The sequence below is a fragment of the Mesorhizobium sp. B2-3-4 genome, from assembly GCF_006442315.1.
Lineage (GTDB): Bacteria > Pseudomonadota > Alphaproteobacteria > Rhizobiales > Rhizobiaceae > Mesorhizobium.
On the sequence record NZ_VFVY01000002.1, the window covers coordinates 115,343 to 171,180 of the forward strand.

Annotated in this window: 57 protein-coding genes (2 of these 57 running past the window's edge); 38 read left to right on the forward strand and 19 right to left on the reverse strand. The window is 64.1% G+C overall.

What is annotated here, in order from left to right; genetic code table 11:
• The 4 genes in view from FJ967_RS04220 to FJ967_RS04235 are tightly spaced (at most 48 nt apart) and all read left to right on the forward strand, a layout consistent with a single transcriptional unit that may run on beyond the window.
• On the forward strand, window positions 1–339 hold the 3' portion of the coding sequence (locus tag FJ967_RS04220) for a RidA family protein (RefSeq protein WP_140730445.1). The gene continues 102 nt to the left of window position 1, outside the view; 339 of the gene's 441 nt are visible here — the last part of the coding sequence; its start codon lies beyond the left edge, outside the window; its stop codon occupies window positions 337–339.
• Window positions 340–345: 6 nt separating this feature from the next.
• Entirely contained in the window at window positions 346–1,020 is a 675-nt protein-coding gene (locus FJ967_RS04225; RefSeq protein WP_140730446.1) for a DUF1028 domain-containing protein, read from the forward strand.
• A 20-nt stretch (window positions 1,021–1,040) separates the two neighbouring features.
• Entirely contained in the window at window positions 1,041–2,531 is a 1,491-nt protein-coding gene (locus tag FJ967_RS04230) for an aldehyde dehydrogenase (RefSeq protein ID WP_140730447.1), read from the forward strand.
• A gap of 48 nt (window positions 2,532–2,579) precedes the next feature.
• Window positions 2,580–3,515, forward strand: coding sequence for a LysR family transcriptional regulator (locus FJ967_RS04235; RefSeq protein ID WP_140730448.1), 936 nt, complete (start codon window positions 2,580–2,582; stop codon window positions 3,513–3,515).
• A gap of 15 nt (window positions 3,516–3,530) precedes the next feature.
• Here the strand turns inward: FJ967_RS04235 and argE are convergent, their stop codons facing one another.
• A complete protein-coding gene (argE, locus tag FJ967_RS04240; RefSeq protein ID WP_140730449.1) occupies window positions 3,531–4,688 on the reverse strand; it encodes an acetylornithine deacetylase in 1,158 nt (385 codons plus the stop codon).
• 234 nt (window positions 4,689–4,922) lie between these two features.
• On the opposite strand from argE, the gene FJ967_RS04245 reads away from it, so the two are divergent.
• Complete coding sequence (locus FJ967_RS04245; RefSeq protein WP_140730450.1) at window positions 4,923–6,992, forward strand: FAD-dependent oxidoreductase; 2,070 nt, start codon at window positions 4,923–4,925, stop codon at window positions 6,990–6,992.
• Between the two features lie 6 nt (window positions 6,993–6,998).
• On the opposite strand, the gene FJ967_RS33280 is transcribed toward FJ967_RS04245, so the two are convergent.
• On the reverse strand, window positions 6,999–7,148 hold the full coding sequence (locus FJ967_RS33280; RefSeq protein ID WP_181175686.1) for a hypothetical protein: 150 nt from the start codon (window positions 7,146–7,148) through the stop codon (window positions 6,999–7,001).
• Window positions 7,149–7,223: 75 nt separating this feature from the next.
• Between FJ967_RS33280 and FJ967_RS04250 the strand changes: the two genes are divergently transcribed.
• Window positions 7,224–7,871, forward strand: a complete 648-nt coding sequence (locus FJ967_RS04250; RefSeq protein ID WP_246675164.1) for a fibronectin type III-like domain-contianing protein — start codon at window positions 7,224–7,226, stop codon at window positions 7,869–7,871.
• A gap of 15 nt (window positions 7,872–7,886) precedes the next feature.
• Here FJ967_RS04250 and FJ967_RS04255 read toward each other — a convergent pair whose 3' ends face one another.
• The 6 genes from FJ967_RS04255 to FJ967_RS04280 all read right to left on the reverse strand — a co-directional run bounded on the left by FJ967_RS04255 (window position 7,887) and on the right by FJ967_RS04280 (window position 13,561).
• Window positions 7,887–8,912 (reverse strand): ABC transporter ATP-binding protein, encoded by a 1,026-nt coding sequence (locus FJ967_RS04255; protein ID WP_140730452.1) that lies wholly within the window; start codon window positions 8,910–8,912, stop codon window positions 7,887–7,889.
• Window positions 8,913–8,920: 8 nt separating this feature from the next.
• Window positions 8,921–9,763 (reverse strand): carbohydrate ABC transporter permease, encoded by an 843-nt coding sequence (locus tag FJ967_RS04260; protein ID WP_140730453.1) that lies wholly within the window; start codon window positions 9,761–9,763, stop codon window positions 8,921–8,923.
• Complete coding sequence (locus FJ967_RS04265; protein WP_140730814.1) at window positions 9,760–10,614, reverse strand: sugar ABC transporter permease; 855 nt, start codon at window positions 10,612–10,614, stop codon at window positions 9,760–9,762. The genes FJ967_RS04260 and FJ967_RS04265 overlap by 4 nt, the downstream gene beginning before the upstream one ends.
• An 89-nt stretch (window positions 10,615–10,703) precedes the next feature.
• Complete coding sequence (locus FJ967_RS04270; protein WP_140730454.1) at window positions 10,704–11,948, reverse strand: sugar ABC transporter substrate-binding protein; 1,245 nt, start codon at window positions 11,946–11,948, stop codon at window positions 10,704–10,706.
• Between the two features lie 72 nt (window positions 11,949–12,020).
• On the reverse strand, window positions 12,021–12,806 hold the full coding sequence (locus FJ967_RS04275) for an SDR family oxidoreductase (RefSeq protein ID WP_140730455.1): 786 nt from the start codon (window positions 12,804–12,806) through the stop codon (window positions 12,021–12,023).
• Window positions 12,803–13,561 (reverse strand): FadR/GntR family transcriptional regulator, encoded by a 759-nt coding sequence (locus tag FJ967_RS04280; RefSeq protein WP_140730456.1) that lies wholly within the window; start codon window positions 13,559–13,561, stop codon window positions 12,803–12,805. The genes FJ967_RS04275 and FJ967_RS04280 overlap by 4 nt, the downstream gene beginning before the upstream one ends.
• Before the next feature lie 131 nt (window positions 13,562–13,692).
• On the opposite strand from FJ967_RS04280, the gene FJ967_RS04285 reads away from it, so the two are divergent.
• From FJ967_RS04285 to FJ967_RS04300, 4 genes are all read left to right on the forward strand, one after another.
• The gene (locus FJ967_RS04285; protein WP_140730457.1) at window positions 13,693–14,832 is read left to right on the forward strand and encodes a mandelate racemase/muconate lactonizing enzyme family protein; all 1,140 of its coding nucleotides are present in this window, start codon (window positions 13,693–13,695) and stop codon (window positions 14,830–14,832) included.
• A 58-nt stretch (window positions 14,833–14,890) separates the two neighbouring features.
• A complete protein-coding gene (locus FJ967_RS04290; RefSeq protein ID WP_140730815.1) occupies window positions 14,891–15,763 on the forward strand; it encodes a DUF6772 family protein in 873 nt (290 codons plus the stop codon).
• Window positions 15,763–16,098, forward strand: coding sequence for a hypothetical protein (locus FJ967_RS04295; RefSeq protein WP_140730458.1), 336 nt, complete (start codon window positions 15,763–15,765; stop codon window positions 16,096–16,098). The genes FJ967_RS04290 and FJ967_RS04295 overlap by 1 nt, the downstream gene beginning before the upstream one ends.
• A 70-nt stretch (window positions 16,099–16,168) precedes the next feature.
• Window positions 16,169–16,951: an SDR family oxidoreductase gene (locus tag FJ967_RS04300; protein ID WP_140730459.1), complete on the forward strand. Its 783-nt coding sequence runs from the start codon at window positions 16,169–16,171 to the stop codon at window positions 16,949–16,951.
• Window positions 16,952–16,998: 47 nt separating this feature from the next.
• Here FJ967_RS04300 and FJ967_RS04305 read toward each other — a convergent pair whose 3' ends face one another.
• Window positions 16,999–18,321 carry an MFS transporter gene (locus FJ967_RS04305; RefSeq protein WP_140730460.1) on the reverse strand — a complete coding sequence of 441 codons (1,323 nt, stop codon included), beginning with the start codon at window positions 18,319–18,321 and terminating at the stop codon, window positions 16,999–17,001.
• A gap of 202 nt (window positions 18,322–18,523) precedes the next feature.
• Here FJ967_RS04305 and cyoA point away from each other — a divergent pair, with 202 nt between their 5' ends.
• The 8 genes from cyoA (at window position 18,524) to FJ967_RS04345 (ending at window position 26,794) form a co-directional block, all read left to right on the forward strand.
• Window positions 18,524–19,705 (forward strand): ubiquinol oxidase subunit II, encoded by a 1,182-nt coding sequence (gene cyoA / locus FJ967_RS04310; RefSeq protein ID WP_140730461.1) that lies wholly within the window; start codon window positions 18,524–18,526, stop codon window positions 19,703–19,705.
• Window positions 19,706–19,715: 10 nt separating this feature from the next.
• Window positions 19,716–21,713 carry a cytochrome o ubiquinol oxidase subunit I gene (cyoB, locus tag FJ967_RS04315; protein WP_140730462.1) on the forward strand — a complete coding sequence of 666 codons (1,998 nt, stop codon included), beginning with the start codon at window positions 19,716–19,718 and terminating at the stop codon, window positions 21,711–21,713.
• Between the two features lie 3 nt (window positions 21,714–21,716).
• Complete coding sequence (cyoC, locus tag FJ967_RS04320; protein WP_140730463.1) at window positions 21,717–22,349, forward strand: cytochrome o ubiquinol oxidase subunit III; 633 nt, start codon at window positions 21,717–21,719, stop codon at window positions 22,347–22,349.
• A complete protein-coding gene (gene cyoD, locus FJ967_RS04325; protein ID WP_140730464.1) occupies window positions 22,346–22,723 on the forward strand; it encodes a cytochrome o ubiquinol oxidase subunit IV in 378 nt (125 codons plus the stop codon). Before cyoC ends, cyoD begins: the two co-directional genes overlap by 4 nt.
• Complete coding sequence (locus tag FJ967_RS04330; protein WP_140730465.1) at window positions 22,720–23,535, forward strand: SURF1 family protein; 816 nt, start codon at window positions 22,720–22,722, stop codon at window positions 23,533–23,535. The genes cyoD and FJ967_RS04330 overlap by 4 nt, the downstream gene beginning before the upstream one ends.
• The gene (locus tag FJ967_RS04335; RefSeq protein ID WP_140730466.1) at window positions 23,532–24,884 is read left to right on the forward strand and encodes an ATP-binding protein; all 1,353 of its coding nucleotides are present in this window, start codon (window positions 23,532–23,534) and stop codon (window positions 24,882–24,884) included. The genes FJ967_RS04330 and FJ967_RS04335 overlap by 4 nt, the downstream gene beginning before the upstream one ends.
• A complete protein-coding gene (locus FJ967_RS04340) occupies window positions 24,874–25,410 on the forward strand; it encodes a response regulator transcription factor (protein WP_210243553.1) in 537 nt (178 codons plus the stop codon). Before FJ967_RS04335 ends, FJ967_RS04340 begins: the two co-directional genes overlap by 11 nt.
• Before the next feature lie 121 nt (window positions 25,411–25,531).
• Window positions 25,532–26,794 carry a DUF763 domain-containing protein gene (locus FJ967_RS04345; RefSeq protein ID WP_140730468.1) on the forward strand — a complete coding sequence of 421 codons (1,263 nt, stop codon included), beginning with the start codon at window positions 25,532–25,534 and terminating at the stop codon, window positions 26,792–26,794.
• 21 nt (window positions 26,795–26,815) lie between these two features.
• On the opposite strand, the gene FJ967_RS04350 is transcribed toward FJ967_RS04345, so the two are convergent.
• On the reverse strand, window positions 26,816–27,016 hold the full coding sequence (locus tag FJ967_RS04350) for a KTSC domain-containing protein (RefSeq protein WP_140730469.1): 201 nt from the start codon (window positions 27,014–27,016) through the stop codon (window positions 26,816–26,818).
• Between the two features lie 70 nt (window positions 27,017–27,086).
• A complete protein-coding gene (locus FJ967_RS04355; RefSeq protein WP_140730470.1) occupies window positions 27,087–27,524 on the reverse strand; it encodes a GFA family protein in 438 nt (145 codons plus the stop codon).
• Window positions 27,525–27,676: 152 nt separating this feature from the next.
• Here FJ967_RS04355 and FJ967_RS04360 point away from each other — a divergent pair, with 152 nt between their 5' ends.
• Complete coding sequence (locus FJ967_RS04360; RefSeq protein ID WP_140730471.1) at window positions 27,677–28,291, forward strand: alpha-ketoglutarate-dependent dioxygenase AlkB; 615 nt, start codon at window positions 27,677–27,679, stop codon at window positions 28,289–28,291.
• A gap of 24 nt (window positions 28,292–28,315) precedes the next feature.
• Here FJ967_RS04360 and FJ967_RS04365 read toward each other — a convergent pair whose 3' ends face one another.
• Genes FJ967_RS04365 through FJ967_RS04380 form a run of 4 tightly spaced genes read right to left on the reverse strand, consistent with a single transcriptional unit; the run spans window position 28,316 to window position 31,703 of the window.
• Entirely contained in the window at window positions 28,316–29,017 is a 702-nt protein-coding gene (locus tag FJ967_RS04365; RefSeq protein ID WP_140730472.1) for an RraA family protein, read from the reverse strand.
• Window positions 29,017–30,132, reverse strand: a complete 1,116-nt coding sequence (locus FJ967_RS04370; RefSeq protein WP_140730473.1) for a mannonate dehydratase — start codon at window positions 30,130–30,132, stop codon at window positions 29,017–29,019. The genes FJ967_RS04365 and FJ967_RS04370 overlap by 1 nt, the downstream gene beginning before the upstream one ends.
• A 4-nt stretch (window positions 30,133–30,136) precedes the next feature.
• A complete protein-coding gene (locus FJ967_RS04375) occupies window positions 30,137–30,922 on the reverse strand; it encodes an SDR family oxidoreductase (protein WP_140730474.1) in 786 nt (261 codons plus the stop codon).
• The gene (locus FJ967_RS04380) at window positions 30,915–31,703 is read right to left on the reverse strand and encodes a FadR/GntR family transcriptional regulator (RefSeq protein ID WP_246675166.1); all 789 of its coding nucleotides are present in this window, start codon (window positions 31,701–31,703) and stop codon (window positions 30,915–30,917) included. Before FJ967_RS04380 ends, FJ967_RS04375 begins: the two co-directional genes overlap by 8 nt.
• Window positions 31,704–31,838: 135 nt before the next feature.
• Between FJ967_RS04380 and uxuA the strand changes: the two genes are divergently transcribed.
• From uxuA to FJ967_RS04445, 14 genes are all read left to right on the forward strand, one after another.
• Window positions 31,839–33,023 carry a mannonate dehydratase gene (uxuA, locus tag FJ967_RS04385; protein ID WP_140730475.1) on the forward strand — a complete coding sequence of 395 codons (1,185 nt, stop codon included), beginning with the start codon at window positions 31,839–31,841 and terminating at the stop codon, window positions 33,021–33,023.
• 119 nt (window positions 33,024–33,142) lie between these two features.
• On the forward strand, window positions 33,143–34,285 hold the full coding sequence (locus FJ967_RS04390; RefSeq protein WP_140730476.1) for an extracellular solute-binding protein: 1,143 nt from the start codon (window positions 33,143–33,145) through the stop codon (window positions 34,283–34,285).
• Window positions 34,285–35,136 carry an IclR family transcriptional regulator gene (locus FJ967_RS04395; RefSeq protein ID WP_140730477.1) on the forward strand — a complete coding sequence of 284 codons (852 nt, stop codon included), beginning with the start codon at window positions 34,285–34,287 and terminating at the stop codon, window positions 35,134–35,136. The genes FJ967_RS04390 and FJ967_RS04395 overlap by 1 nt, the downstream gene beginning before the upstream one ends.
• Before the next feature lie 27 nt (window positions 35,137–35,163).
• Entirely contained in the window at window positions 35,164–36,192 is a 1,029-nt protein-coding gene (locus FJ967_RS04400; protein ID WP_140730478.1) for a sugar ABC transporter substrate-binding protein, read from the forward strand.
• Window positions 36,193–36,258: 66 nt separating this feature from the next.
• Complete coding sequence (locus FJ967_RS04405) at window positions 36,259–37,242, forward strand: ABC transporter permease (RefSeq protein ID WP_140730479.1); 984 nt, start codon at window positions 36,259–36,261, stop codon at window positions 37,240–37,242.
• Complete coding sequence (locus tag FJ967_RS04410) at window positions 37,232–38,764, forward strand: sugar ABC transporter ATP-binding protein (protein ID WP_140730480.1); 1,533 nt, start codon at window positions 37,232–37,234, stop codon at window positions 38,762–38,764. Before FJ967_RS04405 ends, FJ967_RS04410 begins: the two co-directional genes overlap by 11 nt.
• A 4-nt stretch (window positions 38,765–38,768) precedes the next feature.
• Complete coding sequence (locus FJ967_RS04415) at window positions 38,769–39,764, forward strand: ABC transporter permease (RefSeq protein ID WP_140730481.1); 996 nt, start codon at window positions 38,769–38,771, stop codon at window positions 39,762–39,764.
• A 1-nt stretch (window position 39,765) separates the two neighbouring features.
• Window positions 39,766–40,551 (forward strand): SDR family oxidoreductase, encoded by a 786-nt coding sequence (locus tag FJ967_RS04420; protein WP_140730482.1) that lies wholly within the window; start codon window positions 39,766–39,768, stop codon window positions 40,549–40,551.
• Window positions 40,552–40,572: 21 nt separating this feature from the next.
• Window positions 40,573–41,778 carry a CaiB/BaiF CoA-transferase family protein gene (locus FJ967_RS04425; protein WP_140730483.1) on the forward strand — a complete coding sequence of 402 codons (1,206 nt, stop codon included), beginning with the start codon at window positions 40,573–40,575 and terminating at the stop codon, window positions 41,776–41,778.
• 2 nt (window positions 41,779–41,780) lie between these two features.
• A complete protein-coding gene (locus FJ967_RS04430; protein WP_140730484.1) occupies window positions 41,781–42,569 on the forward strand; it encodes an enoyl-CoA hydratase/isomerase family protein in 789 nt (262 codons plus the stop codon).
• A gap of 43 nt (window positions 42,570–42,612) precedes the next feature.
• Entirely contained in the window at window positions 42,613–43,764 is a 1,152-nt protein-coding gene (locus tag FJ967_RS04435; protein WP_246675167.1) for a CoA-transferase, read from the forward strand.
• 24 nt (window positions 43,765–43,788) lie between these two features.
• Complete coding sequence (locus tag FJ967_RS33650) at window positions 43,789–44,382, forward strand: CoA-transferase (protein WP_246675168.1); 594 nt, start codon at window positions 43,789–43,791, stop codon at window positions 44,380–44,382.
• A 9-nt stretch (window positions 44,383–44,391) separates the two neighbouring features.
• Window positions 44,392–45,237: an SMP-30/gluconolactonase/LRE family protein gene (locus tag FJ967_RS04440; protein ID WP_140730485.1), complete on the forward strand. Its 846-nt coding sequence runs from the start codon at window positions 44,392–44,394 to the stop codon at window positions 45,235–45,237.
• A 147-nt stretch (window positions 45,238–45,384) separates the two neighbouring features.
• Window positions 45,385–46,731 carry an FAD-binding oxidoreductase gene (locus tag FJ967_RS04445; protein WP_140730486.1) on the forward strand — a complete coding sequence of 449 codons (1,347 nt, stop codon included), beginning with the start codon at window positions 45,385–45,387 and terminating at the stop codon, window positions 46,729–46,731.
• Window positions 46,732–46,779: 48 nt separating this feature from the next.
• On the opposite strand, the gene FJ967_RS04450 is transcribed toward FJ967_RS04445, so the two are convergent.
• The 3 genes from FJ967_RS04450 to nanR form a co-directional block, all read right to left on the reverse strand.
• The gene (locus FJ967_RS04450; protein WP_140730487.1) at window positions 46,780–47,637 is read right to left on the reverse strand and encodes a sigma-70 family RNA polymerase sigma factor; all 858 of its coding nucleotides are present in this window, start codon (window positions 47,635–47,637) and stop codon (window positions 46,780–46,782) included.
• Window positions 47,637–48,113, reverse strand: coding sequence for a carboxymuconolactone decarboxylase family protein (locus FJ967_RS04455; RefSeq protein WP_140730488.1), 477 nt, complete (start codon window positions 48,111–48,113; stop codon window positions 47,637–47,639). Before FJ967_RS04455 ends, FJ967_RS04450 begins: the two co-directional genes overlap by 1 nt.
• A 91-nt stretch (window positions 48,114–48,204) precedes the next feature.
• Window positions 48,205–48,915 (reverse strand): transcriptional regulator NanR, encoded by a 711-nt coding sequence (gene nanR, locus FJ967_RS04460; RefSeq protein WP_140730489.1) that lies wholly within the window; start codon window positions 48,913–48,915, stop codon window positions 48,205–48,207.
• A gap of 209 nt (window positions 48,916–49,124) precedes the next feature.
• Between nanR and FJ967_RS04465 the strand changes: the two genes are divergently transcribed.
• The 5 genes from FJ967_RS04465 to FJ967_RS04485 all read left to right on the forward strand — a co-directional run bounded on the left by FJ967_RS04465 (window position 49,125) and on the right by FJ967_RS04485 (window position 55,658).
• Window positions 49,125–50,726, forward strand: coding sequence for an ABC transporter substrate-binding protein (locus tag FJ967_RS04465; RefSeq protein ID WP_181175667.1), 1,602 nt, complete (start codon window positions 49,125–49,127; stop codon window positions 50,724–50,726).
• An 86-nt stretch (window positions 50,727–50,812) separates the two neighbouring features.
• Window positions 50,813–51,769, forward strand: coding sequence for an ABC transporter permease (locus FJ967_RS04470; RefSeq protein WP_140730491.1), 957 nt, complete (start codon window positions 50,813–50,815; stop codon window positions 51,767–51,769).
• Window positions 51,762–52,664, forward strand: a complete 903-nt coding sequence (gene opp4C / locus FJ967_RS04475) for an oligopeptide ABC transporter permease (protein ID WP_246675170.1) — start codon at window positions 51,762–51,764, stop codon at window positions 52,662–52,664. The genes FJ967_RS04470 and opp4C overlap by 8 nt, the downstream gene beginning before the upstream one ends.
• Window positions 52,664–54,736, forward strand: coding sequence for a dipeptide ABC transporter ATP-binding protein (locus FJ967_RS04480; RefSeq protein WP_140730492.1), 2,073 nt, complete (start codon window positions 52,664–52,666; stop codon window positions 54,734–54,736). Before opp4C ends, FJ967_RS04480 begins: the two co-directional genes overlap by 1 nt.
• A 25-nt stretch (window positions 54,737–54,761) precedes the next feature.
• On the forward strand, window positions 54,762–55,658 hold the full coding sequence (locus tag FJ967_RS04485; protein ID WP_181175668.1) for a dihydrodipicolinate synthase family protein: 897 nt from the start codon (window positions 54,762–54,764) through the stop codon (window positions 55,656–55,658).
• Between the two features lie 12 nt (window positions 55,659–55,670).
• Here the strand turns inward: FJ967_RS04485 and FJ967_RS04490 are convergent, their stop codons facing one another.
• A protein-coding gene (locus tag FJ967_RS04490) for an aspartate aminotransferase family protein (RefSeq protein ID WP_140730493.1) crosses the window boundary here: on the reverse strand, window positions 55,671–55,838 show its 3' end. 1,149 nt of this gene lie beyond the right edge of the window; only the last 168 of its 1,317 coding nucleotides appear in the window; the start codon falls outside the window, past its right edge; it ends in the stop codon at window positions 55,671–55,673.

A 55,838-nucleotide genomic window follows, 5' to 3' on the forward strand; every position in this document is an offset into this window, starting at 1 on the left:
ACGATCTATCTGCGCGGGCAGTGTCCGCAGGACCTCGACACCGCCAAGAACATCGAAAGCCATGATCCGGTCGAGCAGACCCACAAGGTGATGCAGAACATCAGGCAACTCATCGAGGAATGCGGCGGCACCATGGAGCATCTGGTGAAGGTGGTTGTCTACATCACCGATGTCCGCCATCGCGAAGCGGTTTACCGGACGATGGGCGAATATATCAGGGGCGTTCATCCGGTTTCGACCGGCCTTGTCGTGTCGGCCCTGGCGCGGCCGGAATGGCTGGTCGAGATCGACGGCACCGCCGTCATCCCGGATGATGGCGCCGCCATCATTCAGGGCTAAAGCGTCATGACCTTCTCTATTGTCGCAAGGTGCCGGCGCACGGGCATGTTTGGAGTGGCGGTGTCCTCGTCGTCTCCGGCTGTCGCGGCGCGCTGCGCCTATGCACAGGCCGGCGTCGGCGCGGTCGCCAGCCAGAACGTCACCGACCCGACGCTCGGGACGCGGGCACTGGAGCTGATGGCGCGCGGCGCCTCCGCCGCGGAGGCCGTCGCGATCCTGAAGCGCACGGGTGCTTTTATCGAATACAGGCAGATACTGGCTGTCGACGCCCAGGGCGGCAGCGCGATCCACTCCGGGCCGAAAGCGCTCGGCATCTGGGCCGAGGCGCGCGGCGAGAATGTCGCCTGCGGCGGCAACCTGCTTGCCAATGACGGCGTCCCTTCCGCCATGGTCGATGCCTTCCTCGCCTCCGCAGGCGACCTCGGCGACCGGTTGATCGCCACCATGCGCGCCGCGCTCAAGGCCGGCGGCGAGGCAGGGCCTGTCCGCTCGGCCGGTATGAAGCTGGTGCGTGATGTCTCATGGCCCGTTGCCGATCTGCGTTGCGACTGGACCGAGGATTGTCCTGTCGAGCAACTGGCAACGGTGTGGGACATCTACAAGCCTCAGCTCGATGCCTATGTCACGCGCGCCCTCAATCCATCCGGTGCGCCGAGCTACGGCGTCCCTGGTGACGAATAGTCCGACAATCCGGAGCCGGCATGAGCGAACTCAGTCATAGGGATTGGATAGGCAAGGCGTCCGCTATCCGTTTTCGCGACCGGGCCTTCATCGACGGCAAGGCGGTGCCCGCGCGCTCCGGGCGGACCTTCGCCAGCATCAATCCGGCCACGGGAGCAACGCTCGCCGAGGTCGCTTCCTGCGGGGAAGAGGATATCGACCTTGCCGTCGCCGCGGCGCGGCGCAGTTTCGAGGCCGGCGTCTGGTCGCGAACCAGCCCCGCGCATCGCAAGGAGGTGCTTCTGCGCCTGGCGCAATTGCTGCGCGAGAACCTGCAGGAGTTCGCGCTGCTGGAATCGCTTGATATGGGCAAGTTGGTCAAGGATGCCGCCACCATCGACGTGCCGGGGTCGGCGGCGACCTTCCAGTGGTATGCCGAGGCAATCGACAAGGTCTATGACGAGGTGGCGCCGACAGGGCAGGGCGACCTCGCTCTGGTGCGGCGTGAGCCGCTTGGCGTCGTCGGAGCGGTGGTGCCATGGAATTTCCCGCTCGATATGGCGACCTGGAAATGCGCACCGGCGCTGGCCGCGGGCAATTCGGTGGTGCTGAAACCCGCCGAGCAATCGCCTTTCTCGGCACTCAGGCTGGCCGAGCTTGCCATGGAGGCGGGGCTGCCCGCCGGCGTGCTCAATGTGGTGCCCGGCCTCGGCGAGACGGCTGGCCAGGCGCTTGGCCGCCATATGGATGTGGATTGCCTGGCCTTCACGGGATCAACAGCTGTCGGCAAGATGTTCCTGCAATATTCCGGCCAGTCGAACATGAAGCAGGTCTGGCTGGAGACCGGTGGCAAGAGCCCCAATCTGGTGTTCGCCGATTGCGGCGATCTGGATGCGGCCGCCGACATGGCCGCCTTCGGCATCTTCTTCAACCAGGGACAGGTGTGCTCGGCCAATTCCCGGCTTCTGGTGGAGCGCGGCATCAAGGATGCGTTGGTCGAGAGACTGGCGGAGCGCGCGGCGGCGACACAGCCCGGCGATCCGCTCGACCCCGCGTCCAGGATGGGTGCGATGGTGGATGCGCGCCACGCCGCGACCGTCATGCGCTTCATCGATGGTGGCAGGAAGTCGGCGCGGCTGGTGACGGGCGGCGACCGCGTCGCCGTCGATGGGCGCGGCAGTTTCGTGCAACCCACGATCTTCGACGACGTCTCGCCCGACGATCCGCTTGCCCGCGACGAGATTTTCGGTCCGGTGCTGTCGGTGATCGCCTTCGACAGCGAAGAGGAGGCGCTTCGCATCGCCAATGACAGCATCTACGGCCTCGCCGCATCGCTGTGGACCGACAGCCTGTCGCGGGCGCATCGCGTCGCGGACAGATTGCGCGCGGGCACGGTTTCGGTGAACACCGTCGATGCGCTGAGCCCGATGACGCCCTTCGGCGGGTTCAAGCAGTCCGGCTTCGGGCGTGACCTGTCGCTGCACGCGCTCGACAAATACACCGCGCTGAAGACCACCTGGATCAAGTACTGAGGAGTGGCCGCGACTTGATCACCGGCTGCAAACCGGCAACATAGAACCATGCCGCTCCGCTTCACGCTCAGACAACTCGAGTACTTCGTCGCCGTTGGCGAAGCAGGTTCGATCGCCAAGGCGGCCGAGCAGGTGAATGTCTCGCCACCGTCGATCTCGGCCTCGATCGCCCAGCTCGAAGCCGAATTCGGCGTTCAGCTTTTCGTGCGCAAGCACTCGCATGCCTTGGCGCTGACCGCCGGCGGGCGCCTGTTCCTCAAAGAAGCCGCGCGCCTGCTCAACGACGCCGACGCGCTGCACGACATTGCCGGCGACATCGCCGAAAAGGTGCGCGGACCGCTGGCGATCGGCTGCCTGCTCACCTTCGCGCAGATCGTGCTGCCGGCGCTGCGCAAGAAGTTCGAGGACGCCTACCCGGATGTGCGCGTCAGGCAATTCGAGCGCAACCAGGGGCAATTGTTCGAGATGCTGCAGCGTGGCGAAGTAGACGCCGCACTCACATATGATCTCGAGCTGTCGCAGGACATGACCTTCGAGCCGCTGATGCAACTGCCGGCCTATGTGATGCTGCCGGCCGCGCATCGTCTGGCGGGAAAGGCCGGCATCACGCCCGAGGAACTGGTCGACGAGCCGATGGTGCTGCTCGATCTGCCCTACAGCAGGGAATATTTCCTCTCGGCTTTCCAGCCCAAGGGCTTGCGGCCCAAGATCGCCGAGCGTACCGGCGACATCGCCGTGATGCGCTCCATGGTCGCCAATGGCTTCGGCTACGGCATCGCCAATATGCGGCCGCTCAACACCATGTCGCCTGACGGCAAATTGCTGGTCTTCGTGCCTTTGCTGGGCGACCTCAGACCGCTCACCATTGGCATTGCCTTGCCAAACGCCGAGCACCGCACGCTGACGGTGCAGGCCTTCATCGATCATTGCCGCCGTTTCGTCGTCGAGCAGGGCGTTTTCGGCACCGAACGCATCGTCAAGTGAGGACTGCCAGGCGGCTCACGGCCAGCCGTCTGTCAGCCGTTCCAGCAATCTGCTCAGCATCTCGTCGCAACGCCGCAGCTGTTCGACGCTGACAAATTCATCCGGTTTGTGTCCCTGCGCCATCGAGCCCGGCCCGCAGACGACGGTCGGCGTGCCGAGATCGCGGCTGAACAATCCGCCCTCCGTGCCGAACGCGACTTTCATCGTGGCGTTGGCACCGGTCAGCGACCTGACGAAGGCCACCGCTTCCGATGCGGCCGGTGTGTCGAGGCCGGGATAGGTGTTGGTGATCTCGATATCGATCGCCGCCTCGGCTGCGATCGAAGCGGCGTCCCGGGCGATGCGCGCGGCGGCGTCGCGCAGCCTCTCGAGAATGCGGGCGGCATCGTCGGCGGCAATGTTGCGGATCTCGAAATCGACCTGGCAGAGATTAGGCACGATGTTGAGCGCGACGCCGGCATTGATCTTGCCGACATGCACCGTCGTGTAGGCAATGTCGTAGTCGCCGTCGCGGGCGCCTTCACGGGCCAGCCGGTCCTGTTCGTCGCGCAACGCACGCACGAAGTCGCAGCCGAGATGGATGGCGTTGAGCGCCAGCGGGGCAAGCGCCGAATGGCCTTCGCGTCCCCTGCAGACGGCGCGAGCCGCAAGCTTGCCCTTGTGGCCTGTCGCCACCTGCATGGTGGTCGGCTCGCCGACGATGCACAGCAGTGGCCGTTGCGGCGCCGCGCTCAGCATTTCGATCAGGTCGCGCACGCCGAGGCACCCGACCTCCTCGTCATAGGAGAGCGCCAGGTGCAACGGCGTCCGAAGCGTCATCCCAGAGGCCTTGACGCAGGCGGCGAGCGCTGAGGCCACAAAACCCTTCATGTCGGTGGCGCCGCGCCCATAAAGCTTGCCGTCGCGCTCGGTCATTTCGAACGGGGGCAGCGTCCAGGCCTGGCCGTCGACGGGAACGACGTCGGTGTGGCCGGACAACATGACGCCAGGCCTGTCGGCAGGGCCGATGGTTGCAAACAGATTGGCCTTATGCCCGTCCGCGCTGCGGACGATCTGGCAGGCGATGCCGCTGGTTCCGAGCAGGTCGGTCACATAGCCGATCAGGTCGAGGTTGGTGTCGCGGCTCACCGTCGGGAATGCGATCAGCTTTTCGAGTATCCTGATACTGTCCATGGTCCTGTCTCGCGCTGTCGGTGCTGGCTGTCTAGCATCATGCCGCCGATGCCCTGAAGTCGCATTTCGCTCAGCCGCGGTTCAACCGAGACTAATCCGCTTGATCCGCATCGCCGCGCGATTAGGCGCGTCCTAATCGGCGCAGAAGAAATCCATAGTTTTCCCGCGCCGGCTCCAATCTATGAGTAGTCTCGGCAGGGGCCGGCGGTGCCGGTCCGGCACGGAGGAAGCTAGATGCGCGACCCACGCTACGACATTCTGTTCGAGCCGATGAAGATCGGTCCGGTGACGGCCAAGAACCGCTTCTACCAGGTTCCGCACTGCAATGGCGGCGGTTATCGCGATCCGTCCGCCGCGGCCGAGATGCGCCGTGTCAAGTCGGAAGGCGGATGGGGCGTCATCTTCACCGAGCAGACGGAGATGCACCACACCTCCGAGATCACGCCCTTCATCGAACTGCGGCTCTGGGACGATGCCGACATTCCGGCCCTGGCCAAGATGGCCAATGGCATGCACGAGCACGGCGCGCTGGCCGGCATCCAGCTCGCCTATTCCGGCATCAACGGTCCCAACCTCTACACCAAGGAGGTGCCGCGCGGGCCGTCGGCCCTGCCGATCCGCACCTTCACCAACGACCCGGTGCAGGCGCGCGCCATGGACAAGCAGGATATCAGGGACCTGCGCCGCTGGCACCGCAATGCCTTCAAACGCGCCAGGCAGGCGGGTTTCGATCTTGTCTGCCTTTATGGCGCGCATGGTTTCGGCATTATCCAGCATTTCCTGTCCACCGCCACCAACCAGCGCGGCGACGAATATGGCGGCTCGCTGGAAAACCGCTCGCGGCTGATGCGCGAGTTGATCGAGGAAGGGCGCGACGCGATCGGCGAGACCTGCGGCCTGACGCTCAGGCTGTCGCTGGACGAGATGATCGGCGAGCTCGGCTTTGCCAATTCGGAAGTCCGCGACATGATCGAGATGCATGCCGAACTGCCCGATCTCTGGGATCTCGCGCACGGCGCATGGGAGGATTGCTCGGGCCCGTCGCGCTTCAAGGAAGAGGCGGCGCAGGAAAGCCTGGTGTCGGGCATCAAGAAACTGACTTCGAAGCCGGTCGTCGGCGTCGGCCGCTTCACCTCTCCCGACGTGATGGTGAGGATGATCAGGTCGGGCACGCTCGACTTCATCGGCTGCGCGCGCCCGTCGATCGCGGATCCCTTCCTGCCGCGGAAAGTCGAGGAAGGCCGCATCGAGGACATCCGCGAATGCATCGGCTGCAACATCTGCATTACCGGCGACATGACCATGTCGATCTCACGCTGCACACAGAACCCGACCTTCATGGAGGAATGGCGCAAAGGCTGGCATCCGGAGCGCATGCAGGCCAAGGGCGATAGCGACAGCGTGCTGATCGTCGGCGCCGGGCCGGCCGGGCTGGAGGCCGCACGCGCGCTCGGCCTGCGCGGCTATAAGGTGGCGATCGCGGAAGCGGGCACCGAACTTGGCGGGCGTGTGGCGCGCGAAAGCAAACTTCCAGGCCTGTCGGCCTGGGGCAGGGTGCGCGACTATCGGCAGTATCAGCTCAGCCAGATGCCGGATGTCGACATTTATTTCGAAAGCCGGCTGTCGGGGGATGACATCCTGTCCTTCGGCTTCCAGAACGTCGCCATCGCCACCGGATCGACCTGGCGCCGCGATGGCGTGGCGCGTGCCCATGTCGTGCCGATGCCGATCGACGCCGCCATGCCGGTCTACACGCCCGACGATCTGATGGGCGGCAAGGTTCCGGGCGGCAAGGTGGTGCTGTTCGACGACGATCATTACTACATGGGCGGCGTTCTCGCCGAGCTTATGGCGCGTCGGGGAGCGAAGGTGACGCTGGTGACGCCATCGGCCTATGTCTCGGATTGGACACGCAACACGCTTGAGCAGGGCGCCATTCACCGCCGCCTGGCGGAACTCGGCGTCGATATCGTGCTCAACAGGACGGTCGTGCGTGTCGCCTCAGGTGGTGTCGTGACGGCCTGCGTCTACACCGGTGCGAAGCACGATCTGACAGCCGACGCCGCCGTCCTTGTCACGTCGCGCAACCAGAGCGACGCCGTTTGGCGCGATCTCAAGGCAAGGGAAAACGAGTGGACCGACAATGGCATCCGCTCGGTCAAGGTCATCGGCGATGCCGAAGCCCCGGGACCCATCGCCTGGGCAACCTATGCCGGCCATCGCTTTGCCCGCGAGCTGGACGGGCCCGACATCGGCGACGCATTGCCGTTTCGGCGGGAAGTCACCGCGCTGGCGGTGGAATAGATCGTTTTAGGGAATGCTTGCATTGTAGAGCGCGCGCAGCGTGAGCTGTCCGCGCCCGGTGACGCTGATCCCGACGGATACTTCGGCGGCCTTGCCGATCTCCGCCGCATGGTGCGACAGAAGCCGCAATGCCTCGGACGCGTCCTCCTCGGTCAATTTGCTTTTCGCGCCCCGCAGGCCCTGGCCACCGATGCGCGCGGCATCGAGCCGCTTTTCCCGTTCGGCTTCGGGTTGAGCTACACCGCGTTCGCCTATTCCGGCCTGACGCTCGACCGCGCCGTCCTGCGCGCCTGCGAGACGGTTGCGGTCCGCTCTACAGTGACCAATACCGGAAAAGTCGCCGGCAAGGAGATCTGCCAGATCTACGCCCGCTACGGGCGGCCGAGGCTGAAGCGCCCGGTGCGCGAGTTGAAGGGGTTTGCCAAGGTCGAGCTCTCTCCAGGCGAAAGCGGGGAGGTGACTGTCGAGATCGCGGCGCGGGATCTCTGCGCCCACGATACAACGCTTCAGGCCTGGACGCTCAATGATGATGTGATCACCATCGAGGTCGGGGCATCCTCGCGCGACATTCGCCTGGGCAGCGAGTTGCACACGGTCTGCGCCGGCGCGGTGCATCGGCGCATCGAATGGGACACGCAGCCGGTCTTCGTCCTGGAAAATCCGGCTGCCCGCTACAAGTTCAACGGCTTCCTGCAGAAGCAGCTCTGCATCTCCTTCGAGGATGCCGATCGCATGCTTGAGCACTGCGCCAACTCGTTTGTCGGTATATTCACGACCTTCGACCGGTGTTTCCGCCATACTTTCCCGAAGGCCGATGTCGCGGCGCTGCTTGCTGAGATCAACCAGGAAGCAGACGAGCAGGACCGTCGCGCCGCCTGATCGCCGCAGCCGATATCAGACCGCCTGTCCTTCCCGATCGAAGAAATGCAGACGTCCGGGGTCAGCTTGCAAGCTGACCTCGGCGCCGGTTTCGGGCGCCGGTCCTTGATTTTGGATGACGAGGCAGGTCTGGCCGCCGTCCAGCTCGACATGAAGTAGCGTGACGGCGCCTGTATATTCCGCCAGCCTGACCTTGCCGCGCAAAGTGCTGTTCGAGGACTTGCCCAGCGACAGGTGCTCGGGCCGAATGCCGACCGATATGGCCGTCGCGGGAACCGATGCGCCGGGCGCGATCGGCCCTCCGTCGGCCAGCGGCAGGATGTTCATCTTGGGGCTGCCGATGAACTGGGCGACGAAGATGGTCCGAGGGCTGTCGTAGAGGTCGCGGGGTGTGCCGACCTGTTCGACCCTGCCGTCGCGCAGCACCACGATCTTGTCGGCAAGCGTCATCGCCTCGATCTGGTCATGCGTGACGTAGATCATCGTCGTCGACAGACGCTGGTGCAACGCCGCGATCTCGGAGCGCATGTGGACACGCAGTTCGGCATCGAGGTTTGAGAGCGGCTCGTCGAAGAGAAAGACATCCGGATTGCCGACGATGGCGCGGCCGATGGCCACGCGCTGGCGCTGTCCGCCCGACAACTGGCGCGGAAAGCGGTCGAGCAGCGGCTCGAGCTTCAGCGTCGCGGCGGCTTCCGAGACGCGGCGGGCGCGTTCGCTGGCCGGCACCTTGCGAACCTTGAGGCCGAAACCCATGTTGTCGCGGACGGTCAGGTGGGGATAGAGCGCGTAGGACTGGAACACCATGGCGACGCCGCGCCGGGACGCCGGCACCTCATTGACCAGCTGGCCACCGATATGGAGCTCGCCTCCGCTGATATGTTCCAGACCCGAGATCAGCCGCAGCAGCGTCGACTTTCCGCATCCCGACGGGCCGACGAAAACCACGAACTCGCCATCCTCGATATCGAGATCGACACCACGGATGATCTCGACCGCCCCGAATTTTTTGCGGATGCCCTTGAGCAGAACCTTTGTCATGACTTTCCCTATCCCTTGACGCCGGAGAGGGCGAAGCTCTCGATGATCTGGCGCTGGGCGATCAAATAGATGATGAGGATGGGAACCACGGCCAGGCTCGTCGCCGCCAATTGCAGGTTCCATAGCGGCAGGCCGTAGCTGTCGTTGAAGTTGGACAGCGCCAGCGGCAGCGTGAATTTCTCCAGCGAGCTGAGGAAGATCAGCGGTTCGAGGAACAAGTTCCACGAATGCAGGAAGGTGATGATCGCCACTGCGGCAAGCGCCGGTCGCGACATCGGCAGCGCGATCTTCAGCCACACGCCGAAGCGCGACAGCCCGTCCATCTTGCCGGCGTCCTCGAGTTCCTTGGGCAGTGCCAGAAAGAACTGGCGCATCAGGAACGTCGCCACCACACCTTGCGGCCCGAACACCGGCAAGAGGATGAGCGGCCAGTGCGTGTCGATCAGACCCATGGCGCGGATCAGGAAGAAGTTGGGGATGATGGTGACCTCTTCCGGCACCATCAGCGCCATCACCAGGAACAGCATCAGGAGGCCCGCGCCGGCAAATCGGATGCGCGCCAGCGCGTAGCCGGCGAGCGAGGCGATGAACAAGGTCAGCACCGTCACCGTCGCGGCGATATAGAGCGAATTGAAATACTGCCGGGCGAAGGGCTGGTAGGTGAACACTTCGACAAAATTCTCGAAACGCCAGACGCGGGGGATCAGGGTCGGCGCGCCGAAGATTTCTGTGGTGCTCTTGAAGCCGCCGGAAATCATCCACAGGAACGGGAAGATGAAGGGTACCGCCAGCAAAAGCAGCGCGATGGTCCAGCAGATGCGGTACACGATCTCGGTCCGGCGCGCGGTCACTCCATGTCCCTCCGCCGCAACATCACCTGAGCGAGGGTCAGCACCATCACGATGGCGAACATGATCAGGGCCAGCGCTGCCGCATAGCCGACATTGAAAAATTTGAAGCCCTGCTGGTAGATGTAGAACGCCAGCACCAGCGTGCCGTTCTCCGGGCCGCCGCCGGTCATCTGGTAGATGTGGTCGAACACCTTGAACGACCCGATCGTCGTCAGCACCATGATGACGAGCGTCGTTGGCGCAAGCAGCGGCCAGGTGATCATGCGGAAGACCTGCCAGCGCGAGGCGCCCTCCAGCGTCGCGGCCTCCTCATAGTCGCGCGGTATCGACTGCAGCGCGGCGATGTAGAGGATCATGTTGAGCCCGACCATCTTGATGACGCGGGTGACGATCACCGCCGCCATCGCCCAGTTGGGCTCGCGCAGCCAGTTCGGACCGTCGATGCCGATCCAGGCAAGCATCTGGTTCACGGCGCCGCCTTGGCCCTGCAGCATGAACTTCCAGACGATGGCCCAGGCAATCGCCGATGTAACCACCGGTGCGAAGAAGACCGTGCGAAAGAAGACGACGCCGAAGAACGGCCGCGAAAGCGCCAGCGCGAGCGAGAGCGCAAGCGCCATATTCAGGGGAACGAGCCCCAGTGCGAAGATCACGGAGTTGCGCACGACATGCCAGAAGTCGGGGTTCTCCAGCAGCGCATTCTCGAAGTTGCGCAGGCCGACGAAGGTCGCCTGTTGGCTGAGCAGGTTCCACTCGGTCGTCGAATAATAGAAAATGGCAACCAACGGCCCCAGGAAGAAGATCAGGAAACCGATGAAGGTCGGGCTGACGAACAGCCACGCCTCCAGCATTTCCCTGGTTTTCAGAGTCAACCACGGCGCCCTGGCCGAGTGCGCCGCATTGTCCCTGGATGGACTGCCAGCCACGAAGCGCAGCCCCCTCAGAGCAGCGGCTGGATGGCGGCGCAGACGCCCTTCAGCGCCTCCTCGACATCGGCGTCGGCCCGCCACAACGCATCGACACGCGGCGCCATCGCGGCGAAAATCTGGGGCACATGCTCATGCGAGGGATGAACGCGGCCGTTGACGATCGCTGCGGCGACACTCTTCATCTGCTCGGGCGGGATCAGCTTGTTGGAGTTGACGAAGGCGTCACTCTCCAGAACGCTCTTGCGCGCCGGCGGGAAGAACTGGGCCATCACAGCCACATTGTCCTTGCTGGTCATCTCGGCGACCAGCTGTGCGGCAAGCTCTGTGTTCTTGCCCGATGCAAAGACGGTCAGCGCGGCCTGGCCGATGACGGGAGCCTCGCCAGCCGGCCCCGACGGCAAGGGTGCGATGCCCCATTTGAAACCCGCCTCGGGCATCTTGGAGGCGCGCGAGATCTGGTTCACGGTCATCGCCGAATTGCCGGAGAAATAGTCGCCCTGCTCGCCCGGCGGCACGATCGACTTGTCCTTGAACACCATATCATGGAGCTGCTTGATCGCGGCCACCGCCTCCGGCTTGTCCAGGCCGCACTGGCCGTTGGCCCACAGATCGCCTCCGTAGGCGCGTACCGGCGGCAGCAAGGCGTGCGTCATGCGCGACGCATAGCCTTCGCCGTCCTTGAACTCGAAGCCCCATTTGCCGGGATTGGCCTCGGTGACCTTCTTGGCGACGTCCTGGAATTTCTGCATGTTCCACTCGCCTTTGGCGGCGAGCTGGTTGGGATCTTCCAGCCCCGCTTTGTCGAACATGTCCTTGTTGTAGTAGATCAGGAAAGGCGAGGTCGAGAACGGCACGCCGTAGATCTTGCCGTCCTTTTGCCAGAGCGCCATCGCCGGCTCGGAGAAATCCTCGAAACTGTATCCCTCGGTTGCCTTCAGCGTCGGGCCGATATCCATGAGCAGACCGGCGTTCTCGAAGGCCGGCGCGGCATCCTCCATCATCCAGGCGATATCGGGTGCGTTGCCACCGGCGACCTGGAAGGTGAGCTTTTGCGTATAGTCGGCGACTGGAACGGTCTCGAACTTCACCGTGACTCCCGGATGCTTGGCGATGAAGCCCGCGGCGATGCCGTTCAGCATCTTGAGATGGGCATCGTTGCCGGTCCACACGGTCATCCGCAGTTCCTGGGCCGGCGACTGGACCGGCAGAGCGCACAGCGCCAGTGCCGACAGTGCGAGTTTCATTGCGGTCTTCATGGTTTCCTCCCGAAACGCTGATAGTCCAACCAACAGTCGCGCAGGAATGGCCTGGCAACCGACGGCGTCATGTCATGCTGTTGCCCTGGGCACGGCGCCGGTCGCGTCGCCGATCGTCCAGCCGCCATCGACGGGAAGGTCGGCTCCGGTGATGTAGCGGGCGGCGTCGCTGCACAGGAAAATGAAGGCGCCCACGAGGTCGTCCGGCTGGCCGTGGCGGCCGGCGGGAATCTTTGCCGCGACCGCCTGACGGAAAGCGGCGTCCCGGTAGCGTTCGGCCGTGGCCTCCGTCTCGATCGCACCGGGCGATACGACATTCATGGTGACGCCATGCGACGCGACCTCGCGGGCCATGGCGCGCATCGCCGTCAACTGCGCGGCCTTCATCGATGCATAGACGATGGTCTCGGCGCGCGGGCGCTGCGCCATCACGCTGCCGGTCGCCACCACACGTCCCCATCCGCGTTTAGCCATGGGCGGAACCAGCCGCGCGACCAAGGCGAGCAGTGCTGTGAAATTGGCCGCGACATGCGCCTGGATATGCGCTTCGTCGACCTCGTCCCAGGCCCGGCGCCGCTCGATCGCGCCGTTCGAGACCAGGATGTCGATTGCGCCGTCGCCGACCGCATCCGCAAAGACCGACATTGCCCTGCTGTCGGTGAAATCGGCCTCGTGCACAACAGTGCCGGGGCCGATGGCCGAAGCCGTGTCGCGCGCCCCGGCGGCGTCGCCGAAATGGTGCAGCACCACAGTGGCGCCCTGCTGGGCAAGGGCGATCGCAACGGCACGCCCGATCCCGGAGCTGGCACCGGTCACCAGGGCCCGACGGCCGGCAAGGGAAAAACGGTCCTGGATCAAGGCGACGGCTCCCCGAGCTTGTCCGCCACCTCGAAAGAAGCGATGTCGGCCGCATCGAAATGTTCGTGGATGCGTCGGTCCGCGAGATCGGTGTCGCCTGCCGCGATCGCGTCATGGATCGCCTGGTGGCGTTCGACCGTCGCCCGCCAATCCGCCTCGGTGCGGTTGGAGCGCCGCGAGAACAGCTCCGAGACCTCCCGCTGCACAGAGCGCATGCCTTCCATCTGGATACGGATCATGGAGTTGCCGGTGGCGGCGGCGAGGCCGAGATGGAACAGGATGTCGGCCTGCGTGAAATCACCTGGCCTGCCGATACCGGCCCGCATGTCGAGCAAGGCCTGCTGCATCATCTCCAGCCCTCGTGGATCGCGGCGCTCGGCGGCCAGCCGGGCGATGCCTAGCTCGATGACGCGGCGCATCTCGTTGGCCTCCTGAAGCCGCGTCAGGCTCGAACGCACGGCATAGGCATAGATGCGGTCCATAGGCTCGCCGCTGAGCGCCTTGGCACGAGCCACCTTGCCTTGCTGCGTCGACACCAGGCCCGCGCTGGTCAGCTGGCGCAGCGCCTCGCGCGCGATCGGCTTCGAGACGCCGAACTCCCTGGCGATCTCGCCCTCCGGCGGCAGCGCCTCGCCCGGCGCGATGCGTCCGTCGAACAGCGCCGCTGCAATTGCGTCCGAGACACCATCGGCAAGGCGCGATGGGTTCGCCGGCTTGGCGGCGAAAATCGATTTGCGTGCTGTTTCCGTGGCCATTGGGGCTCCTCTTTTGGCTGCGTAGCACGACAGCTATAAACATAGCAACTAAGTTTTCTGGTTGCTAAGTTTATAAGTGAGAGTTATGACGGTGCCATCCGCAGGACGAGGGAAGTCTGATATCGATGCGCATGAGCGATCCAACCGCGGCGGGGCCGCTGAAGATTGCCGAGGTGATTGCCCATCCCCTCAGTCAGACGCTGCCCAGGCCCACCGTCACGTCCTGGGGGGTCTACGAAAAAGTCTCGCTGGTCCTGGTCGAGGTGCGCACCACCGAAGGTATTGTAGGGGTTGGTGAAACCCTGGCGCGGTTTTCGCCCAAGGCCTATGTCGAGCTGATCGAAGGTTCGCTGAGGCCGCGCCTGCTCGGCCAGGATGCGCGCAACATCGGCGCCTTGTGGCAATCGATGCGCCGCGCATTGTCGGGCAGGGCGGGTGGCATGCTGATCGAGGCCATCGCTGGCATCGATATCGCGCTGTGGGACATACTGGGCAAGGCGACCGGACAGCCGATCGCCAAACTCCTTGGCGGCGTCGGGCGCGACCGCATCGATGTCTACGCCGCCGCCGTCAATTGGGTCGACGACAAGGTCGCCGATGACGAGCTCGATCGCTATGTCGCCGAGGGCTTCACGCGCATCAAGGTCAAGATGGCACGCCCCGTGCGTGACGCCTGCAAGCGCATCGAGCGTATCCGCAAGCGGGCCGGAGACGCGATCGGGCTCTGCGTCGACGCGAACTGGGCCTACGATCTGGACGAGGCCGTTGAGGTTGGCCGGGCGCTTTCGGCGAATGGCTATTTCTGGTTCGAGGAACCGCTGCGACCGGAGAATGAGCAAGGCTACGAGGAACTGCGCCGGCGGTGCGACGTACCGCTGGCCGCGGGCGAAAGCAATTTCACCCTCGACCAGGCGCAACGCCTGATCGCCAACCGGACGCTGTCGGTGCTGCAGCCCGACGTGGCGCGCGCCGGCGGCATCTCGGAGACCCGCCGGATGGCCGATTACGCCGCCGCGCACGACATCGGCTACGCCCCCCATATCGGCATGTCGGGCATCGTCTGCGAGACCGCGAGTGTCCATCTCGCTGCCGCGATGCCGAACTTCGGCGTGATGGAATGCGAATGCGACGCCAGCCCGTTCAAGACGCTTCTGGCCGATCTCGCGCCCGGCTGCCTCAGGCAGAAGAACGGAACGCTCGACGTCCCGCAAAAGCCCGGGCTCGGCATCGAAATCGACTGGAATGCCGTCAAGAAACTGAAAGCCGAATGAGGCCGGAGACCAGATGAACAACCAGGCTCCAAACCAGACCGGCGACCTGACCGAGGCAATGCGCCTGGCGCTGCTGCGTGCCGATCCGGCACTCAGCCGTTTCGATCCATTGCCACGGATATTATCGTTCGACAATTTTGCGCGCGGCCACTGCGGCTGGTCGCAGCTCGTCGGCAATTACGAAGACGACCTCGACACGATGCTGCCCGGTTACGCGCAGCACACCAGCGCCATGCTGTCGACCCTCGCGCACTGGGACGCCGGTTCGCATGGCGGGATGGGTTCGTCCTATGCCCTGAAGATCGCGACGCGCCCTGTGGCGGGCGCCCGCAACGTCGCCATCAAACGCCACACTTTCCGCAACCGCGGGCCGATCCGTTTCGAGATGTATTTTACCTTCAAGCCGGAAGCCAGCACGCTGAAGCTGTCCGAAACCGACGTACGTTCCGTCGGCTTTCTTTTCGACCTGCAAGGTGGTGACCAGGACGGCGACGGCAGCAACGATCGCGTCATGCCGCATCTGCGCTTCTTGAACGCCCTCGACGGTCAGCACCTGCAGAAATGGCAGTACAAGCGCGAGACCGAGAACATCATCCCGATCGGCACCGACAACAAGACGATCAGTCACTACCATCTGTCGCCGGAAGGCTGGCTCGATCTGCCCGGCGGATCGCAGCGCCTCTGCTACAACGAGATTCCCACCAAGGTGAACTGGACCTATCTGTGCTTCGATTTCGATCTGGCAACGATGACGGCGCTGGGGCTGCGCTGCAACGATCGCAGCTTTGATCTCTCGGGTTACGATTCGATCCGCATTCCGGCGATGAAGAACCTGTGGTGCATGCTCAATTTCGGCCTGTTCGCCGAAACCGACATCGCCAAGCGGGCCTTCCTCTACGTTGATTCCATCTGCATCTCGGGAGATTTCTGATGCTGCCCGAGAACATCACGGCGATTGTCTCGCGCAATGAGCGCTGGTGTGGCGAAGCCGCCAGCGAACCGTACGAAGCGGGATGGGCGCGCGAGGCGGTCTTTTTCGTGCGCGCACTCAAGCAACCCATAGGCGCCACCGCCACGGCATGGGTCGAGATATCGCCGGATGGCATGCACTGGCTGCGCGAAGGCACCGAGTTTGCGCTGCCGGACGAGCGCGACGCCGTGACGATGGCGCGGCTTGCCCATTTCGGTAACTGGCTGCGCGTCGCGGCAAGGTTCGATGACGGCGCGGAGTGCACCGTGCTGGTGACGCTTCATCTGAAGGCCTGAACCGTTTCGCGCCGGCGCCACGTGCCGCACCTGCGGCTGGCCAATCACTTTTCGCCCCCACGGAGAAATCATGACCGACGCATACGCCACATTTGCCCAGGACAGCTTTGCCGGCAAGACCGTGCTGGTGACCGGTGCCGCCAGCGGCATGGGTTTCGAAACCGCCCGTGCGTTCCTCTCCAAGGGAGCCGAGGTGGTGATGTGCGACCGTGACGCCGAAGGCCTTGCCCGGCGCCATGACGAACTGGGCGCAATGGCGGGAACGCCGCACAAGGTGGTGGCCGACATGGGCGATCCCGACAGCATTGCGCGCATGTTCGACTATTGCGATGCCAGGCTGGCGCGGCTCGACAATGTCGTCACCTGTGCCGCCATCATCACCGCCAAACGGATTCCCGAACAGGATTGGGCGCATTGGCAGCGCGTACTCGGAGTAAACTTGCTGGGCACTTTCTTCACCGTTCAGGGGGCCGTGCGGCGCATGCTAGGCAGCGGCGGAGGAAACATCGTCTGCGTGGCATCGGACGCCGGCGTGCATGGGGGTGGGGGGCTTATCGCCGACACGGCCTATGCGGCATCCAAGGCCGGCACGCTCTCGCTGGTGAAGTCGGTCGCGCGCGAACTGGCGGGAAAGGCGGTGCGCATCAACGCCCTCAATCCGGGGCCGACGGATTCGCCGATGCATTCCCACATCGATCCGGCCCTCAAGGACCGCATCGCCGCCAACCTGCCCATACGCCGCATGGGCCGGCCCGACGACATGGCCGCCGCGATCCTGTTCCTGTGCTCCGACGCTGCGAGCTTCGTCTATGGCGCGGCGCTCGATGTCGATGGCGGTTCGATGTTCCGCTGACCGGCGGGTCGGCCCGTCGACCCGCGCCCTTCACGCAGCTGCGGCGTTCAGTCGGCCGGGCGGTCCGTGACCGAACGCTGCCTGTCGATCCACAAGGCAAGCAAGGTGCAGGCCGCGCCCGAGAGCAGGTAGGCGCCGGCCGCGATGAGGCCGAAATTGCCGGCCAGCAGCAGCGCGGCGAGCGGCGCGAAGCCGGCGCCGAACATCCAGGCCAGATCCGAGGTTATCGCCGAGCCGGTATAGCGGTGTTGTCGTGAAAAACTCGATGCGACGACGCCCGACGACTGCCCGAAGCTCAGTCCCAGCAGGATGAAGCCCAGCACCATGAACAGCGCCTCGCCGACCGTGCCGCCATCCAGGAGTTGCGGCGCAAAGCCGCTGAAGGTCGCGATGGCGATCGCCGAACCGCCGAGCAGCGCGCGGCGTCCGATCCTGTCGGCCAGCGGGCCCGATGCGACGATGGCAGCGATGCCGAACAGCGCGCTCACCGCCTCGATCAACAGGAAGCGTGCCGGCCCCTCGTTGGTGAACAGGAACACCCAGGAGAGCGGAAACACCGTCACCATGTGGAACAGGGCGAAGCTGGCCAGCGGTGCGAAGGCGCCGATGACGACGTTGCGGCCCTCGGCCCTGATCGTGTCCCTGATACGCGTCGGCTGCAGGTCGCCGCTTTCGTACAGTTTCGAGAATTCGGGCGTCACCACGATGCGCAGCCTGGCGAACAGGGCCACGACATTGATGGCGAAGGCGACGAAGAAGGGATAGCGCCAGCCCCAGGAAAAGAAGTCGTCGGCCGACAGATTGGCGACGAAGAAGGCGAAGAGGGAACTCGCCACGATGAGGCCGATCGGCGCGCCCAGTTGCGGGATCATAGCATAGAAGCCGCGCCGGTTGCGTGGCGCGTTCAGCGCCAGGAGCGAGGGCAACCCGTCCCAAGTTCCGCCAAGCGCCAGCCCCTGTCCGATGCGGGCCAGCGCCAGAAGCCAGATCGCAACCGCCCCGATGTCACCATAGGCGGGGAGGAACGCGATGGCGACGGTCGAGGTGCCGAGCAGGAAGAGCGCTATCGTCAGTTTCGCGCCGCGGCCATAGGCGCGGTCGACGGCCATGAACAGCACCGAGCCGAACGGGCGGGCGATGAAGGCGAGTGCGAAGATGGCGAAGGAATAGAGCGTTCCGGCGAGCGGATCGTGCGTCGGAAACATCAGTTTGGGGAACACGATAACGGACGCGATCGCATAGACGAAGAAGTCGAAGAACTCCGACGTCCGGCCCACGATCACGCCGACCGCGATATCGCCCGCGCTGACCTGGCCATGATGCGAGCCGATCAGCTCGCTGTTCGTTTCGGCAGTCGAAGTCTGAGCCATCTTGTCTGTCGCCACCAGGTGGAAAGTCGTGTCGGGGACGCAATTCCGGCAATCCCATTGTGCGCTGCACACTGCGCCAAAGCCAGGGCAACTTGGCATTGGACAAATTGTCCAATGTCACCGCGGCGCCGCCGGCAGTAGCCCTTGATCCATACCGCACTGCAACATCAACGGTTGCGCGGTCCATCGAGGGCAGCGTCTGATGAAACGATTTGGAGCCTTGCTTCTGTTTCCCCTGGCCGGGCTTCTGAGCGGCTGCGATCTCGTCGTGCTGGCGCCGGCCGGCGATGTCGCCGCCCAGCAGCGCGACCTGCTCGTCGTCTCGACCCTGCTGATGCTGATCATCATTGTGCCGGTCATGGCGCTGACCGTCTTTTTTGCCTGGCGCTACCGGCAATCCAACGCCTCGGCGACCTACGCGCCGGACTGGGATCATTCGACGAAGCTGGAATTGGTGATCTGGGCGGCACCGCTGCTGATCATCATCTGTCTTGGCGCGCTGACCTGGCTCGGCACGCACCTGCTCGACCCATACCGCCGCATCGATCGCATCGAGCCTGGCCAGCCCGTCACGCAGGACCACAAGCCGCTCAGGGTGGAGGTCGTGGCGCTCGACTGGAAATGGCTCTTCATCTATCCGGACTACGGCATCGCCTCCGTCAACGAGCTCGCCGCGCCGGTCAACCAGCCGATCGACTTCCGCATCACCTCGTCGGCGGTGATGAATTCCTTCTACATTCCAGCCCTTGCCGGCCAGATCTATGCCATGCCCGCCATGGAGACCAAGCTGCACGCCGTCATCAACCGGGAGGGCACCTATAGCGGCTTCTCGGCCAACTATAGCGGCGCCGGCTTTTCAGGCATGCGCTTTGCCTTCCACGGTCTGTCCGACGAGGCTTTCGAGCAATGGGTGGCGCAGACCAGGACCGCATCGGCGAAGCTTGACCGCGACAGCTATCTCGACCTGGAAAAGCCGAGCGAGAACGAACCTGTCCGACACTACGCCTCCGTCGATCCCGACCTCTATGGCGCCATCCTCAATCTGTGCGTCGAGCGCGGCAAGATGTGCATGAACGAGATGATGTCGATCGACGCCAAGGGCGGTCTGGGGCTGGCCGGTGTGCGCAACACCTTGCCGTTGCAATACGACAAGCTCGCCCGGCGCGGCGCGGTGTTCGGGAACGATCCCTCCTATGTCGCCAGCATCTGCACGGCCGAGGAGGCGGCTGCCGTCGCGCGCGCGTCCCGCGATGCATGGCCGACCTACTGGCCGGCGAAGAACCTGTCGCCGCTTCGCGGGGCAGGAATGCTCCGACCAGGGACAGACAGCCGCAGCGCCGAGGCGGATATGCCGCCGCTCGGCCTGCTGCGGCGCGAATTGTGAGAGACAGCCGATGCCCGACACGCTGACCAGATTCATTTTCGGCCGCCTCACCCTGGAGTCGCTGCCGCTGCATGAGCCGATCGTCGTCGCCACCTTCATCGCGGTGGCGCTTGGCGGCATCGCGCTTCTCGGCGCGATCACCTATTTCAAGCTCTGGACCTATCTGTGGCGCGAGTGGTTCACCAGCGTCGACCACAAGAAGATCGGCATCATGTACATGGTGCTGGGCCTCGTCATGCTGCTGCGCGGCTTCTCCGACGCCATCATGATGCGCCTGCAGCAGGCCATCGCCTTTAACGGTTCGGAAGGCTATCTCAATTCGCATCACTACGACCAGATCTTCACCGCGCATGGCGTGATCATGATCTTCTTCGTGGCGATGCCTTTCGTCACCGGGCTGATGAACTTCGTCGTGCCGCTGCAGATCGGCGCCCGCGACGTCTCCTTCCCGTTCCTCAACAATTTCTCCTTCTGGATGACGGTCGGCGGCGCCGTCCTGGTCATGGCATCGCTGTTCGTCGGCGAATTCGCCCGCACCGGCTGGCTCGCCTATCCGCCGCTCTCCGGCATCGGCTACAGTCCCGACGTCGGCGTCGACTATTACATCTGGGCGCTGCAGGTGGCGGGCGTCGGCACGACACTATCCGGCATCAACCTGATCTGCACCATCATCAAGATGCGCGCTCCCGGCATGACCATGATGCGCATGCCCGTCTTCACCTGGACATCGCTCTGCACCAACGTGCTGATCGTTGCGTCCTTCCCGGTGCTGACGGCGGTGCTCGCCATGCTGTCGCTCGATCGCTATGTCGGCACCAACTTCTTCACCAACGATTTCGGCGGCAACCCGATGATGTATGTGAACCTCATCTGGATATGGGGTCACCCGGAAGTCTACATCCTGATCCTGCCGCTGTTCGGTGTCTTTTCCGAGGTCACCTCGACCTTCTCCGGCAAGCGCCTGTTCGGCTACACATCGATGGTCTACGCCACGGTGGTCATCACCATCCTGTCGTATCTCGTCTGGCTGCACCACTTCTTCACCATGGGCTCCGGCGCCAGCGTCAATTCCTTCTTCGGGATCACTACGATGATCATCTCGATCCCGACGGGAGCCAAGATATTCAACTGGCTGTTCACGATGTATCGCGGCCGCATCCGCTTCGAACTGCCGATGATGTGGACGGTGGCCTTCATGCTCACCTTCACCGTCGGCGGCATGACAGGCGTGCTGCTTGCCGTGCCGCCGGCGGACTTCGTGCTGCACAACAGCCTGTTCCTGATCGCGCACTTCCACAACGTCATCATCGGCGGCGTGCTGTTCGGCCTGTTCGCCGGCATTGCCTATTGGTGGCCCAAGGCCTTCGGCTTCAGGCTCGATCCGTTCTGGGGCAAGGTCTCGTTCTGGTGCTGGGTGGTCGGCTTCTGGTTCGCCTTCATGCCGCTCTACATTCTCGGCCTGATGGGCGTGACACGCCGCATGCGCGTCTTCGACGATCCCTCGCTGCAGATATGGTTCGTCATCGCCGCCTTCGGCGCGGTGCTGATCGCTGCCGGCATCGCGGCCTTCCTGGTCCAGATATTCGTCTCGATCCGCAGGCGCGAGGCGCTCGCCGATCCGACCGGCGATCCCTGGGATGGCCGCACCCTCGAATGGTCGACGTCCTCGCCGCCACCCGCCTACAACTTCGCCTTCACGCCCGTCATCCGCGACAACGACGCCTGGTGGGACATGAAGAAGGCCGGCTATATCAGGCCGCTGTCCGGCTTCAGGCCGATCCACATGCCCAGCAACACCGGCACCGGCATCATCCTGGCAGGCTTCAGCGTCGCGCTCGGCTTCGCCATGATCTGGTACATCTGGTGGCTGGCGGCGCTGAGCTTCGTTTGCCTCATCGCCACTGCGATCGGCCACACGTTCAACTATCACAGGGACTTCCACATTCCGGCCGCCGAGGTCACGCAAACGGAGGCGGCGAGGACGACGCTCCTCGCCGCCCAGGGCTAGGGTTTGAGCATGGCTTCGATAGCGACCACCGCCGGAACCGAACCGGTCTTCCATCTGGAAGAAGAGCATGCGCACGCCGAAGGCAGCAGCACCATGCTCGGCTTCTGGCTCTATCTGATGAGCGACTGCCTGATCTTCGCGATGCTGTTCGCCGCCTATGGCGTGCTCGGCGCCAATTACGCGGCCGGGCCGGCGCCCAAGGATCTCTTCGATCTCAATCTGGTGGCGGTCAACACCGCCATGCTGCTCTTCTCCTCGATCACATACGGCTTTGCCATGCTGACCATGGACAAGGGCCGCGTGGCGTCGACGCAGGCCTGGCTCGCGGTGACCGGCCTGTTCGGCCTCGCGTTCCTGTCGATCGAGCTCTACGAATTCTCGCACATGATCCATGAAGGCGCGACACCGCAGCGCAGCGCCTTCCTGTCGTCCTTCTTCACCCTGGTCGGCACGCACGGCCTGCATGTCACCTTCGGTATCGTCTGGCTGGTGACGCTGATGGTGCAGGTCGCGCGGTTCGGCCTCATCGAGGCCAACCGCCGCCGGCTGATGTGCCTCTCGATGTTCTGGCACTTCCTCGACGTCGTCTGGATCGGCGTCTTCACCTTCGTCTATCTCTTGGGAATGTTGCGATGAGCGCTCATGATCATGCCGAGGACCACGGCCACGTCCATGGCGGAGCGGCACATGGGTCGTTCAAGGGTTATCTGACCGGCTTCGTCCTCTCGGTGATCCTGACCGCCATTCCGTTCTGGCTGGTCATGACCGGCTTCATCGACGACAAGCAGGTCACGGCCATCGTCATCATGGCCTTCGCGGTCGTGCAGATCGTCGTCCACATGGTTTTCTTCCTGCACATGAACACAGCCTCCGAAGGCGGATGGTCGATGCTGGCGCTGATCTTCACGCTGATCCTGGTCGTCATCGTGCTGACCGGCTCGCTCTGGGTGATGTATCACCTCAACGCCAACATGATGCCGGGGCTCCACGACATGCGCGAGATGCCATGAGCCCCATGCCGGGCGCGGGGAGGACCACTATCGAGGCGGTCGGGCAGGCCGACGCCGCCCGGCGCCCCGCGCGACAGGAGCGCGCCGGCAGGTCGCTCGCGTCGCGTATCCTCCTGGTGCTGCTTGGGGTCCTCGGCGTACTGGTGTTTGTCGGGCTCGGCATCTGGCAGTTGGAAAGGCGGGTCTGGAAGCTCGACCTGATCGCGCGCGTCGACCAGCGCATCCATGCGCCGGTTGTCGATGCGCCCGGCCCGGAGCGTTGGAACGGCATCACCGCGGCCGGTTACGAATACGGCCATGTGCGATTGGCCGGACGTTTTCAGGGGGGCGCCAACACGCTGGTGCAGGCGGTGACCGAGCTTGGTGGCGGCTATTGGGTGCTGACGCCGATGCTGACCGACCGTGGTTTCGTCGTGATGGTCAACCGTGGCTTCATCCCGCCGGAGCGCAAGGCGGAATTTGAGCGCGAGGGCGCAAGCTCGGCCGCGCCGGCCGTCATCGACGGTCTCTTGCGCATGAGCGAGCCCGGCGGCGGCTTCCTGCGCAGCAACGACGCCGCCGGCAATCGCTGGTATTCGCGAGACGTCGGTGCCATCGCGGCCGCGCGCGGCCTGACGGACGTTGCTCCCTATTTCGTCGATGCGGAAGCATCGGGCATCGATGGCTGGCCGCGCGGCGGGCTGACGGTCGTGACATTCCGCAACACGCACCTGGTCTATGCTTTGACCTGGTTCACGCTCGCTGCGATGCTCACTCTTGCCCTGGCCAGGCCGATGATCGGCCGCCGCCGGCGGCAAGGACCAGCACGATGAGCGTCCCCACGCAAACGCGGCACCACGACCTGCCCCTGGGCGCCGCATCCCTAGCCGGCAGGAACGGCGCGGTATCCAATCCCGACGCCACGAACAGGAAGAACCTGCTGCTGCTTATCCAGCTGCGTTGGCTCGCCGTGGCGGGCCAGGTGCTCACCATTCTGGCGACGGAATACTGGTTCGCCATCCCGCTTCCTCTGGCCGAGATGGCCGGCGTGGTGCTGTTCCTGGTCGGCCTGAACATCTTCAGCCTGCTGGTCCTGCGCGGTATCGGGCCGATCACCAACACCCAGCTCTTCGTCGCGCTCATCTTCGACATGGCGGCATTGACGACACAGCTTTACCTGAGCGGCGGCGCGTCCAATCCGTTCGTGTCGCTCTATCTCCTGCAGATTACGCTTGGCGCGGCGTTGCTGACGCCGCGGTCGACCTGGATCCTGGTGGCGGCGGCCTCGGCCTGCTTCGTCTTCCTCATCTTCCTGTTTCAACCGATCGCAATCCCGCATCATGGCGGCAGCGATCTCCTGTCCCTGCATATCAGGGGCATGTTCATCTGTTTCGTGCTGGCGGCCGGGTTGATCGTGATCTTCATGACGCGCATCAACCGCAATCTGCGCGAGCGCGACGCCTATCTCGCCGATCTGCGCCAGCGCTCCGCCGAAGAGGACCACATCGTGCGCATGGGTCTGCTGGCCTCCGGCGCCGCGCACGAACTCGGCACCCCGCTTGCCACCATATCCGTCATCATTTCCGACTGGCGCCAGATGCGCAGCCTTGCGCGCAACCGCGAACTGGCGGCCGATGTGGCCGAAATGCAGGCCCAGATCGAGCGTTGCAAGCGCATCGTGTCCGGCATCCTGATGTCTTCCGGACAGGCCAGGGGCGAGGGAACGATACGCACGACCATCCGCGGTTTCCTCGACGATCTGGTCGAGGAATGGCGCGTCAGCCGCCAGCCCTTCAGGCTGGAATACAGCAATGATTTCAATCCGGACGAGCAGATCGTATCCGACACGGCGCTGAAGCAGGTCATCTTCAACGTGTTCGACAATGCCCAGGAAGCCTCGCAGCATTGGGTCGGCGTCACCGCCGAGCGGCAGGGCGACAAGCTGGTGATCTCCGTACGCGACCGCGGGCCGGGTTTCGACGAGGGTATTCTGGCCGCGCTCGGACAGCCCTATATGTCGAGCAAGGGGCGGCCTGGCGGCGGTCTCGGTCTTTTCCTTGTTGTCAACGTGGTCCGTAAACTGGGAGGCGATTTTTCGGCGCGCAACATGGAGCAGGGCGCCTGTGTTACCCTTTCGCTGCCGCTCGCGGCGTTGACCGATGGAGATGACCATGAGGCCTGATCGATCGCTGTTTATCATCGAGGACGATGCGACCTTCGCCAAAACGCTGAAGCGCTCCTTCGAAAAGCGCGACTACGACGTCACGGTCTGTCACGACAGGGACGCCCTGCTCGGCGCCCTCCAAACAGCTGTTCCGGCCTACGCCGTCGTCGATCTCAAGCTCGGAGCCGGCGGCTCCGGCCTGGAGTGCGTCAAGCTGCTCAATGCTCGCGATGCTTCGACCAGGATCGTCGTGCTGACGGGGTTTGCCAGCATCGCCACGGCCGTCGAGGCGATCAAGCTCGGTGCCAGCCATTACCTGGCCAAGCCCGCCAACACCGACGACATCGAAGCCGCCTTCGGCCGTGGCGAGGGCGATGTCTCCGTGCCGCTTTCCAGCCGGCCCACCTCGATCAAGAACCTGGAATGGGAACGCATCCACGAAACGCTGGTCGAAACCGGCTTCAACATCTCCGAAACGGCGCGCCGGCTTGGCCTGCACCGGCGCACTTTGGCCCGCAAGCTGGAGAAGCGCGTGGTGCGATAGCGGGAAGCGCGGCGTCGGCGCATCACCGAAACCGGTCTGGACATTCCACCGCGCATTCACTGCTTCCTTGCGCGGCCTGGGATACTTATCTGTCAGGCAGATATCGAAACGGGTAAGTGATTTGGCGCAACGATCGGGCAGTGCGGATCTTCCCCTCCATGGCGGACGCGTGCCGAAATGGCTGGGCGACCGCATGACGCGCCTCGGCGCCGTCATGTGCGAGGCGATCATCCATCACTACGGCCGCAACGAATTGTTGCGGCGTCTGGCGCACCCGTTCTGGTTCCAGTCCTTCGGCGCGGTCATGGGCATGGATTGGCACTCGTCCGGCATCACCACCAGCGTCGTCGGCGCCTTGAAACGCGGCCTAACCCCATTGTCGGGCGAACTCGGCATTCATGTCTGCGGCGGCCGCGGCGCCCATTCGCGCAAGACCCCGCACGAGCTTGCCGCCATCGGCGAGCGCATCGGCTTCGACGGCGCGCGCCTGGCTACCGCCAGCCGGCTTGTCGCCAAGGTGGACAGCGCCGCCGTTCAGGACGGTTTCGACCTTTATCTGCATGGCTTCATCGTTACCGACGATGGCGACTGGGTGGTGGTTCAGCAAGGCATGAACGGCGACAGCAAGGTGGCGCGCCGCTACCACTGGCTGTCCGAAGGTCTGAAGAGTTTCGTCGACCAGCCGCACGTCGCCATTGAGGGCGCCAACCAGGGCGAGATCGTCAACCTGACCGACCGCCGCGCCGAAGCTTCGCGCCAGGGACAGCTCGACCTGCTCCAGGAACTCGGACCGGACCGCATCCTGCGGGAGTTCGCCGCTTTGGAGCCCGCCAGCGCAACGGCTCCGCAGCAGCCCATGTTGCCGCATCTGGTCATGCCGGCGCACCATGACGTTCGTGAAAGCGACGTCGTGATGCATCGTCTTCACGGCAACATGGCCGCCGCCGCCGAGCGGGGGCCTTCTGATTTTGCCGAACTTCTCCTGGTCCCCGGCGTGGGCGCCCGCACCGTGCGCGCATTGGCGCTGGTCGCCGAAGTGGTGCATGGCGCGCCATGCCGGTTTTCAGACCCGGGCCGTTTTTCGCTAGCGCATGGCGGCAAGGACAGGCATCCGTTCCCCGTTCCGCTCAAGGTCTATGACGAGACGATCGGCGTCCTGAAGTCCGCCGTGCAAAAGGCCAGGCTTGGCCGCGAAGAAGAAATCGGCGCCCTGAAGCGGCTCGACGACCAGTCGCGACAGGTCGAGCGTTATGTCACCGGACCCAGCCTGAAGGAAATCGTCGCCGGCGAATTCGACCAGTCGCATCTGCTAGGCGGGCGCAGCGTCTTCGGTTGGGAGCCGGCACCAGACGAAGTGACCGCCGGGCTGAACAAGAAGGCGTGAGAGGTCGACCTTGCGCCCGTGTCACGCGACGCGACGGTAACTGTAGCGGTCACGGATGAATTCATTGAAGAAGCCGCCCTTCGAGGGAGCTTTCATGAAGGCGGCATAGGTTGTCGGGGAGACATCCGTATAGTCATAACGACGGCCACTCGGCACGAACCAGACGGAGAGGGTTCTGGTCGAGGGATCGTAGTGTGTGTTTCGGATCGCGGTCGATGGCATGTGGCACCTGCGGCTCAGTCAGATAAATCCGCAGGGCACTGTCCGGTTCCCCAACGTCAGTCGCCCGGCGCTATCTGTCGCGTGGATTGCCCAGTTTCGGATCCCGCTTCCTCGAATATCGGTCAATGCGGGGCAGTTTGTCATCGAATTCAACCCAGGGCAGCCTGAGGTCCCAATAGGCGTGTGCCTGTGGTTTTAGCCCCTCAGGTTTGTCGAAGAACCCGATTGTCAGATAGAGCTCGTTCGGCAGGCCCTCGTCGCTGTAGCCTATCGAACTGCCACAGTCGGGGCAGAACGTCCGCACAACGCCCGGCGTCCTGGAAAATGCCTTTGGCGTTCCCTTCAGAAGGTTGAATTGGGTCGGCCGGTATCCGACCCAGACGGTGAGCGGACCACCGATCGCCTTGCGGCAATCATCATCGTGATCGTAGCATATCCAGAACGGCTCGCCGTCCATGGTGGCGGCAATCGTTCCGCAAAAGCAGGCCCCAGTCTCGACACGCGGCATCTTGCTCTCCCAGGCTCGAGCGTTTGCAGCGACGTCGATGGCGCCGCCGCATCCTAAACCGTCATTGCCGCTTAGGCGTTCCGTCGAGCCGAAAGCCAACGGGCGCCGTTCATCGTGTTGCCTTGTGGTCCGGCCTTCACCATCTAAACGCAATGTCGCCGTTCAAATCGAAAACAGCCAGCCGTGGTCCGGCGCCTCAGTACGATCTCTTCGGTGCCGCCCAGGATTTGCCGGAGGGTTTCGCCTACCAGCCCGAACTGATCCGGCCGCAGGAGGAAGTCAAACTCGTCAGGCATCTCGAAGGGTTGCCCTTCAAGGCCTTTGACTTCCATGGCCATCTGGCGAACCGACGCGTCGTCGGTTTTGGCCTTCGCTACGATTACGACCGACGCGAAGTCGTCGAGGCACCACCGATACCTGACTTTCTGTTGCCCTTGCGCGAGAAGGTTGCCGCCTTTGCGCGCCAGCCTGCCAAGGCCTTCGCGCAGATACTGATCAATGAATACCGGCCCGGCGCCGGTATCGGTTGGCATCGCGACAAGCCGCATTTCGAGGACGTTGCCGGCGTTTCGTTGCTGGCGCCCTGCGATTTTCGCCTTCGACGCAAGAAAGCGGCCGGATGGGAGCGCCGGACCATCACCGTCGAGCCGAGATCGGTCTATCTCATGACGGGGTCCGCGCGAACGGAATGGGAGCACAGCATTCCACCGCTTGCCGAGCATCGCTATTCGATTACCTTGCGCACGTTGCGAACTCAAAGTCCCTGAACGTCACGCCGCAGACTTGCCCCATCACATGATGCCGAAAGTCCTGTAGGCCTCCACCGCACTCATGCCGTCGCGGATCGCCTTGGCAACGAGCTTCTCGCCGCGAACCTTTTCAAGCGCCAGCCGCACCACTTCCTCCTCGGCCTGTCGTGGAATGACAAGCATCCCTTCCTTGTCGCCGAACAGCAGCGTTCCCGGCTCGATGCGCACGCCGCCGATTTCGAGCGCACAACGATAGTCGACCACCTTGCCGCGCACGCCTTGATCCTGTGCGTAGTAACCGGTGCAGAAACAGGGAAATCCCAGCGCCTTGATGCCGTCAGTGTCGCGGGCGAAGCCATCGACCAGCGCGCCATGCGCGCCGAGGATTTTCGCCCGCGTCGACATCAGCTCGCCCCACAGGGCGTAGCGGGGCGAGGCGCCGCTGGCGACGTAGATCTCGCCCGGCTTCAAATCGTCCAGCGCCTCGAACATCAGCCCGAACGGCTTGGTCATCAGCGGATTGTGGGTTGGCGCGCTGGACGGGAAGATGTCGGTCTCGAGCACCGGCATAGCGCGGCCGAGCAGCCGCGTCGTGTCGTCGACCGGCTTGAACACGGGCGGCAGGAACTGATGCTGCAGCCCTATCGTGTCCATCACGTCGCCAACCACGGCGACGAAGAGTTCGGTCTCGAACAAGCGATACATTTCGGTGTCGTCACCGTAGAGACGGGTCGATCCTGTCATCAGGCTTGCCTCCGATTGTCACTCGATTGGGCGCTGCGCGAAGGCCCGAGTGCGTCCGCGTTCTGGACGAGCGCGCGCATATAGCCCAGCGCGAAAGCCTTGCCGGCATGCCAGGGCGCGTCGCACGACATTTCCGGCGTATGATCGGGGATCATCACGCCTTGATAATTTTCGTCGCGCAGGATGCGCACGATCTCGGCCATGTCGATATCGCCATCGTCGACGAAGGTCTCGTGATATCTGGGCACCTTGCCGCGCACGTTGCGGAAGTGGATGTAGCCGATGCGGCCGCGTTGGGCGAAGCGCCTGACATGGGCGTAGATATCGTCTGTCCGCGGCATCTCCTGAAGCGAGCCGAGGCAGAGTTCCAGTCCGTTGGACGGCGAGTCGACGATGTCCATAAGCCGATCATATTTTTCCGGCCGGTTGACCAGACGCGCTGCCCCGCGCAATGCCTCGGCCGGCGGATCGTCGGGATGCGCCGCCAGCACCACGCCGGCCTCTTCGGCCACGGGCACGATCTCGCGCAGAAAAACCTCCAGCCGCTGCCAAAGCTCGGCGCTGCCGACCTGCACCGGCGCTGCGTCGGGCCGTCCGGCGCGATAGCGCATGTTCCAGACGACACCGTCGGGGAGAGGCAGATCGGCATCGATGGCCGAGAGGTCGAGCCCCACCGACATCGCTTCGCCACGCGCGAACGGGCCGCGCGACCAACCCCAGACCCCGGCAATCGAGAAGTTGTAGCCGATGCAAGGTATGCCGGCGCGCCCGGCGTCGCGGACAAGGCGTTTCAGCCCCTCGATCTGGTTTGTCCTGTCAGGGCCGCCAAGCAGCACATCGGACCAGAAGCGGGGCGAGAAATTCTCGATAGCGGCGATCTCCAGACCATTGTCACGTACGGTCTTCACCAGGCCGGCGAAATCCTCGTGGCTCCAGAGCGTGTCGTCGGAGCAATTGCCCCAACCCTCGGCTTCGCTTCCGGCGGACAGGGAAGGGTCGCGGCCACGAAAATAATTGGTGAGATGGGCCACGACATGGGTCGCGCCGGCTTGCCGGGCGAAGCGGAAATTGTCCGGCGTGAGCGACTCCCGATAGAGCCCAAGACCGATCTTCATGGCCTTACTTCACACCGATGCCGGCGGTCAGGCCGCCGTCGATTTTGTAGTCCGCGCCTGTACAAAATCCGGCCTTGGACGAGCACAGGAATGCGATGAGTTCTGCGACTTCCTCCGGTTCGCCGATACGGCCAAGGGGATGCGCCGCGCCGAAACGCCTGTAGGCCTCTTCGACATCGGCATCGCTGCCATCATCGCCGCGCGCGGCCTTTTCGAGGATCGGCGTGCGGATTGAACCGGGACTCACCGAATTCACCCTGATGCCCGAGGCTGCGTAGTCGAGCGCCAGCGACCGCGTCAGCGTATGGATGGCGCCCTTGGTCGTGGCATAGGCGGCGACGTTCTGCTGGCAGGCGAAGCCTTGCACCGAGGCGACGTTGACGATGGCGCCGCCGCCGCGCTTGATCATTTCGGGGATGCCGAAATGCGCGGTGAGGTAGATCGAGCCGACATTGACAGTCATGGCCCGGCTCCAGGTTTCCCAGTCGGTCGTCGTCGCCGTTCCATAGGGATGCACCGCCGCCGAATTGACGATCACGTCGATGCCGCCGAATTTCGCGACGCCGGCCGCGATCGCCTCGCGCACCCCGTCGGCAACGGAAACATCCACCGTCTGTATCAGTGCGCTGGCTCCGGCCCTGAGGAGATCGGCCTGCATGGCGGCGTTGGCCGCCTTGTCGATGCCGCAGGCGACGATCGCCGCACCGCCTTCGGCCAGGCGCTTCGCGGTGGCGAGCGCGATGCCGGTCGTGCCGGTGACCAGCGCAACCTTGTTCTCAAAATCAAGCATGGGGCAAATCCTTGGGAGATGTTTTGTCCGCCGACGGCACCGTCGGCGTGGTTCGGGCATTTTCGAGGTCGTCGGGAACGAAGCGCAGGCCGAAATCGAGGTGCCGGCTCATCAAATAGCTGTAGGCGATGCGGTCGCGGGCGCGCAGCGCCGCGATGATCTCGCAATGGGCGTGGCGTGTTTCACTCAGCACCGGTCGGATGGACTTGCCGACCGTCATGATGTGGAGAATGACCGGCGACAGGAACTGGTAGGTCTGCACCAGCATGCGGTTGCCGGCGAGCTTCATCAGCGCCAGGTGGAAGTCGAAATCCCGCTGCGCCGCTTCCTGGACATCCCTGGCGGTCTCGATCAGGCCGTTGACCTCGTCCAGGGCGTCGAGTTCGGCGGTGCTGGTGTTGAGAATGATGTGGTCGCCGATGCTGACTTCGATGATGCGGCGAAATCCCTGTATGTCGTGAAAGGACGTCTTCGATATGTCCATCTGCGCGGCGAAAAAATTCTGGATCGCGATATCATGCCGATCGGCCAGCACCGCGCCGACACGCGGCTTGGGGTCGATCAGGCCATAGGTGCGGATGGTCCGCAGCGCTTCCCGGATCGTGTTGCGGCTCGCGCCGAACAATTCGCCGAGCTCCCGCTCCGTGGGCAGGACGTCACCGACGGACAGGGCCCGATTGCGGATGAGGTCGAGGATCTGCCGCACGGTCTGGTCGACGGCCGAGCTGCTGATTCCCGCTTCTTCAGACACTTCCGCCGGCTCGTGGCTTGCCTGTTCCAACAGCTGATCCTTTTATATTTGTTGGACCAGATTAGAGTTTCGTCATGCGAAAATCAACGATGCATAGCGAAAAAGGTTGTGTTGACAGGGTAGTGGTCCGACAATATGGTCGCCGCAAAACGATGAGGAGACTTCATGGAACAGTGTTGGCGCTGGTACGGTCCCGATGATCCGGTGACGCTCGAACATGTCAAACAGGCTGGCGCCACCGGCGTGGTTTCGGCGCTCCACCAGATCTATGACGGCAGGGCCTGGCCCGAGGCCGACGTGCTCGAGCGCAAGCGCATCATCGAGGCGGCCGGGCTGACCTGGTCTGTCGTCGAGAGCATTCCGGTCCACAATTCCTTCAAGATCGGCGCTCCGGAGCGCGAGCGCTATGCCGGCTATTATCGAGACAGCATCCGCGCGCTCGCCAAAGCCGGCATCCGGACGATCTGCTACAACTTCATGCCGGTCGTGGACTGGACGCGCACCGATCTGGCCTACCGGCTGCCGACGACCGGTTATGCCTTGCGCTTCGACGCTATCGACTTTGCCGCTTATGATCTCTTTGTCCTGCAGCGCAGGAATGGCGCGGCAAGCTATACGCCCGCGCGTATTGCCGAGGCCGAGAAGCGGCTGAAGGAACTGAGCGCCGAGAAGATCGACCAGATCGAGCGTAATCTGATCGCCGGCCTGCCGGCGACGGAGCGCAGCTATAACAGGGACAGCTTTCGCGAGGCTCTGGCGGAATATGATGCAATCGGCCCCAGGGAGCTGCGCGATAATCTCGCCTGGTTCCTGCGCGAGATCATCCCGGCGGCCGAGGAGGCGGGGGTGCGCATGTGCATCCACCCTGACGATCCGCCCTTCTCGCTCTACGGTCTGCCGCGCGTCGTTTCGACCGCGCAGGATGCGCGTTTCATCCTGAGCGCCGTCGACAGCCCCGCCAACGGCCTGACCTTCTGCACCGGTTCCTACGGCACACGCGCCGACAACGACATTGTCGCCATGGTCAAGGAATTCGCCGACCGCATCCATTTCGTCCATCTGCGCAACATCACCATCGAGGACGACGGCTCGTTCTATGAGGCCGAGCATCTCGAGGGTGGTACCGACATGGCCCATGTCATCCTCGCTTTGATGCAGGAGGAGGCGCGCCGCCGCAAGGAAGGCCGCGCCGACTGGCAAATACCGATGCGGCCGGATCACGGACATCTGCTGGCCGACGACATCGGCAAGAAAAAGATCAACCCCGGCTATTCGCTTATTGGCCGGTTGAAGGGCCTGGCCGAGCTGCGCGGCATCATGCGTGCGGTGGAGCGGTTCGGCTTGGCCTGAGGCAATCGGAGGGCAAGCCGCCGTTTGCATATGTAAAAGTTACTTGTCTATGTGAAAATACCTGTTACTAGTCGGCGGGCCGGGCTGAGATGTCCGGCTCCAGGGAGGAATTGCCTGAAATGACAAGGCTGCGCGGTCTTGCGTGGGATCATCGACGTTGCTGGGGTCCGCTCGACGCCAGCGTGGTGCCGTATTGCGCAGCCAATCCCGGCCTCGAAATCGAGTGGGACCGACGCAGCCTCTATGAATTCGGCGAGGGCGCGCTCGGCCCGGTGCTCGGCACCTACGATCTGGTCGTGTTCGACCATCCCTTCATAGGCGACATCGCTCGGGATGAACTGATGGTGCCGTTCGACGCCTATCTCTCGGCCGAGCAGATACGCTTCTTCGAACAGGATTCAGTCGGCGCGTCCTGGCACTCCTACGAAAGGAAGGGGCGCCAGTGGGCATTGCCGATCGATGCCGCCTGCCATGTCGCTTCCTATCGCCCCGACCTGTTGGAGCGCTACGGGCCGGTGCCGCGCACGCATGACGAGGTGCTGGAACTCGGCCGGCTTGCGCGCAGGGACGGCAAATGGCTCGGCCTGCCTTCGGTGCCGACGGACGCCATGTGCATGCTTTTGACGCTTGGCCGTCCTCAGGAGGATGGCGAGCAGTTCATCGTCGTGGAAAGGGTCGAACAGGCCATCGCGCAATTGAGGGAACTTGCCGCGCTGTCGCATCCGAATTCATCGAAATGGAATCCGATCCGCTGCTACGACCACATGGTCGCGCATGACGACGTGGTCTATGTGCCTTTCGCCTTCGGCTATGTGAACTACGCCTCCAGGATCGAACTGCCATATCTGCGCTTCGCTGACGTGCCCACTCCAGGCTCCACCGGCGCCTTGCTCGGTGGTGCCGGCATCGGCGTCAGCGCCCAGTCGAAGCACCGCCAGGCGGCGATCGACTACGCACTGTTCCTATGCTCGCCGCAGTATCAGCGCGGCGAGTATGTAAGGGCGGGCGGACAACCGGGATCGCTGGCGGCCTGGAAAGACGCCGGGGTCAACGATTCCTCCGGCGATTTCTTCTCCTCGACGCTGCGCACCATCGCCTCGTCCTATCTGCGTCCCACGCATCCGGGCTTCATCGCCTTCTTCCGCGAATGCGCGCCGCACGCCGCTGCGGCAATCGCCGGTGAGGTATCGGCAGCCGAACTCGCCGATCACGTCAATCGCCTCTACCGCCAAACCAGGCAACCGGAACGGAGCATTGCGTGATGGCTGCCAGTGTTGCCGAGACGCTCGACGACGGTGAAAACGGCCGCAACGGCTATCGCGTGCCGGCGGTGGACAAGGCGCTCGACGTGCTGGAGTTCATGGCCGCCAGCGCCGAGACGCTGACCCAGACCGAGATCGCAACCGGAATGGGCCGCTCCATCCACGAAATCTACCGCATCCTGCTTCTGCTGGAGAAGCGCGGCTACATCTTCCGCACCCAGTCGGACCGCTTCCGCCTGTCGCTGAAATTGTTTGAGCTGGCGCATATGCATCCGCCGGTAAACCGGCTGGTCGAATGCGCGTTGCCGGTGATGCGTGAACTGACCGCCAATGCCGACCAGAGCTGTCACCTGGTGGTGCGCGAAGGCCAGAATGCGCTGGTGGTGCTGCAGATCGATTCACCGTTGCCGATGCGCTACTCGGTGGCGCTCGGGTCACATTTCCCGATCCTCGAAACCAGTTCGGGCGCCGTGCTGCTTGCCCATTCAAACCCCGCCGAGCGCGACCGCATCGTCGAGCGCATCGTGGCTGCGGGCGAGGGCCAGGGCACTCGCCCGGAAATCGAGGCGCGCCTGAGCGAGGTCGCCAGGCTCGGCTACGAGATGCGCGCCTCGCTGGCTGTCGAGGCCTGCACCAACATCTCCATGCCGGTGCGCGATCATACCGGCGCCGTCATCGCCGCTCTCACCGTGCCCTTGCTGCCGCAGAAAGCGGCGCGGTTCGACCGCGAAACCGTCTTCGAACGCACCCGGGCGGCGGCCGAAAAAATATCCGCGGCACTCGGCCGGGGTGAAGCCACCAACGCCTTACGTGCCGACCCGGAACGGCGGGACTACCCGTTCAGCGACTAACAAAAGCGATAAATCTGGGAGAAGAAAATGCTCTGGTCCAAGTCAATCCTGTTCGCGTCAGCCGCCATGCTGGCGCTCGGTGCCGCCGCCCATGCCGAGAACATGCCCAAGCGCATCGGCTACGTCACCAACTACGCCACCCATGAGTGGTATCAGAACGTCATCAAGGGCATGAAGGCTCACGGCAAGGAACTCGGCATCGAGGTCGAGGTGCAGGATGCCAATCTCGATATCGCCAAGCAGGTCGCGGCCGCCGAGGACTTCATCGCCAAGGGCGTCGACGTGCTGATCATCACGCCGGTGAACGAGGAAGGCGTGGTGCCGCTATTGCGCCAGGCCAAGGCCGCCAACGTCCCGGTGGTGCTTGAAGGCAACCCGGTCAAGGGCATGACCACGATGGTCGCTATCTGCGACTACGACACCGGCTACATGTCAGGCGTCGAAGCCGGCAAATACGCCAAGGAGAAACTGGGCGGCGTCGCCAAGGTGATGAATGTCGGCCTGCCGCTGCTGTCGGCGACCGTGCTGCGCTCGCATGGTTTCATGGACGGGCTCAAGACCATCATCCCCGATGCGGTCATGGTCCATGACCTCGACGGCGGCGGCAATCCCGACCGTGCGCTCGAAGTCTCTTCGGCCGCACTTGCCAAGAATGCCGACATCAACATCATCTACGGCATCAACGACTCGTCCTCGCTTGGCGGCCTGCAAGCCTGGAAGGCGGCGGGCAAGTCGCAGGACGGCCTGTTGACGGTTGGCACCGGCGGTGAGGGCCTCGCCTTCATCAACGCGATGCAGAACGAGCCGTCCTACCGTATCGAGGCCGCGATGTTCCCGGAAAAGGAAGGGTTCACCGCCATCGACGCGGCGGTCAAGCTCTTCAACAACGAGGAAGTGCCCGAGCATATCGTCAGCCCGACCGCGCCGATGAACGGCGACGACTGGAAGAAGTACTACGACTATGACGGCACCACACGCACCATCAAATGGGATGCCGTCAACGCGCTGCAGCCGCCGGCGAAGTGCATGAAGACCTCCGCCGACCTGAAGCAATAACGCCTGACGGCACTGCCCTTCCCGTGACGCGGGAAGGGCAGTGCCAGTGGTCTGGAATGGACTGAAATGAGCGAGCTTACACACGCCTCCGCGCCGAAGCGCTTTATCGGCGGCCAGCTGCTGGGCAGCAGCCAGCTCGTGCTGGGCGTCATCCTGGCGGTGCTGTGCATCGCCATCTCGATCGCGGCGCCACAGTTCTATTCGGAGGCCAACATCATCGCCATTTTGCGTCAGTGCGCGCTGGTGCTGATCGTCGCCTCGGGCATGACCATGCTCATCATCACCGCCGAGGTCGACCTGTCGGTCGGCGCTTCGCTCGCCTTTGTCGGATGCATCGGCATGGCGGTGCTGAATTCCACCCACAGCCTCGCGCTCGGCATGCTGGCGGCGCTCGCCTTTGCCGGCGGGGTCGGTCTGTTCAACGGCCTGGTCGTCACCAGGCTCAGGGTGAACTCGTTGATCGCCACCATCGGTACGATGATGATGCTGCAGGGCGGCGTCTATCTGTTCACGCGCGAGGCGGTGCAGAACCACAATCAGCTCGCGAGCTTCACCGATCTCGGCGCCGGCTATGCCGGTCCTGTACCGGTTCCGGTTATCCTGGCGGCGCTGATCTTCGTGGTCGCCTATGTGACGCTGCGCTTCACCACGCTTGGCCGCTACCTCTATGCGGTCGGCGCCAACGAAAAGGCGGTGCGCCTGTCGGGCATACGCTCGGAGCGCCTCAAGCTGTTCGCCTTCATCGTCACCGGCCTGTGCGTCGGCGTTGCCGGCATGATTCTGTCGTCGCTGATGAATGCCGGCCAGCCGACCGCCGGCCGCGGCTTCGAACTGACCGTCATCGCCGCCGTCATCCTCGGCGGCACCAGCCTGCTCGGTGGGCGCGGCTCGCTGTTCGGCACCTTGCTCGGCGTGCTGGTGCTGAAGGTGATCGACAACGGCATCATCATCCTCGGCTGGAACCAGGACCTGCAGATGGTGGTGCCCGGCATCGTCATCATTCTGGCGACCTATCTCGACATCATCCGGAACAGAGCCAATGTCCGTTGATTTCCTGCATCCCGGCGAAGGCGCCGCCGTCGACAAGGACGTGCCGGCGCTGGAACTGCGCGGCATCGACAAGCGCTTCCCCGGCGTGGTGGCGCTCGACAATGTCGACTTCACGCTGGAGCCTGGCAAGATCCATGCGCTGATGGGCGAGAACGGCGCCGGCAAGTCGACGCTGATCAAGATCATGGCCGGCGTCTATGGCAAGGATGCCGGCACCATCCGCATGCGCGGACGCGAGGTCGACATCAAGTCGCCGCGCGACAGCCTGAAACAGGGCATCAAGGTCGTCTTTCAGGAAATCGCCTTGATCTCCGAATTCACCGTTGCCGAGAACATCTTCCTGGAGGGCTATCCGACCGGCAAAACGGGCTCGATCGACTGGAAGAAAATCCGCGCCGAGTCGGCCGCTTTGTTCAATCGTATAGGCTTCAACGTCGATCCGGCGGCGCGCACGGGATCGTTGCCTGTCAGCCAACAGCAGATGGTCGAGATCGCCCGCGCGCTCGCCCATGAAGCCCGTGTCGTGGTGATGGACGAGCCGACCTCCTCGCTGACGCCGAACGAGGTGTCGTTGCTGTTCACCGTCATCCGCCGGCTGGCCAACCTCGGCATCGCGGTGGTCTATGTCAGCCACAAGCTCGACGAAGTGTTCGAGATCGCCGATACGGTCACCGTGCTTCGCGACGGCCGCCACATATCGACGAAACCGATCGGCGAACACACCAACGACACGCTGATCCAGGACATGATCGGCCGCCGCATCGACAACCTGTTTCCCCGCCAGCGCGGCGCCGCGGGCAGCAAAATCGCCTTGTCGGTGGACAGGCTCAGCACAGCCAAGAAGTTGAGCGAGGTGTCCTTCGAGGCACGCGCCGGCGAGGTGCTGGGCTTCTTCGGCCTGATGGGCGCGGGGCGCACCGAACTCGCCAAGGCGATCGTCGGCTACGACCCGATCACCGCGGGCACGATCAGCGTCGACGGCCAGCGCCTCGCACCGCACGATACGCGCACCGGCGTCAGGCTCGGCATCGGCCTGCTCACCGAGGATCGCAAGAGCGAAGGGCTGATGGGCGAACTGCCCGTCTACCAGAATGCCAGCCTGGCTTCGCTGGGCGCCTTCGCGCGCCTGGGGTTCGTCGACAAGGCGAAAGAGCACAAGGCCGTGCAGGACTATGTCGACCGCTTCCGCATCAAGACGCCCAGCCTGTTCCAGCAGGTGAAGAACCTGTCGGGCGGCAACCAGCAGAAAGTGCTGATCTCGCGCTGGCTGATGCGCGGCCTCAAGGTAATCGTCGTCGACGAGCCGACGCGCGGCATCGACGTCGGCGCCAAGTCTGAAATCTTCGCATTGATCGACCGCCTCGCCGGCGAAGGCCTGGCGGTCGTGATGATGACGTCCGAGATGCCGGAACTGCTCGGCCTCGCCGACCGGATCGCGGTGATGTGCGAGGGCCGTTTGACCGCGATCATGACGCGCGACGAAGCCACGCAGGAAAAGATCCTCAATGCGGCGATCGGATGAGACCATGAGCCTTGCCAATATTGCGTCCGCAAAAGCCCAGCCCTCCTTGCTGGCGCGGCTCTTTGCCAGGCAGGAGCTGGCATTGTTCGTCTGCCTCGTCCTGGTGCTGGTCTTCTTCTCCGTCACGGTCGAGAATTTCTTCTCCGTGCGCAACATGACCAACGTGCTCGGCCAGGCCTCGCTAGCGCTCACCGCCGGCATAGGCTGCGCCATCGTCTTCATTTCCGGTGAGGTCGACATCTCGATCGGATCGCTGCTGGCGACCATCGCGCTGCCGCTCATCATCATCATGAACGACACCAATTCGCTGCTGCTCGGCGTCGGCGGTGCGTTGTTGTTCGGCCTGATCATCGGTGTGGTGAACGGCTATCTCACCGCCTATGCCGGCATAAACTCGCTGATCGTGACACTGGGCACGATGTTCATCATGCGTGGCGGCGTCTATCTCTACACCGGCCAGCGCGCGATTCCCGATAACACCAGCCTCGACAGCTTCATCGCGCTGTCGGATGGCCGGCTCTTCAACGTCATCCCCTATTCGGCGGTCATCGCGATCGTCCTGCTCGCCGCCTTCGGTTACATGATGCAGCACCGTCCGTTCGGCCGGCAGATCTATGCCGTGGGCGGCAACCAGGAAGTGGCGCGTCTGGCCGGCTACGACGTGCGTCGCGTCAAGTTCATCTGCTTCATCATCAGCGCACTGCTGGCGACGGTTGCCGGTATTATCCTCGCCGCGCGCGTCGGCTCGGCACAGCATACGGCAGGGCTCAATTTCGAATTCCAGGTCGTCGCCGCGACGGTGCTCGGCGGGGTCAGCCTCGCCGGCGGCATAGGCAGCCTGACCGGCATGGCCCTCGGCGTCCTGATCCTGCAATTCCTGTCCAACGGCCTGCGCGGACTTGGCCTGCCGACGGAATGGCAACTTGTCATCACCGGCATGATCATCATCGCCGCCGTCGCCTTCGACGAGGCGAAACGCCGGCGCGCGAACGGAGGCTGACATGGCTCGTCTTGAAGGCAAAACCGCCGTCATCACCGGTGCGGCCGACGGTATCGGCCATACGATCGCACAGGCGATGGCGCGCGAAGGGGCGCACGTGTTCCTGGGCGATATCGCCGACAAGGCCGGTGAGGATTTCGCGGCGGCACTTCGGGCCGCCGGTCATCAGGCCGACTACCTGCATTGCGATGTCTCGCTCGAGGCCGACATATCAGGTTTGATCGACAGCGCCGTCAGCAAGACGGGGCGGCTCGACATCCTGGTCAACAATGCCGCCATCGCCATTGGCGGCATGCCGGTGCACGAAATGACCGACGAGCAATGGCACCGGCTGATCGCGGTCAACCTGACCAGCGTGTTTCGCGGCTGCAAATACGCGCTGCCGCACATGATCGCGCAAAAATCCGGCTCGATCATCAACATGGCCTCGGCGCAGGGCCATATCGGCCTCGACGGCTGGACAGCCTATGCCGGCGCCAAGGGCGCGGTGATGTCGATGACACGCCAGATGGCGGTCGAGTTCGGACCGATGAACATCCGCGTCAATTCGATCTCGCCCGGCACCATCAACACGCCGATGAACGACAAGCTGATCAGGGAGATCGGCGGCAACCTCGCCAAGGCCTGGGTCAAGATGCATCCGCTCGGCCGCATCGGTGAACCGTCCGAGGTCGCCGAGGCCGCCGTCTATCTCGCCTCCGATGCCGCCGGTTTCACCACCGGCACAGACCTGCGTGTCGATGGCGGGCTGACGGCCGCGCCACGCTACGTTCCCGACCTGCTTTGAAACGATGAAACGAGACCTGAAATGAACAAGGCCCTCGAAGGCGTCCGTATCCTCGATTTCAGCCATCTGCTGCAGGGGCCGTTCGCCACGCAACTGCTGGGCGACATGGGCGCCGATGTCATCAAGATCGAGCGCGCCGGCGCCGGCGACATGTTTCGTGGCATGACCTTTTTCGCCAAATGGGTCGGCGGTTCCGAGAGCCCGAATTTCCTTGCCTGGAACCGCAACAAGCGCTCGATCGCGCTCAACCTGAAAAGCCGCAAGGTACACGCCATCATCATGGAGATGGCCAAGAGCGCCGATGTCGTCGTGCAGAATTTTCGCCCCGGCGTGCTGGCCAAGCTCGGCTATGGCTATGACGACTTCAAGGCCGTCAATTCGCGCATCATCTACTGCTCGGGGTCGGGCTATGGCGAGGAAGGGCCCTATGTCGAGCGCCCCGGCCAGGACATGCTGATCCAGGGTCTCGCCGGCCTGATCGCCAACACCGGTCGCGGTGACCAGGCGCCGGTTCCAGCGGGTGCGGGCCTTGCCGACCAGATCGGCGCCATGAACATGGTCTACGGCATCCTGTCGGCGCTCTATTATCGCGAGAAGACCGGCAAGGGCCAGAAGATCGAGGTCAATCTGCTCGCCGGACTCTTGGCGCACCTCAACCAGGAATATGTCGCCGTGCTCAATCTCGGCGAGGACTTCGTGCGGCCGAATTCCGGTATCGGCCATCCCGGCATGCAGGCGCCGTTCGGCATCTACGAGACAAAGGACGGCGGCTACGTGTCGATCGCCATGAGCCCGTTCAAGACGCTGTACGAGGTTCTGCAGGCGCCGGGGCTTGCCGTCTACGACGACCTCAAGACCTTGTTCGACAAGCGTGACGAGGTGTTCGAAAGGGTCAATGCCGAGACGAAAAAGTTCGGCACGCATGACCTGCTGGGGCGATTGCTTGCCGCCGACATCTGGTGCGCCGAGGTGAAGGATATCAGGCGTGCGGCGGAAGATCCGCAGGTCACGCATATGGGCATGATCACCAGCTACGATCACCCGCGCGGCGGCAAGGTGCGGGTGGTGGCGCCAGCGGTCAGGATGAGCGAGACGCCGGCGACCATCGAACGGCCCGCGCCGCTGGTCGGCCAGCATGGCCGCGAGATCCTGGCCGAGTTCGGCCTGTCGAAGGAAGAGATCGCGGCCCTCGAAGCGTCGGGCGACATGACCGTGGACGCAGCCTGATCATGCGCGCCTACCAGACGCTCACCGTAGAAACCACCGGCCGCGTCGCGGTCGTCACCTTCCGCCGCGCCGACCAGCTCAATGCCATGAACCGGCTGATGCAAGGCGAGATCACGGAGGCCTTCGAGGCGCTGTCGCACGACGAAGGCATCGGTGCGATCGTGGTGACAGGCGAGGGGCGCGGTTTCATGGCCGGCGCCGACATCAAGGAATATGCCGCGCAGACCGGTCCGGAGTTCGACACGTTCCAGGCCGCCGGGACGCGCATGTACGCGGCGATCGAGAACAACCGCAAGCCGGTGATCGCGGCGGTCAACGGCTTTGCCCTGGGCGGCGGCATGGAACTGGTTTTGTGCTGCGACATCGTCATCGCCAACCAGTTCGCCAAGCTCGGCCTGCCGGAGATCAAACTCGGGCTGATCCCGGGCGGCGGAGGCACGCAGCGCAGTGTCGCCAAGCTCGGCCGCAACCGCGCCAATTTCCTGCTGATGACCGGCGCCATCGTATCGGCCTCGGAATTCGTCCATGCCGGCCTGGTCAACGAGATCGTCGATGTCGACAGGCTGATGCCGCGCGCCCTGGAACTGGCCGGCATGATCGCCGCCGAACCAGCCGCTGCGATCGAAAGCCTGAAGACGCTGACGGCGCATGCCGTGTCGGGCGACCTGGCGGCCGGCCTGGCCATGGAACGCGACTTGCTCGGTCACCTCTACCGCGGTGCGATCGGCCAACGGCGGATCAGGGAGTTCGCCGAACGGAGCACCAGCAAGACGAACAAGGTGGGGTCGTGAACATCGGCGATAAAGGTCTCGCGCCGTGACAGATCGGAGCGCAATGTCCCTGGTCAAACCGAACCGGCGGCGCTTCACCGATGTCGAGGGGTTGGCCGCCATGGTTGACCGGGGTGACTCCCTTGGCGTCGGCGGCCACCATTTCGCCCGGCTGCCGATCGCCTTGCTGCGCGCCATAGCGCAATCAGATGTCAGGGATTTGCACTACGTCTGCTGGGCCGGCGGCTTGCCGCTGGAATTGCTGCTCGAAGCAAACGCGGTCGCGGAAATCGACCTTTGCTTTTCCAGCCTCGACATTTTCGGCCTGCCGCCGAGGTTCCGCGCCGCCGCCGAGACCGGCGCAATCCCGGTTCGCGACTGGACGGCATTGGCCATGATCCAGGCGTTGCGGGCGGCACAGCAGAACCTGCCGTCGATGCCGTTCCAACTGCCGCTGGGATCGGACATGCTTGCGCGCGTCCCGGGGGCCGGCGCCATGCCTGATCCGGTGAGCGGAGCTGCCACCGGTTTCATCCCGCCGCTGCGGCTCGACACGTTCGTCGTCCACGCACAGCGCGCCGATGAGAGCGGCAATGTGCAGATCATCGGACCGCGCGCCCTGGACTTCGCCATGGCCGGTGCTGCGCGCAAAGTGCTGGTCACGGTCGAGGAAATCGTCCCGGTCGGGGCGCTGCGGCGGGACGGCCGCCAGAGCATCCTGACCCGCAATCAGGTCTCAGCCATAGCGCTGGCGCCGGGCGGTGCGTATCCGGCGTCCTGCCTGCCATTCTACGTCACGGGCTATCAGGCATTGTCGAAGGCTCTCGGCGACCGGGACACGTCGTTGACGGACAGTCTTCGCCTCCCTTCGGACGGCGTGCCGGAACTGTCTCAAGGAGCCGCGAAAGTTGCCGTTGAAACGGTCCTCGCCATGCCCGCGCTCACGCATGGCGGGAAGCAGGCCTCCGTCGATGAGATCATCTCCGCCCGCATTGCCGCCGAACTCGACAATGGGAGCTTCGCCAGTGCCGGTGCGGTCTCGCCGCTCGCCAACGTCGCCTACCGGCTGGCCAAGGCGACGCATGCGCCGGACATGATCATCGCAACGATGAGTTGCGGCCATCTCGACATCGCGCCGAACCCGATGATCCTGTCGCTGATCGAAAGCCTGGATTGCGAGACGGCGGTGGCGCATGCCGGCGGCGATGACACCTAGTCGGCCTACTACCAGGCCGGTGCCGTGACCCATGAGATCGTCGGCGCCGCGCAGGTCGACCGGCGCGGCCGCGTCAACACCATCGCGCTGCGCAAGCCGAGCGGCGGCTCGATCCGGTTGCCGGGGCAGGGCGGCATGGCCGATGTCGCAAACATGCATCGAGACTATTTGCTTTACGTCCCCCGCCATTCGATCCAGTCGTTGGTCGACGAGGTCGAGATTGTCAGTTCGGCGCGTGGATTGCTGACGCCGGCCGAACGCGAGCCGATGGGCTATCGCACCGGCAAGGCGCTGGTCTTCACCGATCTCTGCGTCTTCCGGCTCGACGAGGGGACGAGGGAGTTGGCCGTCATCGAAACCATGCCCGGCGTCACGCGCCAGCAGATCCGCGATGCCACCGGATTTGCCGTGACCTTCGATGCCGATTGCCGCGAGGTCTCGTTGCCGTCCAGCGATACGCTCGCGGTCCTGCGCGATCGCATCGATCCACTTGGCCTGCGCCGCCTGGAATTCGTCAGCGCCAAGGAGCGCGGCGCGCTCATCGCCGAGATACTCGAGGCCGACCGCGCGGTGGTCGAGCGCTGCGTTGCCGCGCAGGGATTGCCGATCGCAAGCTGAGGAGCGTTCATGAACAAGCCATTGCTCGACATGTCGGCCGCGCGCGTCTTCTTCGACGGCATCTTCACCAGCCCGCGTGTCGCCCATCCCGAGGGCGTGGCCGTCCACCACGATGGCTCGATCTGGTGCGGCACCGAAACCGGTGACCTCTTGCGGCTGGCCGCCGATGGCGGCTCGGTCCAGCGTATGGGCGGCACGGATGGGTTTCTGCTCGGCATCGCTTTCGACAGCGCGGGCAACTGCTTTGCCTGTGATCTGAAACATGCCGCGATCTTCCGCTGGGACGCTGTGACAGGTCGCATGGAGCGCTTCGCGTCGTCAGGCATACGCGTGCCGAACTATCCGATCGTCGATGAAGCCAGGGGCTGGCTCTATGTGTCGGACAGCGTTGGTGAAGACAATCGTTCGGGCATCTTCCGCTACGATCTCGGAACCGGCGAGGGTGACCCCTGGTGCCGGGACACCATGTCCTTCGCCAACGGCATGGCCATGGCGCCGGATGGCGACGGCCTCTATGTCGTCGAAAGCGACGCCCCCTGCATCAGCCATGTGCCGATCCTTGCCGACGGTACGGCAGGTCCTCGAAAAATAGTCATCAAAGGCGTGCGCAATGTACCCGATGGCCTCGCCTTCGCGTCTGACGGTTCGCTGTTCATCTCGTGCTACGAGCCAAGCCGCATCTATCGCTGGCATCAGGACAGAGGCCTTGAAATGCTGATCGAGGATCCGGCGGCGACCACGCTGGCGCACCCGACCAACATCGCCTTCAAGGGCGACAAGCTCTACACCGCGAACCTTGGCCGCTGGCACATCACCGAGATCGATCTGGCGGGGCTCCCGGACGTGCGGGGCTAACCATGACTGCCTCGGCGGTTGGTCAATAGTTTCATCGAGCTGGCATGCAGGTTTTCCAGACGGGTCGTGTAGTGCTCGTCCACGCACTTCACGTGGCACGCGGGCCAGTCATCGAGGCAAGGTCGCGCTCACGAAAAGGATGACCCTTTGACGATCTTCCCTTTCACCGAAGCAAGCCCGGTTCAATTTCAGGCGCCGTTGCCAAAAACGTCGGACGTGGTGGTTGTCGGCGGTGGCATCATCGGCGTGACCACGGCGCTGTTCCTGGCCCGGCGCAAGATATCCGTGACTTTGCTGGAAAAGGGACGTGTCGCCGCGGAACAATCCTCGCGCAACTGGGGCTGGATCCGGCAGCAGGGGCGCGATGCCGACGAACTGCCCATCGTCATCGAGGCACAGCGTCTCTGGCGCCAACTGGCCGAAGAGTGCGGCGAGGACATCGGCCTGACGCAGACCGGCGTGACCTATCTTGCGCGCACCGACAAGGAAATGGCTGATTTCGCCAAGTTCCTGAAGATCGCGAAGGCGCATGACGTCGACACGCGTCTTCTCGACCAGGGCGAGACCGCGAGGCTGATCCCCGCCATGTCCCGTGCCTTCAAGGGCGCCATGACCACGCCGTCGGACATGCGTGCCGAGCCCTGGGTCGCGGTGCCGGCGCTTGCCCGCCTTGCCGCGCGTGCGGGTGTCACCATCGTCGAAAACTGCGCGGCACGCATGCTCGATATCTCGGCAGGGCGCGTCAGCGGGGTCTGGACCGAAAAAGGCCGCATCGCCACGTCGAACGTGCTTGTCGCCAGCGGCGCCTGGACGTCGCTTTTCCTGCGTGCCCATGGCGTCTCGATTCCGCAACTCAGCGTCCGCACGACCGTCGCGGCGACCGCGCCGATGCCGGAAATCCATGCGGGCGCCGCCGCCGACGAACACATCGCCTTCCGGCGCAGAAAGGACGGTGGATACACGCTTGCCGCGGGAGGCAGCCACCTTCTCTATGTCGGGCCGGATGCATTGCGTCACGCGCCGAAATATCTGCCCGCCCTGAAGGCAAACCCTTTCGGCACACGCTACCGCCCGGTGGCGCCCTGCGCCTATCCGGACGCCTGGTCCACTCCGCGCAAATGGGATGCCGACAAAGAGAGTCCATTCGAAAGGATGCGCGTTCTCAATCCTGCCCCCGAGGCCAAGGCCCTGCGCGCCATCGACCGTGAGTTCAAGGGGCTTTTCCGGCAATTCGCGGCGGTGCCGCTTAGGGCGACCTGGGCCGGCATGATCGATGCGATGCCGGATGTCGTGCCTGTGGTCGATCGCGCCGCCGCGATTCCGGGCCTCGTCATCGCGACTGGGATGAGCGGCCACGGCTTTGGCATTGGCCCGGGCATGGGCCGCGTCCTGGCCGATCTGATCCAGGGCAACGGGACCGGGCACAATCTGCACAGGTTCCGCCAGTCCCGTTTCAGCGATGGCAGCCCGATCCAGCTGGGACCATCGCTTTAGACAGGATACTAGCGCCGGTCGGGACGACATGTCCGGTCTGGCCATGCCCTAGTGCAGGTGCCTGAGCTTGTCGGGATTGCGCACGACATAGATGGCCGCGATCCTGCCGTCCTCGATGTCGAGCGCGGTGGTCTGGAATTCACCGTCGGCCTCCAGCGTGACGAAGCCAGGCAAACCGTTGATGAAACCGACGCGGATGAGCTTCGAGCCATGCGTGCGCAACCGGGCCGCCACCTGCTCATATTGCTTCATGACCGCATCGAAGCCCAGCGCCGGCTCGGTGGCCGCGGGCCGCTTGCCGCCGCCATCGGCATGCGCGCTGACATCGGCGCTCAGCATGGCGCCAAGCGCTTTCATGTCGCCGCTGCGCGAGGCTGCGAAGAAGGCTTCGGCAAGCTCGAGGCCATGCCGCCTTTCGACCGTGAAACGAGGTCGCGCCTCACGGACATGGCCGCGCGCCCGGGCCGCGAGCTGGCGGCAAGCCGCCGGGTCGCGCTCGATTGCCGCCGCGACTTCTTCAAATCCCAGACCGAACACGTCGTGCAGCAGGAAGGCCGCCCGTTCGAGCGGAGACAGCCGTTCCAGCACCAGCATCAGGGGCAAGGTGACGTCTTCCACCTCGTCCTCCTCGACGATCGGGTCCGGAAGCCAGGGACCGACATAGGTCTCGCGTTTGCGGCGTGCGGATTTGAGCTGGTCGAGGCAAAGCCGCGTCACTGTACGGCGCAGGAATGCTTCGGGTTCGCGCACCGCGCCGCGATCGGCCTTCATCCAGCGGATGAAGGCCTCCTGCACGGCGTCCTCGGCGTCCGAGACCGAACCAAGCATGCGGTAGGCGACGCGCATCAGCTTCGGACGCAGCGGGCCGAAGACCGCTGCGTCATCCTCCGCTGTGGAACCGGCCATCAAGCCGCGGCCACCCGGGCGGCCTTTACGGCGGCCGGGTCGGCATAGAGCCCGAAACCGACGGCGATGCGGTTCCAGCCGTTGATGATGTTGATCGTCAAGGTGAGCTTGATCTGCTCCTCCTCCGTGAAGTGCGCCTTCAGCTCTTCATAAGCGCTGGCGCGGCCGGTGTCTTCGCAGAGCCGGGTCAAGGCCTCGGTCCAGGCCAGCGCGGCGCGTTCACGGGCGCTGTAGCATGGTGCTTCGCGCCAGGCCGGCAGCAGATAGATGCGCTGCTCGGTTTCACCGTTCTCGCGCGCCTCGGTGGCGTGGAGGTTGATGCAGTTGGCGCAGCCGTTGATTTGCGAGGCACGCAGCTTCACCAGTTCGTTCAGGCTATGCTCGAGGCTTGCTGCGGCGGCGAGTTCGATCGAGGAGCGCTGCCAGCTCTTCATCAGCGAAGGGGCGGCGGCGAAAAGGTCGATTTTTGCGGTCATGTCTGGCTTCCTTCTGTTGGTGCCGACCACATGACGAGTGAGGGCTTGCCTGATGTGACATGCAAGCCGGATTTATTTCTACGCGGACGGGCTAGTCCGGGTTCGCCTGGCCCGAATTGAACTTGCGCCGGGCGTTTTCCAGATGTTGCCGCATTGCCTGGCCGGCAGCTTCGGGATCGCGCCGCTCGATGGCTTCGTACACGGCTTTGTGGCCGGCGAAGCTGATGCGGTTTTCGAGCTCGGTGTTGGCCATGTGGATGCGCTGGTTGATCAGCCACTCCACCAGCGCTTCGTGCGCGGCGAGGAAAATCGGATTGCCGGGAATGGCCGTCAGCACGCGGTGAAACGCGACGTCGGTGACGGCAAAGGCGCGGGCCCTTGCGATGGCGCGTTCGTTTTCGGCAAGTGCGGCCGCAAGCGCGTCGATCTGCTCACGGCTCGCCGTCTCGGCGGCATGGCGCGCGATCGAGACTTCGAGGAACAGGCGCAACTGCTCGAAATGGCCGATGCCGTCGGGCTGGTCCATCAAGAGATGCGCGGTGCCCGTCAACTGCTCCAGCATGTTCTTCGGTGTCGGCCGTGTCACCCTTGGCCGCTCACCGCTGTTGATGCGCACCAGCCCCATCTTTTCCAGCGCGAACAGCGCCTCGCGCACCGAGGGGCGGCCGACATCGAACATCGACATCAGCTCGCGCTCGGACGGCAGCGACGCGCCGACCGGGTAGACCTCGTCGCGGATCATCGCCTCCAGGCGGAGGCGGACTTCGTCGGACAATTTTTTTCGAACCGGCATATTGTGCATGGTCTACCTTTTAAGCTATTAGACCAGTCGCCGCAAGCGAGGACTTGCGCAACCAAGGGATGGAAGAGGCCGCCGCTTGCCGAGGAGCACCGGTGGTTCAAGGGCGAGAAGCCTGGATCAGGCCGCCTGAAAAGAGGGCGTGCCGCCCCCAGTCTCGGCCCGGCCGGCAACGGAACGCCGATGCGACAAACGCAAGGGAGGAGAAGTCCATGAGACGACTGTTGATGAGCCTTGTGCCGGTGCTGGCGCTGATGTTCGCGGCCGGTGTCGCCAGGGCGGCGGATGGTGGCACGTTCCGCTCCGCCATGCGCACTGGCTGCATCGAGATGGGTACGCTGCACACCACTTGCGGCCATCGGCTCGACGAGACGGTGCTGCAGGGCCTCGTCCACATCAAGTGGACGGGCGATGGCGTGCAGCCGATGCTGGCCGAGAGCTGGAAGACCAGCGACGGCGGCAAGACTTACGTCTTCAATCTGCGCCATGGCGTCAAATGGCATGACGGCCAGCCCTTTACCGCCAAGGACGTCGTGTTCAGCCTCAATCTCTACGCCAATCCCAAGGTCGGCTCGCCCTGGGCGCAGAAGCTTTCCGCCGTGGCCGGATACAAGGCTTTCCAGGACGGCTCAGCCACGTCGCTGGCCGGGGTCAAGGCGCTCGATGACAACACTGTTCAGATCGAACTCGACAGCGCCAAGCCGCTCTGGGTCGAGTTGCAGCTCATCGCCATCTCGATTTTTCCCGAGCACATTCTGGGCAAGGTCGCGCCCGCCGACATCAAGGGCAATGCCTTTTGGGTCAACCGCGTCGGCACCGGCCCGTTCGTGTGGAAGAAATATGAGAGCGACCAGTATGTCGAGGTCGACCGCAATCCCGACTATTTCCTAGGCGCGCCGAAGCTCGACCGCATCATCTACCAGATCTACAAGGATGTGCCGCCGATCATCGCCGCGCTCGAGACGCAGGAGGTCGACGCCATGTCCTATGAGGGCGGCGGCGTGCCGATATCCGAGCTCCCACGTCTTCAGAAGCTCGACTACCTGACCGTGCTGCCGAAATTCTCCGCCGGCCTGCCGACCTACCTGCAGTTCAATCTGGAGAACAAGCGCTTTGCCGATGTGAGCGTGCGCCAGGCCATGCTCTACGCCATCGACCGCAAGGCCATCATCGAGACCGTCAAGCAGGGCGCCGGCGAACTCTTGAACACGCTGTTCCCGCAGGATTGGGCGCGCGCCAAGGACTTGGAACCCTACGACTACAATCCCGACAAGGCCAAGCAACTGCTCACCGACGCCGGCTGGGATGCGAGCCAGCCGGTCGATTTCATCTACTACTACTCCGACCAGATGAACGTCGACACCGTCACCGCCATCCAGAGCTATCTGGCCGCCGTCGGCGTCAACATCCAGCCGCGCCTGCTCGATCCGGCCGCGATCAACCAGATCTATGCCGACGGCAGCTTCCAGATGGGCTTCTTCGCGCAAGGCATGGGGCTCGATCCCTCTCTCGGGTCGCCGCTTGTCGTGTGCGGCGCCAAGCCGCTCGCCATGGGCTATTGCAACCCCAAGGTCGACGAACTCTTCAACAAGGGGCTCGAATCCAACGACCGCGCCACGCGCGCCGCCAGCTACCAGGAGGCCTCGCGCATCCTCAACCAGGATCTGCCCAAGGCCTGGCTGTGGAACGAGGTGCGTCCGCTTGCTTTCAACAATCGCATCGTCGGCCTCGCGCAGCACTTCAAGGAACAGCCACTCGTGATCTTCAACCACCCCGTCTACAACGAGGTCGAGAAGTGGGAGGTGGCGAAATAGCCGCGGATACCCTTGCCGGTCGCGGGGCTCTGACCGAGCCTCACGATCCGTTGTCTCAGAGCCGCCTTCAACCATAGGAGAGGCCCGTGCTCAGCTATCTCCTGCGCAAATTGCTGCTCAGCATCCCGGTGCTGTTCGGCGTCACGGTGATCGTCTTCGCCATCGCGCACGCCATGCCGGGCGACGCGGTGCTGGCGATGATCACGGCGGAGGCGCCGTCGAGCGAGGCACTGATCGCCATGCGGCGCGGCGAACTCGGCCTCGATCAGCCGGTCTACATCCAGTACCTCAACTGGATCGGCCAGATCCTGCACGGCAATCTCGGCCGTTCCTTCGTCAATGGCCGCAGCGTCGGCGACATCATCGTCGAGCGGTTGCCGATGACGCTGGAGCTGATGGGCGTCGCATTGCTCGTCGCTTTCGTCGTCGGCACCACCCTCGGCGTCATCTCGGCGCTGAAGCAATACAAGCTCACCGACTATTCGCTGACGCTTGCCGGCTTTGTCGGCGTCTCGATCCCGGACTTCTTCATGGGCCTGTTGCTCGTCTACGTCTTTGCGCTGGAGCTGCGCTGGCTGCCGTCGTCGGGCATCTCCACGGCTGGCGAGGGCTTCTCGCTCCTCGACAATCTCAGGCACCTGATCCTGCCGGCGGCCGCACTTTCCCTGTTCCGCGCCGCGATCTTCATGCGCTACGCCCGCGCCGGCATGCTCGAAGTACTGAACCAGAGCTATATGCGCACCGCCAAGGCCAAGGGGCTGAAGCCGCGCACCATCACGCTGCGCCACGGCCTGCGCAATGCGCTGATCCCGCTGGTCACCGTCTTTGGCCTCGCTCTGCCGACCTTGTTCGGCGGCTCTGTGGTGATCGAGACCATTTTTCAGTGGCCGGGCATCGGCCTGATGTTCATCGATTCCGTCGTCAACCGGGATAGTCCCGTCATCATGGGCTATGTGCTGATCACCGCCATCATCGTCATGCTGGCCAATCTCGCCACCGATCTTGCCTACAGCGTGCTCGACCCACGGGTGAGCTATGGCTGAGGCCACCACTGCCGACATGACTGTCGCTGCCGGCGCCTCGCGCGGCTTGTGGGGCGAGGCCGCGCTCCGCTTCCTCAACCACCGCCTGGCGACGCTCGGCCTGATCATGCTCGCCGTCATCGTAACGGCCTGCGTCTTGGCGCCATTGATTGCGCATTACGGCCCCAACGAGATCGATCTCAGGGGCCGCAACCAGCCGCCCGGCGGCATGCACTGGCTGGGCACCGACGGCACCGGCCGCGACATCTTCGCCCGTATCCTCTATGGCGGCCGCATCTCGCTGACGGTCGGCTTCGTCGCCGTGGCGATCTCGGCCGCGATCGGCATCTTCATCGGCTGCGTCGCCGGCTATTTCGGCGGCAAGGTCGACCTGTTGCTGATGGGCCTGATCGACATGGTGCTGACCTTCCCGAGGCTGGTCATCATCATCGCTTTCGTCGCCGTCGTCGGGCCGAGCATCTTCAACACCATGGTGGTCATCGGATTGCTGAGCTGGCCGTCGATCGCGCGGCTGACGCGCGGCGAGATACTGGCCTTGCGCAACCAGGAATTCATCCTCGCCGCGCGCTCGCTCGGCACCTCGCCCTCGGTCATCATCCTGGAACACATCCTGCCCAATGTGCTGAGCCCGATCCTGGTGGCGATCACGCTGGACGTGGCGACCGTCATCCTGCTCGAGGCGTCGCTCTCCTTCCTCGGCCTCGGCGCCCAGGCGCCGGCGGCAAGCTGGGGCAACATGCTGCGCGATGCGCGCACGCTGTCGATCCTGGAAAGCCAGCCCTGGATGTGGATCCCGCCCGGCGCCATGATCGCGATGGCCGTGCTCAGCATCAATTTCGTCGGCGACGGCCTGCGCGATGCGCTCGATCCGCAGCACATCATGGGTGGCAAATGATGAGCGCCGATATCGCTGCCGCGGACAGGACCGCGAAAGGGACGGGACAGCAGGCGGTGCTTTCCCTGCAAGGGCTGAGCGTCGAGTTCGGCCCCGTCGGCAATTCCGTCTATGCCGTCAACGATGTGTCCTTCGAGCTTGCCGAGGGCGAGTCGCTGGCGATCGTCGGCGAGAGCGGCTCCGGCAAGTCGGTCACCGTGCAGACGTTGATGGGCCTGATCCGCAAGCCGCCCGGCCGCGTCACATCAGGCCGCGCGCTGTTTCGTGGCCGCGATCTCCTGGCCATGCCCGACAGCGAGCTGCGCCAGATACGCGGCCGCGACATCGCCATGATCTTCCAGGATCCAATGTCGTCGCTGAACCCGGTGTTGACCATCGGCCTGCAATTGACCGAGGCGTTGCGCGAGCACCAGGGGCTGGGCGAGGCAGAGGCCGAACGCCAGGCGCTCGACATGCTGGCGCTGGTCGGCATCGCCAACGCGCCGCAGCGCATGCGCGCGTTTCCGCACCAGTTCTCGGGTGGTCAGTTGCAGCGTATCGGCATCGCCATGGCGCTGGTCTGCAAGCCATCGATCCTGATCGCCGACGAGCCGACGACCGCGCTCGATGTCACCATCCAGGCGCAGATCGTCGAGCTTGTCGTGCGCCTGCAGAAGCAGCTCGGCATGGCGATCATCTGGATCAGCCACGACCTCAGCCTCGTCGCCGGCTTCGTCGATCGCGTCGCGGTCATGTATGCCGGCTCGATCGTCGAAACCGCGCCGGTCGACGACCTGTTCTCGGCGACCAGGCACCCCTACACGATCGGCTTGCTGAACTCGATCCCGTCGCTGACGGATGGCAACACCAGGCTGGTGCCGATCAGGGGCGCGCCACCCAATGTCACGCTGGCCCCGACTTTCTGCGCCTTTGCGCCGCGCTGCGACTACGCCGAGGCACGCTGCCGCGAGGCAAAGCCGCGGCTGGAGGCCGTTGGGGCCGGCCATGCCGCCGCATGCTGGCGCTGGCGGGAAGTGAAAGAGGTGGGGCGCGTTGGCGCAGCCGCTGCGCAAAGGCACGCAGTGGCAGCGCCGAGGCAGGAACCGCTGCTCACCGTCTCCGAACTCAAAGTGCATTTTCCGATCCGGCGCGGCGTCTTGCGAAGGCAGGTCGGCGCTGTCCATGCCGTCGACGGCGTGAGCTTCGAGGTGCTGCGCGGGGAGACGCTCGCCCTGGTCGGCGAAAGCGGCTGCGGCAAGTCGACGACTGGCCGTGCGGTGCTCGGCCTCGAGCGCCCCAGCGCCGGCAGCATCGTGTTCGAGGGTCGGGATTATGCGGGCGCGACAGGCGGGGATCTGACGCGGCGCCGGCGTGACATGCAGATGGTGTTCCAGAATCCGTTCGGCTCGCTCAACCCGCGCATGACCGTCGGCCGCATCATCGGCGAGGGATTGCGCGCGCAGAAAATCGGCACGCGCGCCTCACGCGATATCAGGGTCAGCGAACTGCTGGCGCTGGTCGGCCTCAGGGAAGCGCTGCGCAACCGGTATCCGTTCGAACTCTCAGGTGGCCAGCGCCAGCGTGTCGGCATCGCCCGCGCGCTTGCCGCCAATCCGAAATTCATCATCGCCGACGAGCCGATCTCGGCGCTCGACGTCTCCATCCAGGCGCAGATCGTCAATCTGCTCGACGATCTCAAGGCGCGCCTCGGCCTGACCTATCTGTTCGTCGGCCACGACCTGTCGATGATCCGCTATCTCAGCGACCGCGTCGCGGTGATGTATCTCGGCCGCATCGTCGAGATCGGCACAACGCAAGCGGTCTTCGGCGCACCGCTGCATCCCTATACCCGCGCGTTGCTGTCGGCGATCCCGGTACCGGATCCGAAGGCGGGCGGCACGCGCCGCCGCATCGTGCTCGGCGGCACCGTGCCTGATCCGTCGAGGCCGCCGCCCGGCTGCCATTTTCATCCGCGCTGTCCCCTGGCGACGGACATCTGCACCAGGGTGGATCCGCAGGCCCGCGACTTCGGCTCAGCCGTCACCGGCCAGCATCTCGCCGCCTGCCACCACGCCGGCCAAGCCACACCATGACACATCTGGAAAACCGAGGATCCCCATGACCAAGCAATTGGCGGGCATGTATGCCGCCCTGATGACCGGACTGAGCGACGCCGGTGAATTCGATGCGCAGCGCCAGCGCAACATCAACGACTATGTGCTGCGCCAGGGACTGGCCGGGCTCTATGTCGGCGGCTCGAGCGGCGAGTCCGGCCTGCTGACGGTGGATGAACTGCTCGCCCAGCAGGACGTGGTCTTTTCCGGCGCGGCGGCGAGCGGCGTCAACCTCATCGCCCATGTCGGCATGCCCAACCTGCGCGACTCCATCCGCTTGGCGCGGCAAGCGCAGAAGCTCGGTTATCACGCGCTGTCGGCGCTGCCGCCGCATTCCTATCCGTTCTCCGACGAGGAAGTCTTCGGCTACTACCAGGCGCTGGCGGCGGCGACGGACCTGCCGCTGATCGTCTACGAGATACCCTTGCGCACCGGCCGGCCGCTGCCGCTCGGCCTGCTGGTCCGGCTGCTCGATCTCAAGACCGTAGTCGGCATCAAGTTCACCTCCACCGACCTGTTCAAATACGCGTTGCTGCGCAAGCGGCAGCCGCAAAAGCTCTTCTACTACGGCTTTGACGAAATCTATGCCGCCGCCGGGATGCTCGGCAGCGAGGGCGGCATCGGCACCACCTACAATCTGCTCGGCAGGCTTTACGTGACGATCGACCAGGCGGTCCGCGCCGGCGACCTGGCACGGGCAAAAGCGCTGCAACTCGTGTCGCAGGATTTCGTCGAGGCGCTGCTGGAGACGGGTGTGCTGCCGGGGATGAAGGCGGCGTTCCGCGTCATCGGCGTCGATTGCGGTCCGACACGCGCGCCGATGACGCTGGCGGTTGCCGATGCCGAGGATCGCATGCGCGCCGTTCTCGAAACGCCGGCGATCAAGGAGTGGCTGGCGTGAGCCGCGGCGTCCTCACCACATCATGAACGAAGCGACGTCCGCATCCGACACCTTGCCGGCATTCACGTCGGCAATGGCCTGATCGATGATCGCGATGCCCTCCGCCACTTCGCCCTCGGTCAAGGTCAGCGGCGGCATGAATTCCAGCACGTTGGCCTTCAGCCCGACATAGGAGAACGC

What these genes read in the sequence shown, in the direction of transcription:
- FJ967_RS04375 (WP_140730474.1), bottom strand. Translation starts at nt 30,922, where the DNA reads ATGCTTGATTTTGAGAACAAGGTTGCGCTGGTCACCGGCACGACCGGC.
- FJ967_RS04420 (WP_140730482.1), top strand. Translation starts at nt 39,766, where the DNA reads ATGGCTCGTCTTGAAGGCAAAACCGCCGTCATCACCGGTGCGGCCGAC.
- nanR (WP_140730489.1), bottom strand. Translation starts at nt 48,915, where the DNA reads ATGCACAATATGCCGGTTCGAAAAAAATTGTCCGACGAAGTCCGCCTC.
- FJ967_RS04430 (WP_140730484.1), top strand. Translation starts at nt 41,781, where the DNA reads ATGCGCGCCTACCAGACGCTCACCGTAGAAACCACCGGCCGCGTCGCG.
- FJ967_RS04285 (WP_140730457.1), top strand. Translation starts at nt 13,693, where the DNA reads ATGAGCGATCCAACCGCGGCGGGGCCGCTGAAGATTGCCGAGGTGATT.
- FJ967_RS04410 (WP_140730480.1), top strand. Translation starts at nt 37,232, where the DNA reads ATGTCCGTTGATTTCCTGCATCCCGGCGAAGGCGCCGCCGTCGACAAG.
- FJ967_RS04330 (WP_140730465.1), top strand. Translation starts at nt 22,720, where the DNA reads ATGAGCCCCATGCCGGGCGCGGGGAGGACCACTATCGAGGCGGTCGGG.
- FJ967_RS04415 (WP_140730481.1), top strand. Translation starts at nt 38,769, where the DNA reads ATGAGCCTTGCCAATATTGCGTCCGCAAAAGCCCAGCCCTCCTTGCTG.
- FJ967_RS04255 (WP_140730452.1), bottom strand. Translation starts at nt 8,912, where the DNA reads ATGACAAAGGTTCTGCTCAAGGGCATCCGCAAAAAATTCGGGGCGGTC.
- FJ967_RS04270 (WP_140730454.1), bottom strand. Translation starts at nt 11,948, where the DNA reads ATGAAGACCGCAATGAAACTCGCACTGTCGGCACTGGCGCTGTGCGCT.
- FJ967_RS04235 (WP_140730448.1), top strand. Translation starts at nt 2,580, where the DNA reads ATGCCGCTCCGCTTCACGCTCAGACAACTCGAGTACTTCGTCGCCGTT.
- FJ967_RS04400 (WP_140730478.1), top strand. Translation starts at nt 35,164, where the DNA reads ATGCTCTGGTCCAAGTCAATCCTGTTCGCGTCAGCCGCCATGCTGGCG.
- FJ967_RS04265 (WP_140730814.1), bottom strand. Translation starts at nt 10,614, where the DNA reads ATGCTGGAGGCGTGGCTGTTCGTCAGCCCGACCTTCATCGGTTTCCTG.
- argE (WP_140730449.1), bottom strand. Translation starts at nt 4,688, where the DNA reads ATGGACAGTATCAGGATACTCGAAAAGCTGATCGCATTCCCGACGGTG.
- FJ967_RS04335 (WP_140730466.1), top strand. Translation starts at nt 23,532, where the DNA reads ATGAGCGTCCCCACGCAAACGCGGCACCACGACCTGCCCCTGGGCGCC.
- cyoB (WP_140730462.1), top strand. Translation starts at nt 19,716, where the DNA reads ATGCCCGACACGCTGACCAGATTCATTTTCGGCCGCCTCACCCTGGAG.
- FJ967_RS04485 (WP_181175668.1), top strand. Translation starts at nt 54,762, where the DNA reads ATGACCAAGCAATTGGCGGGCATGTATGCCGCCCTGATGACCGGACTG.
- FJ967_RS04280 (WP_140730456.1), bottom strand. Translation starts at nt 13,561, where the DNA reads ATGGCCACGGAAACAGCACGCAAATCGATTTTCGCCGCCAAGCCGGCG.
- FJ967_RS04360 (WP_140730471.1), top strand. Translation starts at nt 27,677, where the DNA reads ATGTCGCCGTTCAAATCGAAAACAGCCAGCCGTGGTCCGGCGCCTCAG.
- opp4C (WP_246675170.1), top strand. Translation starts at nt 51,762, where the DNA reads ATGGCTGAGGCCACCACTGCCGACATGACTGTCGCTGCCGGCGCCTCG.
- uxuA (WP_140730475.1), top strand. Translation starts at nt 31,839, where the DNA reads ATGGAACAGTGTTGGCGCTGGTACGGTCCCGATGATCCGGTGACGCTC.
- FJ967_RS04405 (WP_140730479.1), top strand. Translation starts at nt 36,259, where the DNA reads ATGAGCGAGCTTACACACGCCTCCGCGCCGAAGCGCTTTATCGGCGGC.
- FJ967_RS04480 (WP_140730492.1), top strand. Translation starts at nt 52,664, where the DNA reads ATGAGCGCCGATATCGCTGCCGCGGACAGGACCGCGAAAGGGACGGGA.
- FJ967_RS04355 (WP_140730470.1), bottom strand. Translation starts at nt 27,524, where the DNA reads ATGCCGCGTGTCGAGACTGGGGCCTGCTTTTGCGGAACGATTGCCGCC.
- FJ967_RS04425 (WP_140730483.1), top strand. Translation starts at nt 40,573, where the DNA reads ATGAACAAGGCCCTCGAAGGCGTCCGTATCCTCGATTTCAGCCATCTG.
- FJ967_RS04290 (WP_140730815.1), top strand. Translation starts at nt 14,891, where the DNA reads ATGCGCCTGGCGCTGCTGCGTGCCGATCCGGCACTCAGCCGTTTCGAT.
- FJ967_RS04245 (WP_140730450.1), top strand. Translation starts at nt 4,923, where the DNA reads ATGCGCGACCCACGCTACGACATTCTGTTCGAGCCGATGAAGATCGGT.
- FJ967_RS04305 (WP_140730460.1), bottom strand. Translation starts at nt 18,321, where the DNA reads ATGGCTCAGACTTCGACTGCCGAAACGAACAGCGAGCTGATCGGCTCG.
- FJ967_RS04295 (WP_140730458.1), top strand. Translation starts at nt 15,763, where the DNA reads ATGCTGCCCGAGAACATCACGGCGATTGTCTCGCGCAATGAGCGCTGG.
- FJ967_RS04350 (WP_140730469.1), bottom strand. Translation starts at nt 27,016, where the DNA reads ATGCCATCGACCGCGATCCGAAACACACACTACGATCCCTCGACCAGA.
- FJ967_RS04225 (WP_140730446.1), top strand. Translation starts at nt 346, where the DNA reads ATGACCTTCTCTATTGTCGCAAGGTGCCGGCGCACGGGCATGTTTGGA.
- FJ967_RS04300 (WP_140730459.1), top strand. Translation starts at nt 16,169, where the DNA reads ATGACCGACGCATACGCCACATTTGCCCAGGACAGCTTTGCCGGCAAG.
- FJ967_RS04450 (WP_140730487.1), bottom strand. Translation starts at nt 47,637, where the DNA reads ATGGCCGGTTCCACAGCGGAGGATGACGCAGCGGTCTTCGGCCCGCTG.
- FJ967_RS04390 (WP_140730476.1), top strand. Translation starts at nt 33,143, where the DNA reads ATGACAAGGCTGCGCGGTCTTGCGTGGGATCATCGACGTTGCTGGGGT.
- cyoA (WP_140730461.1), top strand. Translation starts at nt 18,524, where the DNA reads ATGAAACGATTTGGAGCCTTGCTTCTGTTTCCCCTGGCCGGGCTTCTG.
- cyoD (WP_140730464.1), top strand. Translation starts at nt 22,346, where the DNA reads ATGAGCGCTCATGATCATGCCGAGGACCACGGCCACGTCCATGGCGGA.
- FJ967_RS04365 (WP_140730472.1), bottom strand. Translation starts at nt 29,017, where the DNA reads ATGACAGGATCGACCCGTCTCTACGGTGACGACACCGAAATGTATCGC.
- FJ967_RS04455 (WP_140730488.1), bottom strand. Translation starts at nt 48,113, where the DNA reads ATGACCGCAAAAATCGACCTTTTCGCCGCCGCCCCTTCGCTGATGAAG.
- FJ967_RS04435 (WP_246675167.1), top strand. Translation starts at nt 42,613, where the DNA reads ATGTCCCTGGTCAAACCGAACCGGCGGCGCTTCACCGATGTCGAGGGG.
- FJ967_RS04465 (WP_181175667.1), top strand. Translation starts at nt 49,125, where the DNA reads ATGAGACGACTGTTGATGAGCCTTGTGCCGGTGCTGGCGCTGATGTTC.
- FJ967_RS04370 (WP_140730473.1), bottom strand. Translation starts at nt 30,132, where the DNA reads ATGAAGATCGGTCTTGGGCTCTATCGGGAGTCGCTCACGCCGGACAAT.
- FJ967_RS04440 (WP_140730485.1), top strand. Translation starts at nt 44,392, where the DNA reads ATGAACAAGCCATTGCTCGACATGTCGGCCGCGCGCGTCTTCTTCGAC.
- FJ967_RS04230 (WP_140730447.1), top strand. Translation starts at nt 1,041, where the DNA reads ATGAGCGAACTCAGTCATAGGGATTGGATAGGCAAGGCGTCCGCTATC.
- FJ967_RS04340 (WP_210243553.1), top strand. Translation starts at nt 24,874, where the DNA reads ATGAGGCCTGATCGATCGCTGTTTATCATCGAGGACGATGCGACCTTC.
- FJ967_RS04395 (WP_140730477.1), top strand. Translation starts at nt 34,285, where the DNA reads ATGGCTGCCAGTGTTGCCGAGACGCTCGACGACGGTGAAAACGGCCGC.